Annotated in this window: 48 protein-coding genes; 22 read left to right on the top strand and 26 right to left on the bottom strand. The window is 57.2% G+C overall.

The window, feature by feature from the left end:
• The 12 genes from G5358_RS04875 to rmf form a co-directional block, all read left to right on the top strand.
• A partial coding sequence (locus tag G5358_RS04875; protein WP_421323726.1) for a carboxy terminal-processing peptidase occupies positions 1-558 on the top strand: 558 nt, incomplete at its 5' end.
• A 143-nt stretch (positions 559-701) separates the two neighbouring features.
• Positions 702-3326 (top strand): aminopeptidase N, encoded by a 2625-nt coding sequence (gene pepN, locus G5358_RS04870; protein WP_421323725.1) that lies wholly within the window; start codon positions 702-704, stop codon positions 3324-3326.
• Positions 3327-3396: 70 nt separating this feature from the next.
• Entirely contained in the window at positions 3397-3618 is a 222-nt protein-coding gene (locus tag G5358_RS04865) for a DUF2835 family protein (protein WP_005351919.1), read from the top strand.
• A 278-nt stretch (positions 3619-3896) separates the two neighbouring features.
• A complete protein-coding gene (locus tag G5358_RS04860; protein WP_421323724.1) occupies positions 3897-8735 on the top strand; it encodes an NAD-glutamate dehydrogenase in 4839 nt (1612 codons plus the stop codon).
• Positions 8736-8812: 77 nt separating this feature from the next.
• Positions 8813-9823 (top strand): quinone-dependent dihydroorotate dehydrogenase, encoded by a 1011-nt coding sequence (pyrD, locus tag G5358_RS04855; protein ID WP_128815545.1) that lies wholly within the window; start codon positions 8813-8815, stop codon positions 9821-9823.
• A gap of 90 nt (positions 9824-9913) precedes the next feature.
• Entirely contained in the window at positions 9914-10450 is a 537-nt protein-coding gene (locus tag G5358_RS04850; protein ID WP_128815544.1) for a cell division protein ZapC, read from the top strand.
• Positions 10451-10830: 380 nt separating this feature from the next.
• On the top strand, positions 10831-11094 hold the full coding sequence (locus G5358_RS04845) for a type B 50S ribosomal protein L31 (protein ID WP_216953573.1): 264 nt from the start codon (positions 10831-10833) through the stop codon (positions 11092-11094).
• Complete coding sequence (ykgO, locus tag G5358_RS04840) at positions 11095-11220, top strand: type B 50S ribosomal protein L36 (protein WP_123173069.1); 126 nt, start codon at positions 11095-11097, stop codon at positions 11218-11220.
• 140 nt (positions 11221-11360) lie between these two features.
• On the top strand, positions 11361-13550 hold the full coding sequence (gene rlmKL / locus G5358_RS04835; RefSeq protein WP_421323723.1) for a bifunctional 23S rRNA (guanine(2069)-N(7))-methyltransferase RlmK/23S rRNA (guanine(2445)-N(2))-methyltransferase RlmL: 2190 nt from the start codon (positions 11361-11363) through the stop codon (positions 13548-13550).
• Positions 13550-13780 carry a glutaredoxin family protein gene (locus G5358_RS04830; protein ID WP_201951089.1) on the top strand — a complete coding sequence of 77 codons (231 nt, stop codon included), beginning with the start codon at positions 13550-13552 and terminating at the stop codon, positions 13778-13780. Before rlmKL ends, G5358_RS04830 begins: the two co-directional genes overlap by 1 nt.
• Before the next feature lie 73 nt (positions 13781-13853).
• The gene (locus G5358_RS04825; protein WP_421323722.1) at positions 13854-15764 is read left to right on the top strand and encodes an ABC transporter ATP-binding protein; all 1911 of its coding nucleotides are present in this window, start codon (positions 13854-13856) and stop codon (positions 15762-15764) included.
• 158 nt (positions 15765-15922) lie between these two features.
• Positions 15923-16102, top strand: coding sequence for a ribosome modulation factor (rmf, locus tag G5358_RS04820; RefSeq protein ID WP_005315693.1), 180 nt, complete (start codon positions 15923-15925; stop codon positions 16100-16102).
• 84 nt (positions 16103-16186) lie between these two features.
• Here the strand turns inward: rmf and fabA are convergent, their stop codons facing one another.
• From fabA to G5358_RS04785, 7 genes are all read right to left on the bottom strand, one after another.
• Complete coding sequence (fabA, locus tag G5358_RS04815; protein ID WP_421323721.1) at positions 16187-16747, bottom strand: 3-hydroxyacyl-[acyl-carrier-protein] dehydratase FabA; 561 nt, start codon at positions 16745-16747, stop codon at positions 16187-16189.
• A 76-nt stretch (positions 16748-16823) separates the two neighbouring features.
• Positions 16824-18800: a Lon protease family protein gene (locus tag G5358_RS04810; RefSeq protein WP_421209043.1), complete on the bottom strand. Its 1977-nt coding sequence runs from the start codon at positions 18798-18800 to the stop codon at positions 16824-16826.
• 127 nt (positions 18801-18927) lie between these two features.
• Positions 18928-19368: a hypothetical protein gene (locus G5358_RS04805; RefSeq protein ID WP_421255132.1), complete on the bottom strand. Its 441-nt coding sequence runs from the start codon at positions 19366-19368 to the stop codon at positions 18928-18930.
• Positions 19283-19570 carry a hypothetical protein gene (locus tag G5358_RS04800; RefSeq protein WP_421323720.1) on the bottom strand — a complete coding sequence of 96 codons (288 nt, stop codon included), beginning with the start codon at positions 19568-19570 and terminating at the stop codon, positions 19283-19285. Before G5358_RS04800 ends, G5358_RS04805 begins: the two co-directional genes overlap by 86 nt.
• Before the next feature lie 70 nt (positions 19571-19640).
• Entirely contained in the window at positions 19641-20018 is a 378-nt protein-coding gene (locus G5358_RS04795; RefSeq protein ID WP_421323719.1) for a hypothetical protein, read from the bottom strand.
• Positions 20019-20629: 611 nt separating this feature from the next.
• A complete protein-coding gene (locus tag G5358_RS04790) occupies positions 20630-21913 on the bottom strand; it encodes a tyrosine-type recombinase/integrase (RefSeq protein ID WP_421323728.1) in 1284 nt (427 codons plus the stop codon).
• Between the two features lie 391 nt (positions 21914-22304).
• Entirely contained in the window at positions 22305-22607 is a 303-nt protein-coding gene (locus tag G5358_RS04785; protein ID WP_005333111.1) for a YebG family protein, read from the bottom strand.
• A gap of 170 nt (positions 22608-22777) precedes the next feature.
• Here G5358_RS04785 and G5358_RS04780 point away from each other — a divergent pair, with 170 nt between their 5' ends.
• Complete coding sequence (locus G5358_RS04780; protein ID WP_421323718.1) at positions 22778-23653, top strand: esterase/lipase family protein; 876 nt, start codon at positions 22778-22780, stop codon at positions 23651-23653.
• Positions 23654-23743: 90 nt separating this feature from the next.
• On the opposite strand, the gene G5358_RS04775 is transcribed toward G5358_RS04780, so the two are convergent.
• Entirely contained in the window at positions 23744-25717 is a 1974-nt protein-coding gene (locus G5358_RS04775; protein ID WP_021230119.1) for an SDR family oxidoreductase, read from the bottom strand.
• Between the two features lie 248 nt (positions 25718-25965).
• On the opposite strand from G5358_RS04775, the gene G5358_RS04770 reads away from it, so the two are divergent.
• The 4 genes from G5358_RS04770 to G5358_RS04755 all read left to right on the top strand — a co-directional run bounded on the left by G5358_RS04770 (position 25966) and on the right by G5358_RS04755 (position 29277).
• Positions 25966-26538, top strand: coding sequence for a phasin family protein (locus tag G5358_RS04770; RefSeq protein ID WP_005333118.1), 573 nt, complete (start codon positions 25966-25968; stop codon positions 26536-26538).
• A gap of 94 nt (positions 26539-26632) precedes the next feature.
• On the top strand, positions 26633-27820 hold the full coding sequence (locus G5358_RS04765; protein ID WP_421323717.1) for a patatin-like phospholipase family protein: 1188 nt from the start codon (positions 26633-26635) through the stop codon (positions 27818-27820).
• A gap of 1 nt (position 27821) precedes the next feature.
• Positions 27822-28463 carry a TetR/AcrR family transcriptional regulator gene (locus G5358_RS04760; protein WP_005345492.1) on the top strand — a complete coding sequence of 214 codons (642 nt, stop codon included), beginning with the start codon at positions 27822-27824 and terminating at the stop codon, positions 28461-28463.
• A 25-nt stretch (positions 28464-28488) separates the two neighbouring features.
• Positions 28489-29277 (top strand): hypothetical protein, encoded by a 789-nt coding sequence (locus tag G5358_RS04755; RefSeq protein ID WP_120414266.1) that lies wholly within the window; start codon positions 28489-28491, stop codon positions 29275-29277.
• An 85-nt stretch (positions 29278-29362) separates the two neighbouring features.
• Here the strand turns inward: G5358_RS04755 and G5358_RS04750 are convergent, their stop codons facing one another.
• Both G5358_RS04750 and G5358_RS04745 read right to left on the bottom strand, forming a co-directional pair.
• On the bottom strand, positions 29363-30793 hold the full coding sequence (locus G5358_RS04750; RefSeq protein WP_421323716.1) for a wax ester/triacylglycerol synthase family O-acyltransferase: 1431 nt from the start codon (positions 30791-30793) through the stop codon (positions 29363-29365).
• Positions 30794-31048: 255 nt separating this feature from the next.
• Positions 31049-31381: a polyhydroxyalkanoic acid system family protein gene (locus tag G5358_RS04745; RefSeq protein ID WP_100645872.1), complete on the bottom strand. Its 333-nt coding sequence runs from the start codon at positions 31379-31381 to the stop codon at positions 31049-31051.
• Between the two features lie 259 nt (positions 31382-31640).
• Here G5358_RS04745 and G5358_RS04740 point away from each other — a divergent pair, with 259 nt between their 5' ends.
• Positions 31641-32369, top strand: coding sequence for an FFLEELY motif protein (locus G5358_RS04740; RefSeq protein WP_416034878.1), 729 nt, complete (start codon positions 31641-31643; stop codon positions 32367-32369).
• Positions 32370-32468: 99 nt separating this feature from the next.
• Here the strand turns inward: G5358_RS04740 and G5358_RS04735 are convergent, their stop codons facing one another.
• The 3 genes from G5358_RS04735 to prpB are packed head-to-tail and all read right to left on the bottom strand — an operon-like array spanning position 32469 to position 35950.
• Positions 32469-33914 (bottom strand): bifunctional 2-methylcitrate dehydratase/aconitate hydratase, encoded by a 1446-nt coding sequence (locus tag G5358_RS04735; protein WP_421323715.1) that lies wholly within the window; start codon positions 33912-33914, stop codon positions 32469-32471.
• Positions 33915-33924: 10 nt separating this feature from the next.
• A complete protein-coding gene (prpC, locus tag G5358_RS04730) occupies positions 33925-35052 on the bottom strand; it encodes a bifunctional 2-methylcitrate synthase/citrate synthase (protein WP_421323714.1) in 1128 nt (375 codons plus the stop codon).
• Positions 35053-35062: 10 nt separating this feature from the next.
• Positions 35063-35950 (bottom strand): methylisocitrate lyase, encoded by an 888-nt coding sequence (prpB, locus tag G5358_RS04725; RefSeq protein ID WP_019446406.1) that lies wholly within the window; start codon positions 35948-35950, stop codon positions 35063-35065.
• 147 nt (positions 35951-36097) lie between these two features.
• On the opposite strand from prpB, the gene G5358_RS04720 reads away from it, so the two are divergent.
• The 4 genes from G5358_RS04720 to rsmF all read left to right on the top strand — a co-directional run bounded on the left by G5358_RS04720 (position 36098) and on the right by rsmF (position 41493).
• Positions 36098-36724 carry a paraquat-inducible protein A gene (locus G5358_RS04720; RefSeq protein ID WP_069526833.1) on the top strand — a complete coding sequence of 209 codons (627 nt, stop codon included), beginning with the start codon at positions 36098-36100 and terminating at the stop codon, positions 36722-36724.
• Positions 36708-37310: a paraquat-inducible protein A gene (locus tag G5358_RS04715; protein ID WP_005333132.1), complete on the top strand. Its 603-nt coding sequence runs from the start codon at positions 36708-36710 to the stop codon at positions 37308-37310. The genes G5358_RS04720 and G5358_RS04715 overlap by 17 nt, the downstream gene beginning before the upstream one ends.
• Positions 37311-37365: 55 nt before the next feature.
• Positions 37366-39918: an MlaD family protein gene (locus G5358_RS04710; RefSeq protein ID WP_421323712.1), complete on the top strand. Its 2553-nt coding sequence runs from the start codon at positions 37366-37368 to the stop codon at positions 39916-39918.
• A 144-nt stretch (positions 39919-40062) separates the two neighbouring features.
• Positions 40063-41493 (top strand): 16S rRNA (cytosine(1407)-C(5))-methyltransferase RsmF, encoded by a 1431-nt coding sequence (gene rsmF, locus G5358_RS04705; RefSeq protein ID WP_421323710.1) that lies wholly within the window; start codon positions 40063-40065, stop codon positions 41491-41493.
• Positions 41494-41711: 218 nt separating this feature from the next.
• Here the strand turns inward: rsmF and G5358_RS04700 are convergent, their stop codons facing one another.
• The 13 genes from G5358_RS04700 to plsX all read right to left on the bottom strand — a co-directional run.
• Positions 41712-41984, bottom strand: coding sequence for a RepB family protein (locus G5358_RS04700; protein ID WP_421323727.1), 273 nt, complete (start codon positions 41982-41984; stop codon positions 41712-41714).
• A gap of 172 nt (positions 41985-42156) precedes the next feature.
• On the bottom strand, positions 42157-43185 hold the full coding sequence (locus G5358_RS04695; RefSeq protein WP_421323708.1) for a tyrosine-type recombinase/integrase: 1029 nt from the start codon (positions 43183-43185) through the stop codon (positions 42157-42159).
• Between the two features lie 283 nt (positions 43186-43468).
• The gene (locus G5358_RS04690; RefSeq protein ID WP_421323707.1) at positions 43469-44248 is read right to left on the bottom strand and encodes a TatD family hydrolase; all 780 of its coding nucleotides are present in this window, start codon (positions 44246-44248) and stop codon (positions 43469-43471) included.
• Between the two features lie 25 nt (positions 44249-44273).
• A complete protein-coding gene (gene holB / locus G5358_RS04685; protein WP_216953594.1) occupies positions 44274-45221 on the bottom strand; it encodes a DNA polymerase III subunit delta' in 948 nt (315 codons plus the stop codon).
• Complete coding sequence (gene tmk / locus G5358_RS04680) at positions 45206-45847, bottom strand: dTMP kinase (protein ID WP_216953595.1); 642 nt, start codon at positions 45845-45847, stop codon at positions 45206-45208. Before tmk ends, holB begins: the two co-directional genes overlap by 16 nt.
• The gene (gene mltG / locus G5358_RS04675) at positions 45847-46848 is read right to left on the bottom strand and encodes an endolytic transglycosylase MltG (protein WP_162632596.1); all 1002 of its coding nucleotides are present in this window, start codon (positions 46846-46848) and stop codon (positions 45847-45849) included. The genes tmk and mltG overlap by 1 nt, the downstream gene beginning before the upstream one ends.
• The gene (gene pabC / locus G5358_RS04670; protein ID WP_421323705.1) at positions 46838-47644 is read right to left on the bottom strand and encodes an aminodeoxychorismate lyase; all 807 of its coding nucleotides are present in this window, start codon (positions 47642-47644) and stop codon (positions 46838-46840) included. The genes mltG and pabC overlap by 11 nt, the downstream gene beginning before the upstream one ends.
• A gap of 68 nt (positions 47645-47712) precedes the next feature.
• Positions 47713-48954, bottom strand: coding sequence for a beta-ketoacyl-ACP synthase II (gene fabF, locus G5358_RS04665; protein ID WP_005333158.1), 1242 nt, complete (start codon positions 48952-48954; stop codon positions 47713-47715).
• Between the two features lie 82 nt (positions 48955-49036).
• Positions 49037-49273: an acyl carrier protein gene (acpP, locus tag G5358_RS04660; protein ID WP_005300909.1), complete on the bottom strand. Its 237-nt coding sequence runs from the start codon at positions 49271-49273 to the stop codon at positions 49037-49039.
• Positions 49274-49431: 158 nt separating this feature from the next.
• Positions 49432-50166, bottom strand: coding sequence for a 3-oxoacyl-ACP reductase FabG (gene fabG / locus G5358_RS04655; protein ID WP_005351850.1), 735 nt, complete (start codon positions 50164-50166; stop codon positions 49432-49434).
• 13 nt (positions 50167-50179) lie between these two features.
• Complete coding sequence (gene fabD, locus G5358_RS04650; RefSeq protein WP_042083039.1) at positions 50180-51115, bottom strand: ACP S-malonyltransferase; 936 nt, start codon at positions 51113-51115, stop codon at positions 50180-50182.
• 71 nt (positions 51116-51186) lie between these two features.
• A complete protein-coding gene (locus G5358_RS04645; protein ID WP_421323704.1) occupies positions 51187-52146 on the bottom strand; it encodes a beta-ketoacyl-ACP synthase III in 960 nt (319 codons plus the stop codon).
• Between the two features lie 7 nt (positions 52147-52153).
• A partial coding sequence (plsX, locus tag G5358_RS04640; RefSeq protein WP_421323703.1) for a phosphate acyltransferase PlsX occupies positions 52154-53160 on the bottom strand: 1007 nt, incomplete at its 5' end.

The following is a 53160-nucleotide window of genomic DNA, read 5'->3' as shown; positions in this document are numbered from 1 at the left end:
CGCAGCCTCGCCAAGGTCTATGACTTCTACGAGCAGCCGCTGGGTCACGTGCAGTACACCATCGCCAAGTTCTACCGGATCAATGGTGGCAGTACCCAGAACAAGGGCGTTGCGCCGGATATCAGCTTCCCGACACCGGTTGCGCCGGAAGAGACGGGCGAAAGCCGCGAGTTTAATGCGTTGCCTTGGGACAAGATAGCCTCAGCCAACTACGAGAAACTCGGCAATTTCACCAGTCTGCTGCCCAAGTTGCAGGCTGCCCACGATGCTCGGATCGCCAAGGATCCCGAGTTTGCCTATGTGATGCAGGACATCGCTGACTACAAGGAGGAGAAAGACAAGAAGTCGGTCTCCCTCAACGAGGCGGAGCGTGTTGCAGAGCAGGCGAAACAGGATGAGAAAGTGCTTAAACGTACCAATGAGCGCTTGGCACGTCTTGGCAAGCCGGCAGTCAAGAGTCTGGACGAACTGCCCGCTGATTTTGAAGCGCCCGATGAGTATCTCATCGAAGCGGCCAATATCACGGCGGATCTGGCTATGGACAGCAAACGCAGCTGACAGGCAACCCATCATGCACAAGGGCGACTGCGGTCGCCCTTTCTTTTTATCTGGCACATCTGACGTCATGCAAATCGTTTGACCCCGCCAGTAGGTTGTGACAGCCTCTTTCTCGCCTTTAACAAGCGTGGAAGCAGACAATAATGACCGATCACTCCCAGGCCATGACGGCCAAATATCGCCAGGATTATCAGGCGCCGCTCTACTGGATCGACACTATCGACCTCGATTTCCAATTGCAGGAACCACTGACCCAGGTCACTGCCATCACCCGCATTCGCCGCAACGGCGAGCACAATGCGCCGCTGGTCCTCGATGGCGAGCAGCTGACCCTCAAGAGCATTGCCATCGATGGCATTCCCTGTGACCACTACGAGCAAGGCGAGAGCAGTCTGACCCTGTTCAACCTGCCTGCCGAATGTGTGCTGACCATTGTCACCCTGCTGGATCCGGCCGCCAACACCGCACTCGAAGGGCTTTACAAGTCTGGCGATGCCTACTGCACCCAGTGTGAAGCTGAGGGCTTTCGTCGCATTACCTATTATCTGGATCGCCCCGACATTCTGGCGCGCTACAGCACCCGCATTACCGCCGACAAAGCCAAATATCCCTTCCTGCTATCCAATGGCAACAAGGTCGACAGCGGTGATCTGGATGGCAGCCGTCACTTCGTGCAGTGGCAGGATCCTTTCCCCAAACCGAGCTACCTGTTTGCGCTGGTGGCCGGTGATTTCGATGTGGAGCGCAGCCACTACACCACCAAGAGCGGCCGCAAAGTGGCCCTCGAGATCTTCGTCGACAAGGGCAACCTCGATCGCGCCGGTTTTGCCATGGAGAGCCTCATCAACTCCATGCGCTGGGACGAGCAGCGTTTCGGCCTCGAGTACGATCTCGACATCTACATGATCGTCGCGGTGGACTTCTTCAACATGGGCGCCATGGAGAACAAGGGGCTAAACATCTTCAACTCCAAATTCGTGCTGGCCAATCCTGCCACCGCTACCGACAGCGACTACCACGGTATCGAACGGGTGATCGGTCACGAATATTTCCACAACTGGACCGGCAACCGCGTCACCTGCCGCGACTGGTTCCAGCTCAGCCTGAAAGAGGGGCTGACGGTATTCCGGGATCAGGAGTTCTCCTCCGATCTGGGCTCCCGCGGCGTCAACCGCATTAACAACGTGCGTACCGTGCGCGGCCCGCAGTTTGCCGAAGATGCCGGCCCCATGGCGCATCCGATCCGCCCGGATGTGGTGATCGAGATGAACAACTTCTACACCCTGACCGTCTATGAGAAGGGGTCGGAAGTGATCCGCATGATGCACACCCTGCTAGGTGAAGAGGCCTTCCAGGCCGGTATGCGCCTCTACTTCGAGCGTCACGACGGCTCGGCCGCCACCTGCGATGATTTCGTGCAGGCGATGGAGGATGCGTCCGGTGTGGATCTCGGCCGTTTCCGCCGCTGGTATAGCCAGTCCGGTACCCCCGAGTTGACCGTCACCGACGAGTACGATGCCGCCAGCGGTATCTATCGCCTCCATGTGAGCCAGCACACCCCGCCGACTCAGGATCAGCCGCAGAAGCTGCCGCTGCATATCCCCTTCGATATCGAGCTCTATGACGAGCAAGGTGCCGTCATCGCGCTGCAATATCAGGGCAAGGCCATCGGCAACGTGCTCGATGTGCTCGAAGCGGAGCAGACCTTCGAATTCGATCAGGTGCCGGTCAAGCCGGTTCCCTCCCTGCTGCGGGACTTCTCCGCGCCGGTCAAGCTGTACTATGACTACAGCGATGAAGCGCTCGCCTTCCTGATGCGCTTTGCTCGCAACGAGTTTGCCCGCTGGGATGCCGCCCAGATGCTGATCAACAAAGCGGTCATCGACGGGGTGGCGCGGGTGCAACACGGGCAGGGGGTTGAGCTCTCCCAAACCCTGCTGGCCGCCTTCGTCGCCGTTTTGGACGACAGCGAGCTGGATTTGGCCCTCAAGGCGGAGATCCTGGCGCTGCCAGGTGAAGCGACCCTGGCCGAGCTGTTCGAGGTGGCCGATATCGATGCCATCCATCAGGTGCGTGACGCGATCCACACCCGTCTTGCCGAGGCCTTTGGCGCGCGCTTGGCGGCTACCTATCAGAGCCTGCGTCTGAGCGGCTATCAGGTGGTGCACGCCGATATGGCCAAAAGGGCCCTCAAAGGAGTCGTGCTCGGCTATCTGGCGGCACTGGATGCGGAGCATGCCGATGCGCTGGTGCGCGAGCAGTATGCAACTGCCGACAACATGACCGACACTCTGGCGGCGCTGCAGGTGGCCAACGGCTATCTGTTGCCATGCCGCGCTGCGCTGCTGGCCGACTTTGAAGGCAAGTGGGCCAAGGATGGACTGGTGCTGGACAACTGGCTGCGGCTGATTGGCAGCAAACCGGCTGCCGATGTACTGAGCGAAGTGAAACAGGCGATGAATCACCCCACTTTCAGTATTCGCAACCCGAACCGGCTGCGGGCGCTGATCGGCAGCTTCGCCATGAGCAATCAGGTGCAGTTCCATGCGGTGGATGGCAGCGGTTACCGCTTCCTGACTGATCTGCTGATCGAGCTCAACGAAGTCAATCCGCAGGTGGCCTCCCGCCTCATCACGCCGCTTATCCAGTTCAAGCGACTGGATGAGGCGCGCAAGGCGCTGATCCGCGCCGAGCTGACCCGTCTTGCCAACCTTGAGGGGCTGGCGCGGGATCTGTTCGAGAAGGTCAGCAAGGCGCTGCAGCAGTAAGTGTCGACGAGGCAGGGGCGTTAACGCGCCTGCCTCTATTGTGTGATTTGTCGTGTGATCAGGAGCAAGCGTGAAGCAGTTTACTTTTCGGCTCTCATTGAATAGCGATGAGGTGATGCTGATGTATCAGGGCCATGCCAGACGGCTGGTGGTGCGCAGCGAACAGGGATTGACCCTGGAACTTGGCATAGAAAAAATACGGCCTTTTGTCGCCATCAATGGTGTGCATGGCTATTTTCGGCTGAAAACCCAGGACGATTACCGCTTTATCAGCCTCGAACGCATAAATTAACAAAAATAGAACAGATTACCGACTGTTTATCTGCTTTGCGTCACTATCTATCCGGTAAACCGGCACAAAGGTAGTGGGAATTTCTGTATTTTGGGTTATTTACAAAATTTCTCACAGTTTAAGCCGTGATCTGTACCTTGTTTTTAACATCTCGTTAGCACCTTTCCTCGCCTTCCCTTATCCAAGCCATTACACTTCGCAACAACTCTGCACCAGCGGGTAACCAGGGTGGTTGCCTCTGCGTCGGTGGTTAATGTCGTCCGATAAGGAATATAAAAATGGCATTGAAAGACGCCCCTACCTCAGTTCTGCTCGAAAACGTTCTCAGCCTGATCCATCAGAAGTTGCCCAAAAACAGTGCCTCTTTGGTCGAACGCTTCGTTGCCAAGTTCTACGGCAACATGGCGAGCTCCGACCTGCACGATCGCAATGACAGCGATCTCTACGGCGCGGCCCTGAGCCTGTGGAATGCCCTCAATCAGCGCAGCGGTACCGATCCCTACATCCGGGTCTACAATCCCGAGCTGACCCGTCACGGCTGGCAATCGCCCCATACCATCGTCGAGGTGATCCTGCAGGATTCGCCCTTCCTGGTGGACTCCATCCGGATGGCGCTCAAGCGACTCAATATCACCGCCCACATGATGCTGCACCAACCGCTGCACCTCATTCGTGGTGCGGATGGCAAGATTGACGCCATTCTGGCGCTCGACAACACCGACGGGCAGACCTCGGTTGAAACGGCATTCCTTATCGAGATCGATCACCTCACCAGCGAGGAGCAGATGGCCGCGCTGGCTACCGAGCTCAACTCGGTGGCCGGTGAAGTGGCGCTGGCAGTGGGCGACTGGCAGCCGATGCTGGCCAAACTCAATGAGATCATCGACGAGCTTCCCAAACGCAAGAGTCCGGCCAGCAAGGAGGAGGTGGCCTCCTGCGTTGCCTTCCTCAAATGGGTAGCTGCCCACAACTTCACCCTGATGGGTTATCGTCGCTACGACGTCAAAGCGGTGGAGGGGGATCACGAGATCCTGCCGCAGGCCAGCTCCAGCCTGGGGCTGATGAAGAACTCCATCAAGGAGGTGGGCCAGCGCCTTGGCAACATGCCAGCCAGCGCACGTCACGCCGCTCTGAGTTCTGACCTGCTGATCCTCACCAAATCCAACAGCAAGTCCCGGGTGCACCGTCCGGCTTATGTGGATTACATCGGCATCAAGCGCTTTGACGAGCATGGCAAGGTGATCGGGGAAGATCGCTTCATAGGTCTCTACGCATCTTCCATCTACAACACCAGCGCGACCCAGATCCCGCTCATCAGCCATCGTCTCGAACGCATCATGGCTGCCTCCGGTCACGAGAAGGGCTCCCACGCCTACAAGGCGCTGCTCAACGTGCTGGAAACCTATCCCCGTGACGAGCTGATCCAGGCCCGTGAAGAGGAACTACTGGCTACCGGCCTTGGCGTACTGGAGATGCAGGAGCGGGACATGCTTCGGCTATTCGTGCGCCGGGATGTCTATGGTCGTTTCTTCTCTTGCATGGTCTATGTCACCAAGGAGCGCTACAACACGGCGCTGCGCATCAAGACCCAGCAAATTTTGCAGAAATATTTTGGCAGCAATGAAGAGGTGGAGTTCAACGTCTACTTCACCGAAGGCGTGCTGGCGCGGACCCACTACATAGTGCGGGTCAACAACAATAACGTGGATGTGGATGTGAACGAAGTACAGAACAACCTGATTGAAGCGGCCCGCAGCTGGGACGACAGACTCGACTCCGTGCTGCTTTCCCACTATGGCGAGGCCCGTGGCAATGAGTTGCGCCGCCGTTTCAGCACTGCCTTCCCCCGCGCTTACAAGGAAGATGTGCTGCCGGGCTCGGCCGTGGCCGACATCATGGCGCTCGATAACCTGAGCGAAGCCGAGCCACTCGGCATGCTGTTCTACCGCGCGCAGGAGGAGGAGAACGATCGTCGGGTACGGCTCAAGTTGTTCCATCGCACCGAGCCCATTCACCTCTCCGATGTACTGCCGATGCTGGAAAACATGGGACTGCGGGTGATCGGTGAGACCCCGTATCAGGTACGCACTCCGGGTGGCGATCTGTTCTGGATCCTCGACTTCTCCATGTTGCTGCACGGCGAGCAGCCCTTTGATCTGGCCCAGAGTCAGCAACGCTTCCAGCAAGCCTTTGCCGCCATCTGGAACAAGCAGCTGGAAGATGACGGCTTCAACCGGCTGGTGCTGGGGGCGGGTCTCACCGGCCGCCAGGTGTCGGTGCTGCGCGCCTATGCCAAATACATGCGTCAGACCGGCGTCTCTTTTAGCCAGTCCTATATTGAAGAGACCCTGACCCGTTATCCGGAGATTGCTCAGCTGCTGTTCACCTTGTTTGAACAGCGCCTGGATCCGGCCGGCAAGCAGGACGTCAAGGTACAGGCCAAGTTGCACGAGCAGCTTGCCACCAAGCTGGATCAGGTGGCCAACCTGGACGACGATCGCATTATTCGCCGCTATGTGGAGATGATCGACGCTACCCTGCGTACCAACTACTACCAGCTGGACAAGGCGGGCAACATCAAGCCCTACATCTCCTTCAAACTGGCTCCCTCCACTATCACCGACATGCCGCTGCCGCTGCCGAAATTCGAGATCTTCGTCTACTCGCCGCGAGTGGAAGGGGTACATCTGCGCTGGGGCAAAGTAGCTCGTGGCGGTCTGCGCTGGTCAGATCGCAAAGAGGACTTCCGCACCGAAGTACTGGGTCTGGTGAAAGCCCAGCAGGTCAAGAACACCGTCATTGTGCCGGTGGGGGCCAAGGGCGGTTTCTACTGCAAACAGATGCCGGTGGGGGCAACCCGCGCCGTCATTCAGGAGGAGGGAAAGGCCTGTTATCGCCTGTTTATTCGCGGTCTGCTCGATGTGACTGACAACATCATCGGCGGCGAGGTGATCCCGCCCAAATCCGTGGTGCGTCACGACGAGGATGACTACTACCTGGTGGTGGCCGCCGACAAGGGCACGGCTACCTTCTCCGACATCGCCAACGAAATAAGCCTCGAATATGGCCATTGGCTGGGCGACGCGTTTGCCTCCGGTGGCTCGGTCGGTTACGACCACAAGAAGATGGGCATCACCGCCCGTGGCGCCTGGGAGTCGGTCAAACGGCATTTTCGTGAAATTGGCGTCAACTGCCAGACCACCGATTTTACCTGCGTCGGGATCGGCGACATGGCGGGAGACGTGTTCGGCAACGGCATGCTGCTCTCCGAGCACACCCGGCTGGTGGGCGCGTTCAACCACATGCACATCTTTGTTGACCCCGCTCCGGATGCGGCCAAGAGTTTTGTCGAGCGCCAGCGCCTGTTCGATCTGCCGGGCTCCAGCTGGGATGACTACAACCGCGAGCTGATATCACAGGGGGGCGGCATCTTCCTGCGCTCGGCCAAGTCCATCAAGCTGAGCCCGGAAATACAAACCCTGCTCGGTACCGACAAGGCCAGCATGGCACCGAACGAGTTGATCAAAGCGCTGCTCTGCCTCAACGTCGATCTGCTGTGGAACGGTGGCATCGGCACCTATGTGAAGAGCGCTCGCGAGAGCGATGGGGAAGTTGGGGATCGCAGCAACGACGCACTGCGAGTCAACGGCCGCGATCTGCGGGCCCGTATCGTGGGTGAGGGGGGCAACCTCGGCTTTACCCAGCTCGGTCGGGTGGAGTACGCCAGTCAGGGCGGTCGCATCAACACCGATTTTACCGACAACGTCGGCGGTGTGGATTGCTCCGACAACGAGGTGAACATCAAGATCCTGCTGAACCAATTGGTGGCGGCAGGGGAGCTGACCCTCAAGCAGCGTAACCAGATGCTCTACGAGATGACCGACGACGTGGCGCAGATCGTGATAACCAATGCCTATCGCCAATCCCAGTCCATCTCGGTCACCAGCTTCCGCGGCTCTGAACAACTCAAAGAGCAACAGCGCTTTATTCAGGGACTGGAGCGGGAAGGCAAGCTCGACCGTGCGCTGGAGTTCCTCCCCTCTGATGAGGAGCTCTCCGAGCGGATGGCGGCAGGGCAGGGGCTGACCCGCCCCGAACTGGCGGTGCTGGTGGCGTACGGCAAGATGGTACTGAAAGAGCAGCTCAACTGCCCGGAAGTGACCGACGAGCCCTTCCTCGCCAACATGCTGGTCACCAGCTTCCCAGCCAAAGTACAGCAGCAGTTTGGTACCCAGCTGGCCGATCACCCGCTACGCGGCGAGATCATCGCTACCCGGGTGGCCAACATGCTGGTTAACGACATGGGGCTCAACTTCGCAAGCCGGATGAAGGACGAGACCGGTGCCTCGGTCGCCGAAGTAGCCTGCTGCTTCGCCATGGCCCGCGAAGTGTTTGGCATGAACCAGTTGTGGCGCGATATCGAAGGGTGCGACAACCTGGTGGATGCCCAGACTCAGCTCGAGCTGATGTTCTACAGCCGCCGTATCGTGCGCCGTGCCACCCGCTGGTTCCTGCGCGCCCGCAATCGCAGCTGGAGCATCAGCGAGAATATCGCTTTCTTCCGCCCTGCGTTCGAGACCTTAGGGAAGCACCTTTACGAGGTGATGGATGAGAGCGAAGTGACCGAGCATCGTCAGGTTGTAGCCAAGTGGATGGAGAAACATGTGCCTGAGGCCATTGCCCGTCAGGTCGCCCATATGAGCAGCCTCTTCTCCAGCCTGGATCTGGCGCAAATTGCCGCGGAGCACAAGACCGATATCCTGCGTGCCGCCAACGTTTACTATCGCCTCGGAGCCAAACTGGATCTGCACTGGTTCCTCGACCAGATCAACCATCAGCCGGTCGGCAACCACTGGCAGGCGATGGCGCGAGCTTCCTTCCGTGAAGATCTTGACTGGCAGCAACGCAGTCTCACTTCTGTGGTACTAGAAGGGTGCAAAGATCAGGGAGAATGCGCTACCATATTGGCCGACTGGATTTCGGAGCATGAGCAACTCTTGTCCCGTTGGACCCACATGTTGGCCGACTTCAAGACCACCAGTACTCACGAGTTCGCCAAGTTCTCGGTGGCCTTGCGAGAGTTGAACCTGCTCCAGTTGAATTGTCGGGCACTTTAATTGCCAGATTAAGGCATGACACCGACATTACACCCAAAGCCCCGGCCAGTTGCCGGGGCTTTCTTTAAGGAGCAAAGATGTTGTACCCCATCGCCAGGCATTTCCTGTTCAAACTCAATCCGGAACAGGCTCACGATCTCTCCATGAAATATTTGCCCCGCCTTCTCGGTACGCCACTCGATTGTTTCTTCCGCCAGAATTTGCCGAAACGCCCCGTCACTGTCATGGGGCTTTCTTTTGCCAATCCGGTGGGATTGGCTGCCGGTCTGGATAAAGATGGTGAGTGCATTGACGCGCTGGGCGCCATGGGATTTGGCTTTATCGAAGTCGGTACCGTCACCCCCAGACCCCAGAGCGGCAATGACAAGCCCCGCCTGTTCCGGGTTATTCCGGCAGAGGGGATCATCAACCGGATGGGATTCAACAACAAGGGGGTTGATCATCTGGTGGCCAAGGTAAAAGAGACCAAATATCAGGGAGTCATCGGCATTAATATCGGCAAGAACAAAGATACTCCCATCGAACAGGGCAAGGATGATTACCTGATCTGCATGGACAAGGTTTATGATCACGCCGGTTATATTGCCGTCAATATCTCTTCCCCCAACACTCCGGGTTTGCGTTCGCTGCAATATGGCGAGGCGCTGGATGAATTGCTGGCCGCCCTCAAGGTGCGGCAGCAAGAGCTGGCCGCCCAATATAAAAAGTATGTGCCGCTGGCGGTTAAAATTGCCCCGGATTTAAGCCTTGAAGAAATAGATCAGGTGGCCGCTTCGCTGGTGCGTAATGGCATTGATGGGGTTATCGCCACCAATACCACCCTCGAGCGCGAGATGATTTATGACATGCCCCACGCCGGTGAAGCGGGTGGCTTGAGCGGTCGTCCGCTGCAGCACAAGAGTACCGAGGTGATCCGTCATCTGGCCAAGGCGCTCAATGGTGCTCTGCCAATTATCGGTGTGGGTGGTATTGATAGTGCCATGGCCGCCCGTGAAAAATTGGCCGCCGGTGCCAGTCTGGTACAAATTTATAGCGGCTTTATTTATAAAGGGCCGGGGTTGGTCAAAGAGATTGTGACCAATATTTAAGAAATAGATGGCGGAGCCCTTTATTTGACGTTGCTGATTTCCTGCATATGGAATAAAGTCAACTGGTAATTATCAAGTAAGGGCTCCAACATGTTTATCCAACCGACCGATAGCTGGCAATGGCACTATGATGCCCAGAGTGACCGTCTGATGTTGGACCTGTCTGATAACATGTTATTTGCGACCGAGTATAAAGGGCGACAATTGGTGCCCAGCTCGTTTGCAACCCAGCCTTTTTGCGTCGATGATGCCGCCCTCTATTACCAGTTGATGGATAAAGCAGCCGAACTTGAGTGGAGTATTCCCCATCAGGTTCAGTTGGTGCTTAATGCCATCGCGGTCAGTCGTTTTTATAAACCCCTGATGCCACAAAGCTGGTTTTTTAGTGAACAACATCCGCAAGTGATCCCGCAAAATGGTGATCTGGTCCTGATGAATACGCCCCATGGCGACGGCGAATTTATGGTCATTGAGGCAGGAGATCAGGCTAGCGTCTGTTTGAACCTCACTGCCGATCTGGTATTGACCACCAGTAAAACCTTGCCGCGTTTCGGGGTGATCAAGGTGATGAATAACCGGATGAAACCGCGTATTACCGTGACCGAGCAATATCGTCAGGTCAGTTGATATATATTCATCAATCTTTTTATCTCTGTGATTACACCGCTGCCTGTTTTAACTGTGGACACCTCAATCGCGCCTCGTTTCTGATCCTTCATTGATCCGCGAACATCTTGCCCATTCTCATTGATCTTCATGGTTGTGGTTCAGCCTCTCTTGAGGCTTGTTACATCCACTTGCACCTTGTGTTCTAACCCACGCAGTATCTTGGTCTTCCGTGCTGCAAGCATGGTGTCTTCCTCTTGTTTCGTTCTGCTTGCGTAGTGTCTCCCCCTAACTATCAACACATCACTCACTGCAGCGATGTTCTTCATACGACATTTTTTGCTTGAAACGAGAGCTATTCTCACTTACATTTTGTTATAACATAACAAAATGGAGTTGCTATGAAGCCTCATATTCATCCTGATTATTGTTTGGTGCTGTTCCATGACACGGCGGCAGATGCCTTTTTCCTGGTCGGTTCAACCATCAAGAGCGATCGCCGCTATACGTGGCAAGACGGGAAGGAGTATCCCTATGTATCGCTCGATGTTTCCAGCCAGTCGCACTCGTTTTATACCGGCAAGCAGAAGCAGGTTTCTAGTGAGGGAAGTGTTGCCCGTTTCAACAAGCGTTTTGGCGCATTTTCAAGCAAGAAGGAGTCCTGAATGCAGGTCGTCTGTTCACTCAAATCCGCACGGGCGCGTCATCCCGATTGTCAGTTGGTGCGCCGCCGCGGCAAATTGTTCGTGATTTGCAGAAGCAATCCCCGTTTCAAGGCTCGCATGAAGTGAGCCGCTAAATGATGTCTGGCCCCATGATCTCGCCATCGGGTAGTCATGGGGCCTTTTACCTTTATCGCCCCATATCAATCTGTTTCCATCCTGCTGTTTGCGCCGACTTTTGCATGCTCCAGTCCGCCTGATGAGGTATAATGCGGCACTATTTTTATGGGTTCCCCGTGAGCGTGATGAAAGAATTTTTTGCAACCTGCCCCAAGGGGCTGGAAAACCTGTTGGCCGATGAGCTGACCAATCTTGGCGCAGAGCAGGTCCGTGAGACCGTGGCTGGCGTCCATTTCAAAGGCGAATTGGCGATTGGCTACAAGGCCTGCCTGTGGAGCCGTTTTGCCTCCCGCATCGTGCTGGTGCTGTCTGAATTCCAGATGAACGATGATCTGGATCTCTATCTGGGCGCCCACACAATCCCCTGGGAAGAGCACTTCTCCGGTACCGCTACCATCGCGGTGGACTTTACCGGTACCAACCCTGCCATTCGCAATACCCAATATGGCGCGCTGAAAATCAAGGATGCCATCGTCGACCGCTTCACCAAGCGCGGTCACGTGCGTCCGGACGTGGACAAGAAGTCGCCGGATATTCGCATCATGGCGCACCTGGGCAAAGGCAAGGCCAATATCACGCTGGACTTGTCAGGCCCGGCGTTGCATCAGCGTTTCTATCGTCAGGGCACCGGTGAAGCTCCGCTCAAAGAAAACCTAGCCTGCGCCATGATTGCCCGTAGTGGCTGGGCCGGTGAGCCCATGATGGACCCGATGTGCGGTTCCGGTACGCTGCTGATCGAAGCGGCCTTTATCGCCGCCGACATGGCGCCGGCGCTGCGTCGCGAGCGCTTCGGTTTCGATCGCTGGCTGCAGCATGATAGCGAGCTGTGGCAGAGCCTGATGATGGAAGCACAAGTGCGTGCCAAACGCGGCATGCAGCGTTGCGAAGTAAAACTGTTTGGTTGTGATGCCGACCAGCGCGTGCTCCTCAAAGCCCGTGATAACGCCAAAGCGGCAGGTGTGGCGCACCTCATCACCTTCAAGCAAGCCGATGTCACCAAGCTGGAAAACCCGCTGCCGATGCCTGCCCCTGTTGAAGGGGAAGAAGGTCAAGGGGAGGCCCGCCAGGTCGGTATGCTCATTTCCAACCCGCCTTATGGCGAGCGTCTTGGCGAATTTCCGGCGCTGCTGGAAGTGCACCAGGCGCTGGGCGATGCTCTGCGTCGCAGCTTCCAGGGTTGGAAAGTCTCCATTCTGTCCGCATCGCCCGAGCTGCTGAGCTGTCTGCGCCTGCGCGCCGACAAGCAGTATCGCCTGTTCAACGGTGCTCTCGAGTGTCAGCTGCGCAATTATCAAATCGCACTGGACTCCGTGGCCTCGCAAAAAGAGGTGGCACAGGACTTTGCCAACCGTCTGCGCAAGAATCTGAAGGCGCTCGAGAAGTGGGCCAAGAAAGAGAATCTCGACTGCTACCGTCTCTACGACGCCGACCTGCCTGAGTACAACGCCGCCATCGACCGTTATCAGGACTATCTGGTGGTGCAGGAGTACGCGGCGCCCAAGGATATCCCCGCCCAGAAGACCCGTCAGCGTCTGCTCGACATGGTGCAAGCCGCCATCAAGGTGACCGGGATGGACGGCGAGAAGGTGATCCTGAAAGTACGCGAGCGTCAGGAGGGCAAGCAGCAGTACCAGAAGCTATCCGAAGAGCAGCACCGGATGGAAGTGCAGGAGTATGGTGCCCGTCTGTGGGTCAACCTCTACGACTACCTCGATACCGGTCTGTTCCTCGACCATCGTCAGACCCGCCGCATGCTGGGTCAGATGGCCAATGGCAAGCGCTTCCTGAACCTGTTTGCCTACACCGGCAGTGCCACCGTGCACGCGGGTCTTGGCGGTGCCAGCGAGACCACCACAGTGGATATGTCGCGCACTTACCTCAACTGGGCACAGGACAACATGCGCCTCAACTCGCTGGTGGGCCGTCAGCACAAGTTCGTGCAGGCTGACTGCCTGAAGTGGCTGTCTGAAGCGGACGAGCAGTACGACCTCATCTTCATCGATCCGCCCACCTTCTCCAACTCCAAGCGGATGGATGAGAGCTTCGATGTGCAGCGCGATCACCTGCTGCTCATGCAGCACCTGAAGCGGTTGCTGGCTGCTGGTGGCACCTTGGTGTTCTCCAACAACAAGCGCCACTTCAAGATGGATCTGGCCGGTCTCGAGGCCATCGGTCTCAAAGCGCAGAACATCACCGGCAAGACCCGGCCCAAGGATTTCGAGCGCAACCAGCACATCCACAACTGCTGGATCATCACCCATGCGGAGGCTGAGGCTTGATGCTGACCCTGTTTCACACCGACGGTTGCCACCTGTGTGAGCAAGCTTGGGCGCTGGTGGAGGAGGCGGGGGCAAGCGATGTGACCCGCCGCTGCGACATCATGGACGATGCCAGCTGGCTTGAGGCCTATCGGGTGCGTATTCCGGTGCTGCGGGACGAGGCTGGCCGCGAGCTGGGCTGGCCCTTCACGCTGGTGGAGCTCAAAGGCTGGCTCGCTCGTCAGGGTTGATTTGTGATTTGACGATGAAACGGGAGCAGACCCAGTCTGTTGCCCGTTTTTTCATATGAGATAAGGAACGAACATGGCTCTTTTAACATTGCACGGCGCGTGTCTGTCGTTCAGTGATTTTCCGTTGCTCGACAAGGCCGAGCTGACCATAGAGCGAGGCGAGCGCCTCTGTCTGGTGGGCCGCAACGGGGCGGGCAAGTCCACCCTGATGAAGGTAATTGCCGGTGAATTGCCCCTCGATGATGGCCGTCTGGTGTTGCAGCAGGACTTGAAAGTGACTCGTCTTGAGCAGGATCCGCCCACCTCGAGCGAGCTCACCGTGTTTGATTACGCCGCCGAAGGGCTGGCCGGAGTCGGTGAGCTGCTCAAGCAGTATCACCACGTCTCCATGGCGCTGGCGAGTGACCCGTCCGATGCCAACATTCGCAAGATGAGCCAGCTGCAGGAGCAGCTCGATTATCAGAATGGCTGGCAGTACGAGACCCGCATCAATCAGGTGCTGACCCTGCTTGGTCTTGATCCTGACGTGACCCTCGACAGTCTCTCCGGTGGCTGGCTGCGCAAGGTAGCGCTGGCCCGTGCACTGGCATGCGATCCCGATCTGCTGCTGCTCGATGAGCCGACCAACCACCTGGATATCGAGGCCATCAACTGGCTGGAAGAGTTCCTCAAGGATTTCCGTGGCGCCATCGTTTTCATCTCCCACGACCGTGAGTTCATCCACAAGCTGGCGACCCGGATCATCGATCTGGATCGCGGCGTGATCACCTCCTGGCCCGGCAACTATGACGAGTACCAGCAGGGCAAAGAGGAGTGGCTGCGGGTCGAAGAGCTGAAAAATGCCGAGTTCGATCGCAAGCTGGCGCAGGAGGAGGTGTGGGTACGCCAGGGGATCAAGGCGCGCCGTACCCGTAACGAGGGGCGAGTGCGCGCCCTCAAGGCGATGCGCATGGAGCGTACCCAGCGTCGCGAACTGCAGGGCAAAGCCAAGCTGCAACTCGACGAGGCGAGCCGCTCCGGCAAGCTGGTATTTGAAGCTGAAGGGTTGGGACTCGACTTTGGTGATCGCACCCTGTTCGAGGGGCTGGATCTGCAGGTGCTGCGTGGGGACAAGATTGCGCTGGTCGGCCCCAACGGTTGCGGCAAGTCGACCCTGATCAAGCTGCTGCTGGGTCAGCTAGATGCCACTCGTGGTTCGGTGCGTCAGGGTACCAATCTGGAAGTGGCCTACTTCGATCAGTACCGCGAACAGCTCGATCCCGAGCAGACGGTGGTGGACAACGTCGGGGAGGGCAAGCAGGAAGTGATGGTGCGCGGTCGCTCCCGCCATATCCTCGGCTATCTGCAGGACTTCCTGTTTGAACCCAAGAGGGCCAGAACGCCGGTCAAGGCGCTTTCTGGCGGTGAGAAAAACCGTTTGCTGCTGGCCAAGCTGTTCCTTAAACCCAGCAACCTGCTGATCCTCGACGAACCGACCAACGACCTCGACGTCGAGACTCTGGAGCTGCTGGAAGAGCTGCTGGCGGACTATCCAGGCACTCTGCTGCTGGTCAGTCACGATCGTCGCTTCATCGACAATACGGTAACCGGTTGCTGGCTGTTTGAGGGGGATGGCCGCATCAGCGACTACGTGGGCGGCTATGCCGACATGATGGCGACCCGCGAGCAGCAGCGTGCTCAGCAACATGCCAAGAGCACGCCTGTGAAGGCGCCCGAGCCGGTAGCCACAGTGAGCGAAGCGCCGAAGAAAGGCAAAAAACTCTCCTACAAGCTACAGCTTGAACTGGATGGTCTGCCGGCGCGTCTTGAGCAGCTGGAAGCCGAGCTGGATGCGCTGCAAAGCGAGATCAACCAGCACGGTTTCTTCTCCCTGCCAAGCGAGCAGACCCAGCCCAAACTGGCCGCATTGAGTGCCGCCGAGACGGCGCTGGAGGAGGCATTTGCTCGTTGGGAAGAGCTGGAAGGACTCAAAAATCAGGAGTGAGTTCCCTGTAATTAAAACTTAATCCAGTTCAGTGCCTTGTGTCACATAGCCCGGTTAGGGTGGAAGTTTTTGTTTGACCGAGTGCGCTCGCAGGAGTAAAGATGAAAGCGACCGATGCAGAATTGGTCGCTTTTTTTGTTCCACGAAGAGGGTCGTAGATGATGAAGAGACAGAAGCGGGACCGTCTGGAAAGAGCTCGTGCTCGTGGTTATCAGGCTGGCGTGGTCGGCAAACAGAAAGAAGCGTGTCCGTATCAATGCCTGGATGCCCGAGGGCATTGGCTTGGTGGTTGGCGTGACGCCATGGAAGGGCGGGGCTCAGGCCTCTTCATGAAGTAGCAGGTACTTCATCACTCATTACAAAAGGAAAGGGGCCGTTGTGGCCCCTTTGCGTTAATGCTGTTTTACCACCAATCAGAGAGATCAGAATGCGGTGGTATCTTTGAACAGGCCCACTTTCAGGTCGGTGGCGCTGTAGATCGGACGGCCGTCGACTTCGACCACACCATCAGCAATCCCCATCACCAGCTTGCGGTTGATGACGCGCTTGAAGGTGATCTTGTAGGTCACTTTCTTGGCAGTCGGCAGGATCTGGCCGGTGAATTTCACTTCACCTACGCCCAGAGCACGACCCTTGCCGGGGCCACCTTTCCAGCCAAGGAAGAAGCCAACCAACTGCCACATGGCGTCCAGACCGAGACAGCCAGGCATCACGGGATCACCCGGGAAGTGGCAATCGAAGAACCAGAGATCGGGGGTAATGTCGAGCTCTGCCAGGATCTCGCCCTTACCGTGCTCGCCACCGTTGTCATTGATCTTGACGATGCGATCCATCATCAACATGTTAGGGGCGGGCAGCTGACTGTTACCCTCACCAAAGAGTTCGCCATGGCTGCAAGCCAGCAGCTCTTCACGGGTAAAAGAGTTCTTGCCCTGTTCACACAGAGAAAGGCGGGCTTCCAGGGTCGAATTGTCTACGGTCACGCTGAGTTTCCTTCAAATGAGTAAAGCTGCGCCAATTTAGCGTACAGATGTGCGCTAAACAACTCCGATCACTTCATTAGCGGCCAAACAGCCGATCAAGAAGGGCGCGCAGCAGCCCGACTTTCGCCGTGCTGCCGTTCAGCTCATCCAGTCGCTCCTGAATGCGGCCGAACAGGGTATCGGGCATGTCAGGCTCACCCGCCACACAGCCAGTCAAGAGCTCGATAGCCTCTTCCACATGATCTACAGGGTGGATATGGAACTGTCCCGCTTCAACTGCGGCGATCACCTCATCAGAGAGGTTGAGTTGCTGGGCGTTGGTGCCGGGCAGCAGGATGCCTTGTTTGCCAGTCAGACCGTGGATCTTGCACACCCGGAAGAAGCCTTCGATCTTCTCGTTGACGCCGCCAACGGCCTGCACATTGCCAAACTGGTCGACCGCACCCGTTACCGCAAAGTGCTGGTAAATAGGCTGGCGGGCGAGGGCAGAGAGCAGGGCACACAGGCCGGTCAGGGAGGCACTGTCACCATCGATTTCGTGGTAAGACTGCTCGAATACCAGATTGGCCGACAGAGGGGAGGGGTTCTCGGCACCGAACTTGTTGGAGAGGTAGCCGTGAATGATCATCATCGCCTTGGCATGAATATGGCCAGCCAGTTCAGCCTTGCGCTCGATATCCGCCACGTCGCCATCACCCAAGTGAACAGTGGCGGTCAGGCGTACCGGTTCGCCAAAGTCATATGGGTGACCGGAGACCTGAATGACGGAGAGACCATTAATTTGGCCAATCTCTTCACCATCAGTCTGCAGCAGGATCTGGCCGTCGATAACCCCCTGATCGGACTGCTCAACCAGATAGTTGAGGCGATAATCCTGCTCCTCCAGCGCACCACGAATGTGCTCGTCGGTGACCTCTTCCGCTTCCAGCTCCCGTGCCAGACTGTCAGCCATCCTCATGATGGCGGAGAGTTGTACCGCGGAGAGAGAGAGCCACTCCTGGTGATCACAGAGTCTGCTGGCATGGCGACAGAGTGCGACAAGGGCTGCCGGTGTGAAATCCAGCAAGTTCCAGCGTTCACGTAACCAGGCCAGATACTGCAGAAACTCCTGCAGGTCTTCCTCTATGTTTACTTCGGATACTAGGTCGGCGCGCAGGAATATACGCTCTGACATGTCACGATCCAGCATCTGGAACTCAGCCACGTCCAGTCGGTCACCCACCAAGATCAGCTTGAGCTTGATGGGGGTCGCTTCAGGTGCAAAGAAGGGGGTTAGTGTCTTGCCTTCCTGATAGGCGTTCCAGTCCAGCTCGCCTTTTTGCATAGCATTTTTGAGCTTAAACCAAAGATGAGGCTGGTCGAGCAGCTCATCCAGTTGAAGAATAAGGTAGCCACCATTGGCCTGACGTAGCAAACCTGGTTCCAGCAAGTGCTGATTCGCGTAGACAGAACCCTGTTCTGTCTGATAGTTGATGGAACCAAACAGGGTATCCCAGTTGAGATCACGACCGTAAATTACCGGTGCTTCCTGCTCTTCGTGATGAATAAGCAGGTTGATCAGCACCGGATGCTGAAACTCCAGTCCCAATGCCACATGGGCCGCCAGATCCGAGAGAAAGTCATCGATCTTTGGATCGTTGTTTTGCTTGCGCATGATGCGGGTTACGATTCGCTCGGCATCGAGATGGTGGCTAAGCAACTTGAGTAGCTCGCCAACCATTTCGCAAAACTCAACGCCAGTACCGGGTTGCAGTCGCAGCCAGATAGGTTTGAACGGGTTGTTGAGATTCTCGGTATAGCAGAGGTCGAACAGATCGCCATCCTTACCATTGGAGTCGGCAATCAGAGTGCGGCACACATCTTCATAATCGGCACCGGGGAAACCGTTGAGCAGCATAACCGGGCAATCACCATCAAAACTGGCCAGACGTTTGATACCGGAGATTGCTCTGGGTTGCAGAGCGGCAAAGGGGATGGGCTCAAGCTCACAAAGCCTGGGGAACTGTTCAATCGCAAAAGCGGGTTTTAATTGTTCTGATGTTAATTCAGCCACTTAAGACATCCGGTCGAAGATAGGATCAATTGTTGCCATTATACACAGTTCAATAAGCGGTGACAGGAAACAAGATACTATATTTAACATAATATACATTATGCGCAGTCAGGCTTAGGGGTATCAGTCAGGCAGGTTGAATCACACATGGGCCGTCAGCCATTGCTATCACCATAGCTACGGTGCCATCACGCTTTGCATCAACGACCCATACTTGCGTTGCGGATGGTTCTTCAATGTGGAGAACTGCTAAGTGCACATCCAGCAACTCGTATACAGCATCGATTGCTGCAGGCAAGTCATTGCACAACTGATGAAGCTGCGGATCCTTGCCCCAAGGGTTTATCGTGTGCAGATATTTACCGAGCCGGGCGTAGAAGTTTTCAAAGCGTTTTCTCGTCATATACCCCGTTGTTTTGCGACCAACATGCAAGCTTCCATCTGGCTGACGAATTGCTGGGACAACTGGTATTGGATAAAAATCAGGGTTGATCGCAGCTAACGAGGTCATGATCTTTTGGGCATGGTAGTGATCGCCAATTTTCTTTATGTCTATGAAGGTCTTCATAACGCTTTTCACTGGGCGCAATTGAAGAAAAAGCAATGGCCTCCATTGCTTTTCGCATCTGCAAAATCGCACTGTCAACCTGAACTCTATCTTGAAAATTATTGCTATTTTTCATTAGCTTATCAGCGGAACCTAGATGATAGAGCGCTTCAGTCATCATCTCACGATAGATAATGTCGGGCTGTCTTTTAGCTTTTGCCATGTCACGTTACCTTGTCGTTTTTACAGATGCCGATAACCGTGTTTATCGGCATCTAATGAGAAAAGCTCCATTACCAACCGGTTACAGTGCTTGGGATCTGTAAAGCAGCACCTTGCTCTTCTCGGACACTTGAATCCTTTGGTAGCTCTACGGCAACAGTGAACTTTACCCTGCTAGTTTGCTGATATACGTCGTTCCCTTGGGTCTTTCCACCAAGGCTCAAAACGTTGATCACTGACAGCCTAGCCCCTGCTTCTGATTGCTGACTCTCAGTTACAACAAGCGCAACATCAAAATCTATATTGATAAGACGTGGAGATCTTGATGATGATGCAATGTGATCATGAGGGTTCACTCGCCCTCCCAGGCTGGCAACATTATCAGACGCATTGGATACGCCTCTGGCTATTTGTTGAATAGCCGATTGAACAAATTCCTCTAGCTGCATCACGATACCTCGAGTCAGATTCTCTATTGAGCGGCATGCTCCATACGGATATTGGGGCTATTGCTTGCAAACCAAGCCTTTACTGACAAAAAACCTTCTTGTGAGAGATAACACCCCTCCCCTGTGGCTGGTGTGAGCATGGCTCTGTCTGGGAATTACCCCGTATTACTACCCGGGGGGCTTGAACAGCTGTCGCCCTGATAGATTTACTGGCATGTGATATGGCTGGGGTGATCGTTGTTCACCACAGAATAATGACGATTGCCCGCAGGGATTTCGCTATGAGAGTCCCCTCCCCTGTGACCAGTGTATTAAGGCAATCACAAGGAGCAAGGGGCTGGAATATTGGTGACAAATCAATGGAATTGAACAAGGCCCCTATCTGGCGATAAAGGCCTTGTGGTACGCGAATCAATTAAATCAGGCGGCCCAACCGGCGCTTTCATTTTGGCATGGGGTGCTGGTCAGGCTCTGGTTCCTGACTACTCCATGGTTCCTTGAACCGATTGCCATCCCGGATCAGTAAAAATAACCGCACCTGCTTGGATGAGACATTAATGACTCAAGGCTTGTTCTAAAGATGAACAGTAAAGTTCAGGGTAATGTCTCACTTATCGTGAATCTTTAGGAATGTCATCTCTCACTTCGTTACTTAATCTGTCCAACGGTTTTTGCTGCGCACTCTCATGACGTTCGCTGTTGCTGGTATGGAGATATTTCGAGGTGGTGTCGATGCTGTCATGGCCGGCATCGGCCTGTACGTGGGAGAGCGGCCGCCCGTGCAGATTGATGTCATGGGTGATCCCGGTATGGCGGATCGCATGGGGAGAGAGTTGCCGCATTTCGGCTGCATCCTGGGCAAATCCATCCTGCTCTGCCAATTCTGCCCCTTTACCGATGATCACCATGATCAAATCCCGTAGCTGGCGAATGCCGAGGTTGGCGTTGATCTCCCCCTGCTCGCGGCCGTGGGCTGCCGCTTTATGGCGAACGAACAGTGGCGTCTGTTCATCCGGTGTCGGCAAGGGAGAGAGACCGAGGAAGCGGCGGTAGCGTTCAAGTGCCGCCAACAGTGCTTGGGATACCGCTACGGTACGCCGTTTGCCCCCTTTGCTTTGCGGAATAAAGTAGCCCCAGACGCCGGTTTTGCGATCCCGCCTGAACTGCCCCATCACAGGGGTAAAGCCCGGCCGAGCTGCAACTTCAGAGATCCGCAGATAGCAGGCGTACATCAGAATGGTGAGAAAACGGCTGCGCTCGTGCTGCTCCGGATGGCCGTTGGCAAGGGTATCGGCGGCCTGCATCACATATGACCACTGCAACTCGCTGAAGGCCTGCACCTGATCATCGGCCTCCTGTTGTTGCGGCCGTTTGACCCGCTGCAGCAGCAGAGCGGGATTCCTGTCCATGTACTCCTCTTGGATCAGAAACTGGAAGAAGGCCGACAAGATGGCGAGTTTGGTCTTCATCGCCTGCTCGCTCAGGCGATAGGGCAAGGTGCGGCCCAGCTCCCGCTTGCCGAGAAACGGTCGCCATTGCGGGTTGGGCAACCGCTCTCCCCACTCCTTGTCGAGGACAAACTGCGCCACGTTGCGGTAGGCGATCAACTCGTCAGGGGGCGACTGACAATAGTCGAGATAGCGGATCATGATGCGGCGAGTGAGATCTTTCGGGCTGATGGCCGCCTCGCGAAAGCACCAGTGCAAAAAAGTGGTCAGTTCGCTGCGATAGGTTTTGTAGTTGTTTTCGCTGTTGCGCTGCTCCAGCAGCCAATCGACCGCCAGTTCGTAAACCAGACCGGCATCGGGTACATCGTTGAGGCTGAGGTTGGCAAGGTACTGATTGACCTGCGGATTGCCAGCTTCCAGATAGATAAGGCTGTCAAACAGCGGCATGGCTGGCGGCAAGGATAATGGTTGTTGAATCATGGTGTTGCTTGTTGCTTGTTGCTTGTTGATGCTGAGATGAGTCGATATGAGCCTGTGAGCCGAGTTGATAGAAAAGGGCTCGTGATAGATGAATGCGGCTTCTATTGGAATTGGTACTGCCTCTTGTTGCTGATTAAGGTCACCGGGAGCGATCTGGATAACGTTCTCTCCACCGTTTGCTCATTATTTCCTCATAGACCTAGCTGATGTCGCTCAGTGGTGCACGCTATTTAGTTATGCATTGGATATGCACAGCCATTAAAAAATTATCGGGGTAAATAGCCGTAAAAATGGTTTTAAATGCAAATAAAGTGAATGCGGCGAGCTGTTTATCCCGAGAAATAGCAGGCTTGGGCAATCAGGCCACCTGCTTGAGTGGCTTCTCCTTGCGCTTGGCTGCTGGGGCCTCTTCCTCTTTCGTGCCTGCCTGAACCTTGCCGCCGCGCAGCAGGGTTTGCAGCACATCGCGCTGTTCTGCCAGGTAGAATGCCAGACTCTCTTGCTGCTCTGGTGCCAGCTCGATCGGGGCGCCAGCCAACAGGGTCATCAACTCATCGGCCGTATCCAGCAGCTTGTCATAGGCATCGGCCTCTTTTTTGCTGGCAAAGGTCATTTTTTCCACTCCCCCACGAACAACCACATATTTGATCTCGACAGCCATGATGGCCTCCTCTTGATGATGATGGATAGAGTATATGTATGGATATACAGCATTGCAAATAACCTCACCGGAAAAGAGTTCGCCGGGGTTTAGCGACAAAAGCCGCGTTGGATCAAGTTGTCTCAAAGTGCCATTTGACTTCCACGCCAGACTGGTCGGATCATGACCTTATGACGATCGTACGACACCTGTTTATCCTGCTGATGGTAGAGGTGCTGCTCCTCGGGAGTATCGCCCACGTGGTCGTGGGACTTCCTTGGTTGCTGACCCTGCTGTTTGTCGTGTTTGCCCTGCTTGGGTTGCGCTGTCTGGTGGTGCTCGGCAGCTGGCTGTTTACCCGCTTCTACCCCTCCCCGGCTATCGGCCCCTGGCGCAGGGTGAAGATGATGGCGCAGGAGATGCTGGCCTACCTTTACACTTTCACCTTGTTGCTACCGTTCGAGCCTTTGCTGATGGCACCCGATCGGCTGCGTCCATGCCAGCGCCCCGTATTGCTGGTACATGGTTACGGTTGCAGTCGCGGGATCTGGCACACCCAGCGCGCCCGACTGGAGGCTGCAGGCCATGTGGTCGCCACCATTACCCTGATGCCACCATTTGGTCATATCGATGAGATGGTGCCGCTACTGGCCAAGCGAATTGACGATGTGTTGGCGCAAACCGGGGCTGACAAGCTGGTGCTGATCGGTCACAGCATGGGGGGGCTGGTCTGCCGCGACTATCTGGCTATCCATGGTGGTGACAAGGTCGTGCGCCTGATCACGCTGGCTACGCCTCATCAGGGCAGTCAGCTAGCCGCCCTTGGGCTTGGGGCCAATGCCCGCGAGATGGAGCCCGGATCCGGCTGGTTGCAGCGTTTTGCTTCGGTGCCGCTTTGCGTGCCCGGCATCTCGGTGCGCACCAGTCACGACAATGTGGTGATGCCGCAGGAGCGGCAACGATTGGCGGGAATGGAAGATATCGAGTTGCCTGCCATTGGCCATCTCTCTCTGCTTTACTCCCGTCGCACGACAGATCTGCTGCTTGATCTGCTGTCCAGAGTCTGACCTTCCTTAACCGCTCTTCAACTGCTATTGCAAATAAAACAGGGACCTGATTGCTCAGGCCCCTGTTGATCTCTTTATCGCATCAACTGGTTAGAAGTGTATCCCCTTGATCAGGGTCGAGACGGCAACCTGATCGGCGGTGGCCTTGGACTTGTCGCCATCCTTGGGATCGGCAAAGGTGCGGAAGCTGGTGTTCATGATGACCTGGGCGACGCGCGGTGCCAGAGCGTGAACCACCTGACCAAATACCCCGAGGCGAGTAGCCAGACGAACGTGCTTGTTGATGATGGTATCGCACACCAGATCGGCCGCCTCTTCCGGCGTCATCATCGGCACCTGCTCATAAACCTTGGTCGGCGCGACCATCGGCGTTTTCACCAGCGGCATATTGATGATGGAGAAGCTCACCCCTTTATCGGCAAACTCGGAGGCGGCGGTACGCACCCAGGCATCGAGGGCCGACTTGGAGGCAACATAGGCGGAGAAGCGCGGTGCATTGGTCAACACCCCGATGGAGGAGATGTTGATGATGTGCCCTTTTTTCTTCTCGATCATGGTGGGCAGCACCCCCATGATCACCTTGAGCGCACCAAAGTAGTTGAGCTGCATGGTGCGCTCCAGATCGTGGAAGCGATCGAAGGAGTCCTCGATGGAGCGGCGGATGGAGCGGCCGGCATTGTTGACCAGAATATCGACGCCGCCGTGATCGGCCACGATGCGAGCGGTGATCTCCTCGGCCTGCGCCAGATTGGAGAGATCCCCCTGATAGATCTCGATGGTCAGCCCCAGCTCGGCAAACTCCGCTTTAGTCTCGGCAATCTTCTGCTCGTCGCGGGCGATGGTAACGACGTTGGCCCCCGCCCCCGCCAGCTTGCGCGCGGTTGCACGGCCGATACCAGAGGTTGCCCCGGTCACCAGCACCACCTTGCCCTCTACCCGACCACGCAGGGAGCGATCGATGAATAGCTCCGGGTCGAGGTGACGCTCCCAGTAATCCCACAACCGCCAGGCGTAGCTGTGCAGCGGTGGCACTTCGATGCCGGTCCCTTTCAGTACCCGCTGGGTTTCGCGACTGTCGAAACGGGTGGGATAGCTGATAAGGCGGAACACATCCTTGGGCAGACCCAGATCGGCGATGGCGGCATCGCGGATGCGGCGCACCGGCGCCATGGTCATCAGCATGGCGGTCAGGTGGCGGGGAATGAAGTTAAAGAGAGAGGCATTTATGCGGATCGCAGGCTCCGGCGCATGGGCGGCGCGGGAGAAGGTGCTCAGCATGTCGCCGACCCGCATCGGGTTGGGGTCGGTCAGGTGGAAGGTTTTGTTCTCCTCTCCCTCCTGATGGGCGATATGCACCATGGCATCGACCACAAAGTTGACCGGCACTATGTTGATGCGCCCGCCCTCAACCCCGATGGCCGGCATCCAGGGCGGCAGCAGACGGCGCAGCTTCTGGATGGTCTTGAAGAAGTAGTAAGGGCCGTCGATCTTGTCCATCTCGCCGGTATTGGAGTCACCGACAACGATCCCCGGTCGATAGACTCGCCACGGAACTGTGCACTCATTGCGCACAATCCCTTCCGCTTCGTGCTTGGTCTGGAAGTAAGGCATGTCGAGGTGTTCGGCCTCATCGAACATGTCCTCGCGAAACAGACCGTCAAACAGGCCCGCTGCAGCGATGGAGCTGCAGTGGTGGAACTGCCCTGCCCCCAGCCGCTCGGCAAGTTGAACGGCTTGACGGGTCCCTTCGGTGTTGACCTGCTGCTGGATCCCGGCCTTGGCGTTGAGATCATAGATGGCCGCGAGATGGAAGAAGTGGTCGATCTTGCCGATCAACTGCTCCTGCATCTCGACCGATACCCCCAGCAGCGGTTGCGTCATGTCGCCAAAAACCGGGACTGCGCGCGATTCATCCACATTCCAGAATGCAAATAACTCCGGCAATTTATCCTGATGAGAGGCGCGCATCAGAAAATAGACGATACAGTCGGGATGCTGTTGGAATAACTTTTTGATCAATCGACGCCCGATAAAACCACTACCGCCAGTAATGAAATAGTTCATAAAGAGAATCCTGCTACTGATTAGGGTGTTACTAGGTTGTTAGATATATCACGATTCATATGGGAATCCGCAATTTGATTGTCGGTTCGTGAGCAAACCCTAATTTCGGTGGTGTGCCTGTTCCGTTATTAGGTAGAACCCTCTATTTTTTGTCCCTAGACTGAAGTTGAAAAATCAGTAATGCCACAACCCGATTGCAGTTTCGTTGTCGCCATTACATTTAACAGTCGTTATTCAAGGAGAAGATCATGGCTAAGAAATTGAAAGCGCTGGCAGGGTCAGTGACCGACAACCAACTCACCTCCACCATCAAGGAGTCCACCCAGCAGATCTGGTTGGCGGGTCTGGGTGCCTATGCCAAGGCGCAGGAAGAGGGTGGCAAGATCTTTGAAGCGCTGGTGCAGGAAGGGGAAGCATTGCAGGCCAAAACCCGTCAGAGCGCAGATGAGAAGATTGCCGCTGTGACCGACAAGACCGCCAATACCTGGGGCCGTCTGGAGCAGGTGTTTGAAGATCGCGTGGCCCGCGCTGTGGCCAGCCTCGGCATTCCGACCCGCAAGGATATCGACAAGCTCTCCAAGCGCATGGCCGAGTTGACCGACGTGGTCCAGCAACTGCTGGATGCACAGGAAGAAGAAGCCCCGGCCGCAGAAGCCAAACCGGCTGCCGCCAAAAAGCCCGCTGCCCGCAAGCCTCCGGTAAAGAAGGCACCGGTAGCCAAGGCTAAAGAGGCCGTGGTTGAGCAGGCTGCCGATCTCCTCTCCGCCGCCGAAGATGCGGTGAAAGAGGTGAAGGCCAAAGCAGAGAGCGTCCTGCCCTGATCCCTCGCGGTGACGGAAGTTGATTGATACCGGCCCATGCCCTTCGCTGGGCCGGTCTTGTCATGGTGAATGTCATGGATAGGGAGGCAACCCTATGAGTACCATCGCAATTGCCCTTGCTGGCGGCGGGCCGCTCGGCGGCATCTACGAGATCGGTGCCTGCGCAGCCCTCTCTGACAGCATCAACGGCTTGCGCCTTGACCATGCCGATATCTATGTTGGCGTCAGCTCGGGGGCCGTGGTGGCATCGGCGCTGGCCAACGGCATCTCGCCGGCTAAGCTGGTGCGGATCCTGCTCAGCGATGATTCGGGGGAGATGTTTGATCCGGCTACCTTGCTGCGCCCCGCCTTTCGTGAATATGCTGACCGTCTGACCTCGATCCCGCCGCTGGCGTGGCAGAGCCTGACCTACTATCTTGCGGCGCCCTGGAAGCGCAGCCTGTTTGAATCGCTGCAGGGGCTCTCCAAGGCCATTCCGACCGGACTGTTCGACAACCGCGGAGTGGATCGCACCCTGACCCAGTTTTTCTCTCGTCCCGGCCGCAGCAACGATTTTCGCCAGCTGCGCAGTCGACTGTTTGTGGTAGCCACCGAACTCGACACCGGTCATCCGGTCGCCTTCGGCAGCCCGGGGCTCGATGACGTGCCCATCTCGGCGGCGGTACAGGCGTCGGCCGCCCTGCCCGGCCTCTTTCCCCCTTCATTGATTAACGGGCGTTACTATGTGGACGGGGCGCTGATCAAGACTCTGCACGCTTCGGTAGCGCTGGAAGAGGGGGCGGATCTGGTGTTCTGCATCAATCCGCTGGTGCCCTATGATGCGGACATGGCCGCCGGCGCGCCGACCAATCTGGTGGACAGCGGTCTGCCGGTGGTACTGGCCCAGACTTTTCGCGCCATCATCCACTCCCGCATGCATGTGGGGATGGATCGCTACAAGCACCAATATCCCGATGCTGACGCATTGCTGTTTGAACCCTCTTCTGCCGATGGCGAGATGTTCTTCGCCAATGTGTTCAGTTACCGGGATCGCCGCCGTCTCTGCGAGCACGCTTACCAGCATACCCGCCGCGATCTCTGGCAGCGTCGTGACGAGCTGGCGCCGGTGCTTGCCAAGCATGGCCTCGAGCTCAATCTGGCCGCGCTGGCCGATGAAGATCGCACCCTGCTGGCCCCCGGCATTGGCTCGGTTGCCGCCCTCGACAAGTCGCTGGAGCAGCTGCAGCACTGGCTTGCCAAACGCTATCGCCACGGCGTGCGTCGTTCATCACCAAAGGAGTAGCATGGATCGCAAACCCAAACGCCGTACCCGGGAGCGGATCCTGACCACTGCCCTCGCCTGCTTCAATCGACAAGGGGAACCCAGCGTCACCACCTCGGCTATTGCGGCCGAGATGGAGATCAGCCAGGGCAATCTCTACTACCACTTCCACAACAAGGAGGAGATCGTCAACGCCCTGTTCTGCGAATTTGAACAGCAGATGGATCGCCTGCTGGAGGCGGTCAGCACCCCGTCCGATGAGCCAGAAGATATCTGGCTCTTTCTCCACCTGATGTTTGAAGCTATCTGGCAGTACCGTTTCCTCTACTACGATATCGCGACCCTGATGAGTGGTTATCATCAGGTGGAGCAGCGCTTCTCCGCCCTGCTGCGCCGCAAGGAGCAGACCGCCATCGCCATTTGCAACCATCTGCAAACGGTCGGGCTGATGGAGGGCACGGCGCAACAGATGCGCACGCTGGCGGCCAATGTGGCGCTGGTGGGCACATTCTGGATCTCTTATCAGCGGGCACTGCACCCCAAGGCGGACGCCGATATTGCCCTCGGCGTCTTTCAGGTGATGCAGCTGGTCGCACCCTATTTGCGGGCCGATGCTCGCGCTCATCTGGGCGCCCTCGCCCACCACTACACCGACAAGGTTTGATTCACATGCTACAGGGAGAACAAGCATGACCACTTCACAACTCGAATTTGTCCCCTTCCCCTACGCGGATGCGGCTTATGACTATGCTGGCCAGAAGCTGGCGGACAACTGGGATCGTCTCCATCAGGGGGATGCCGAACCCTGGCCCGAAGATGAACAGGTACAGGATGCCTGGCGGGCCTATCATGCCGGGGATTTTGCCCGGGCCGTCGCCCTTGGCGAAGCGGCCGGTGAGGAGGGCCTCAATGTGGCGAACAAAGCGCTGGTGATCCATGCCAGCTATCTGCTGGAAGACAAGTATGCCAAGCGCGCCGCCTTCGAGCGGGCGGCCAGCCATGCCGAGAAGCTGCAAAAACGCCAGCCCAAGAATGCAAATGCCTGGTATTTCCACGCGCTGGCCCTCGGTCGCTACAGTCAGGTCATTTCCATCTCCAAGGCCCTCTCGCAAGGAATTGGCGACAAGATCAAGGCAAGCCTTGAGAAGGCGCTGGAGCTGGCGCCAGATCACGCCGAGGCCCATATTGCCTTTGGCGCCTGGCACGCCGAGATCGTTGACAAGCTGGGGGCCATGATCGGCGGCCTCACCTATGGCGCCAAGAAGGAAGAGTCCGAGCGTCACTTCAAGGAGGCGCTGGCGCTGATCCCCGACTCGGCTATCGCCCGCATGGAGTACGCCAACGCTCAGGTGATGCTGCACGGCAAGAGCCGCCTGAAAGCCGCCGAAGCCCTCTATGCCGAAGCGGCCGAGTGCGAACCCATGGATGCCATGGAGCGCCTCGATGTGGAGGCGGCGCGGGAAGAGCTGGAGGATTAACCGCTATTCCCACTATTCATAGATAACAAAACAAGAGGCCAACCCGCGGGTTGGCCTCTTTTTATTGGGATTTTTACGTATCGGATCAACCCAGCAGCGCATCAAGGCCGTTCGGGTCGAACAGCAGCTCAGGCTCCAGCAACACCAGCAGTAACAGTTGTTCAAACTCCACGGCGAAGCGGTCGACAACCTGATCCGGGTCAGGTACCAGCTTCTTGTCGGTGATAAGGCCCAGCTGCACCTTGTGATCGTAAGAGAGGATGGAGACGCCGACGCCGATATCCCCCGATTGCGGCACCCAGAACAGCGGCTGACGCAATTTTGCTCCAGCCAGATAGAGGGTCTGCTGCGGGCCGGGCACGTTGGTGATGACGGCACTGGCCTTGGCTGTGAGCAGCTCGACGGCCTGCTGCTGCACCGCATTGGGGGCCATGCCAAGGGCATGTAACAGGTTGAGCACCACCACGGGTTGTAGAGAAGTGCGCAGCGCCTGCATCCGGTCACGTACGGTATAGAGCCGCTGCAACGGGTGTTCAACATCCAGTGGCAAGTCCAGGGCCACCAGCCCGAAGCGGTTGCCAAGTGCCCCCTCATCGTCCGGTGCACGCATATTGACTGGCACCAGGGCGCGGATCTTGACCTTGTTGGCATCATCCCCCTTCTCCTGCAGGTAGTGGCGAAACGCCCCTGCAGTGGCGGCGATCAGCAGATCGTTGACCGAGCAGCCCAGTACCTTGCCCACAGCCTTGATATCCGGCAGATCAATTTGCTCCGACCAGGCCACCCGCTTGGTGCTGGTAGTCTTGCCACGCAGGCGGCAGGGTGAATCATCACCGAGGGTGGCGATATTGCACAGCTCGCTCGCCACATCCCGCCCGGTCTTGAGGTAATCCACCGCCTTGGTGGGATGGGTGACCACTTCGACATATTTGGACCAGAGGCTACCGGTCAGCTTGAGACCGGCCCGCACCAGACGGCTGCCCTGGTGGCAATCCTCCTCATCCTCGTCATCGCTGTCATCCAGTGGTTCCGGTGACGGTGGTCGCGGCGCCCCTTCCGGGGTGTTATCCATCATGGTCAGCATGGCCCGCACCAGCGAGAAGCCGTCGCCCATGGCGTGGTGAATGCGCACCACCAGCGCTTGCCCACCCAGCGACGTGTCGGTCAGGTGCATATCCCACAGGGGGCGCTGGTGGTTGAGCGGCGTCGAGGCGAGATCGGCCACCAGCTTCTCCAGCTCCAGCTTGCCCGCTTCACCCGGCAGGATCACTCGCTTGAGGTGCTGATCGAGATCGAAATCGGGATCATGGCGCCAGTAGTAGGAGCCCCCCTCCAGCACGGCCCGCTGGTGGAAACGGGGTTGCACCGAAATGGTATGGTGCAATCCGGCCCGCAGACGCGCTTCATCAAGCTCTCCTTCAAACATCAGGACACCGATGATCTGCATCAGGTTGTTGGGTCTGTCCATGCGTAACCAGGCGGTATCGACGCAGGAGATAAATTCACTCAGTGGCATGGTTGTTTCCCTACAAAATGAATTTATCGAGGCGGCAAATTGCTCCTTCCCTCATATCCGGATGAAGACTTGATACAATCAGAATGACATTAATGAGTGCCGACTCGAAATATGAAATAAAGATGAAAAATTACTTATAAAATAGAATCAAGACCTCACAGAAGAATAAATCTGACAAACCATATGGCTTGCCAACTTATTTCAAACAGCCATCGTTTACAGCTGGTTTATTTAAAACCAGTGCAACGAAGAGTTTCAAACACGTTTGGGGCAAGGTAAGCGATTGTCGACATAATCGAGGATCTCTTGCTCCAGTACGCTGCGTACCGGCAACAGCATCAAACCAAGATGCACTTCCAGTTCCAGGGTATCTTCGTCCAGGGTGAGAGTGCCATGTACCCCTGAGCCGCGAAAGCGTAGCTCGGTCTCCTCTTCATCCGCCCATTCGCAATCGAGTTGATAGCTCTCGCTCATGTCCGCAGCGATGGCTTCGGCCGCGATCCGGGCGGCAGCCAATCCCAGCGGATGCTGACGGCTGATCTGGATGGTAGAGAGTGCGCTGCTGCCAGCGAGCGAGTTGAAGAACATGGTCGTTACTCTGGGTCATAAGTTAGTTATTGATATTAAACACATGTTCACAACAAATGAAAGGATGGTTCACATAAATGGGACTCACTTAACAGAGTAGAGAGGGATGCAGGCCATCAGCGGGGCATGGCATTTATTCCCTCCCCCGTGCGCGCTACACTTGTCACGGAACGGTCAGCAAAAGCTGCTTGTTTTTCATTCACTTGTATCTTCGTATCACCGAATCCCCATCAATGGGCCCAAGGCCAGAGAGCTGTAGATGACGCATCAAGAACATGCCCACGACGACGATAGCACCCTGGGTCGGCTCTACCGCCAGCTCAAGCGGGTTGCAGCCTTGCGCGAGCAGATGCGTGCCCACCCGGAAGATCAGCAGGCTCGGGATCGGCTACGCCAGTGGCAGGCCGACCGGTTGGGGCGAACCCATCGTGATCTGCTGGAAAGTGACCGCTACGGCCCTGCCGCCGAGTTCTTCCTGACCGACCTCTATGGACCCGGGGATTGCGCCCGCCGCGATGCGGACGTGATGCGGGTGATGCCGACCGCCGAGCGGCTGTTACCTGAGTCCGGCCTCAAGGTGCTGGCCCAAGCGATCGAGCTCGACGCTCTCTCCGAAGAGCTGGACTACCTGATGGTGGTGGCGCTGCGGCGCATTGATGGCATTGATCCCATCACGCCGGACCATTACACCATCGCCTATCGTGCCGTAGGCGAGCAGGCGCGCCGGCAACATCAGATTGCGTTGGTGAGCGAGCTTGGCATGACGCTGGACAGGCTGGCGAGAAAACCGCTGCTGGGGGCAACCCTCAAGCTGGTGTCAGGGCCCGCCCATCTGGCGGGGCTTGGCGAGCTCTTCTCCTTTGTCGAGCGCGGCTATCAGGTGTGTCATCAGATGGGGCGTGCCAACGAGTTTCTCGAGACCATCGCCAGTCGCGAGACGGCCATCATGACGGCGCTCTTTAACGGCGACAGCAGTGCGCTGGGGTGAGGCTTATCGAGGGATAAGCCGCCAGAATAACAAAGCGGGCCGATGAGCCCGCTTTTCGTTTATCACTGTTTGCCGATATGTTGGCCAATGCAAGACCGGTCAGATCACCAGCAGATCCATAAAGGCGTGTACCGGGGTGGCGGCAAGCCGTGACCCATCCTGACAAAGGGCCAGAATGTCGCTGACCCGTTTGGCCGGGAAGCGGGTGGTCAGATTGTGCTGGAATTTCTCCACCAGCAGCGGGATCCCCTCCTCCCGACGGCGACGATGGCCGACCGGGTATTCCACCTCCACCTTGGCGGTGTGAGTGCCGTCCTTGAAGAAGATCTGGATGGCGTTGGCAATGGAGCGCTTGTCTGCCTCCAGATATTCACGGCTGTAGCGTTTATCCTCCTGCACCACCATCTTGCTACGCAGCCCATCGATGCGGGGATCGGCCGCCACGTCATCCTCGTAATCCTCGGCGATCAGGCGCCCAAAGATGAGCGGCACTGCCACCATGTACTGCAGGCAGTGATCCCGATCGGCCGGGTTGTTGAGGGCACCCACCTTGCTGATGATGCGAATGGCCGACTCATGGGTGGTGAGTTCGATGCGATCGATCTCCTCCAGCCGACCCTTCACCTGAGCGTGCAGCTTCATGGCGCACTCCACAGCTGTCTGGGCGTGGAACTCGGCGGGATAGGAGATCTTGAACAGCACGTTCTCCATCACATAGCTGCCGTACCCCTGATGCAGGGCGAACTGGTTGCCCTTGAACAGCACATCGTAGAAGCCCCACTTGGGGGCGCTCAGCACACCGGGATAGCCCATCTCGCCGCTCATGGTGATAAGGGCGAGGCGCACTGCGCGAGAGGTGGCATCCCCCGCTGCCCAGCTCTTGCGCGACCCTGCATTGGGGGCATGACGGTAGGTACGCAGGCTCTGACCATCGACCCAGGCTTGGGAGACCGCATCGATCACCTGATCGCGGGTTCCGCCAAGCATATGAGTCACCACGGCGGTGCTGGCGACCTTGACCAGCACCACGTGATCGAGACCAACCCGGTTGAAGGAGTTCTCCAGCGCCAGCACACCCTGAATTTCGTGGGCTTTGACCATGGCCACCAGCACATCGGCCATGGTGAGCGGCGCCTTGCCCTCGGCCACGCGAGTACGGGAGAGCCAGTCGGCAGTGGCTAGAATGCCCCCCAGATTATCGGATGGGTGACCCCACTCGGCGGCCAGCCAGGTGTCGTTGTAATCGAGCCAGCGGATGATGGCGCCGATATCCCAGGCCGCCTTGACTGGATCGAGGCAGAGCTGGGTACCTGGCACCCGGGCGCCGTGGGGTACCAGTGTACCGGGGACGATGGGGCCAAGGTGTTTGGTACACTCGGGGAAGCGCAGGGCCAAGAGGCCACAGCCGAGCGTATCCATCAGGCAGTAGCGGGCGGTGTCGAGGGCCGCCTGGCTGGTAATGGGGTGGTTGCAGACATAATCGGCAATATCGACCAGCACCTGATCGGGCTCGGGTCTGTGGTTGACGTCGACGTTGGCGGACATCGTGATTTCCTTATCGTTGTTGTAGAGAGACAAAGTGACGGGGGGCCGGGCCGACATAATCGGCGCTCGGGCGGATGATCCGGTTGTGCTCACGCTGCTCCATCACGTGGGCGCACCAGCCGGTGACCCGCGAGCAGACGAAGATAGGCGTGAACAGCTTGGTCGGGATCCCCATGTAGTGATAGGCGCTGGCATGGAAGAAGTCGGCGTTGGGAAAGAGCTCTTTCTCTTCCCACATCACCTTCTCCGCCTCGCAGGAGACGCGATAGAGGCGATCATCCCCCACCGCCTCGGCGAGCTTGGCCGACCACTCCTTGATGATGACGTTGCGCGGATCCGAGGTGCGGTAGATGGCGTGGCCAAAGCCCATGATCTTCTCCTTGGCCGCCAGCTTGGCCAGCAGTTCCCGCCTTGCCTGCGTCTCGTCTTGCCAATCTTCGATCATCGCCATGGCCGCCTCGTTGGCCCCGCCATGGAGCGGGCCGCGCAGGGTTCCGATGGCGGCGGTGATGCAGGAGAACATGTCGGAAAGGGTTGAGGCGCAGACTCGCGCGGCAAAGGTGGAGGCGTTGAACTCATGCTCGGCGTAGAGGATGAGGGAGACATGCATCACCCGACGCTCCAGCTCGCTCGGTGCCTTCTGGTGCAGCAGGGCCAGAAAGTGGCCGCCGATACACTCCTCGTCGCTGTCGAGGGCGATGCGAACTCCTTCGTGGCTGAACTTGTACCAGTAGATCAGAATGCCCGGGAAGGCGGCCAGCAGCCGATCCGCCACTTCATGCTCATGCTCGAAACCATCTTCCGGCTCCAAATCGCCGAGCATGGAGCAGCCAGTGCGCAGCACATCCATGGGATGGGCATCGGCGGGAATCCGCTCCAGCACTTCCAACAGCGGCTGGGGCAAAGTGCGCAGGCGACACAGTTCGCGCTTGTAGGCGTCAAGCTGCTGCTCATCGGGCAACTCCCCCTTGAGCAGCAAATAGGCGACCTCCTCGAACTGGGCGCTGTCGGCCAGCTCCTTGATGTCATAGCCGCGATAGGTAAGACCGGTACCACTCTTGCCTACTGTGCAGATACTGGTCTCCCCCGCACTCTGCCCGCGCAGACCTGCCCCACCCAACGGTTTTTGCTGTCCCATAAGCTGCCTCCTATTCCTTGGCTGTAAACAGACGATCCAGTGTCTGCTCGTAGTGGTGATATCCGAGGAAGTCGTAGAGTGACTCCCGGGTCTGCATGGTCTCCACGACAGCGCGCTGATGGCCATCCTGGCGAATATGTTGATAGACGTTGAGGGCGGCCTGATTGGCGGCCCGGTTGGCACTCAAGGGGTAGAGCACCATGTCGACCCCGTGGGCGGCCAGTTGCTCTTTGTCAAACAGTTCGGTTTTGCCGAACTCGGTCATGTTGGCGAGGATCGGCACTTTGGCCGCCTGCTTGAACTGGTCGTACTGGGCCAGTTCGGTCACCGCCTCGGCGAAGATCATGTCGGCACCGGCGGCCACATAGGCGGCGGTGCGCTCAAGAGCAGACTCCATCCCCTCCACCGCCAGTGCATCGGTGCGGGCCATGATGACGAACTCGCTATTCTCGCGGGCATCCACCGCTGCCTTGATGCGATCGCACATCTCCTCAAGCGTGACCACCGCCTTGTTGGGGCGATGACCACAACGCTTCTGAGCCACCTGATCTTCCATATGGACGGCGGCAACCCCGGCCCGCTCGAACGCGCGAATGGTGCGGGCGATATTGAATGCCCCGCCCCAGCCGGTGTCGATATCGACCAGCAGCGGCACACGGGTCGCCGCTGTGATCCGTTCGGCATCGATCAGCACGTCGTTGAGGGAGGTCATACCGAGATCCGGCAAGCCATAGGAGGCATTGGCTACTCCGGCGCCGGAGAGATAAAGAGCTTGAAAGCCGCTGCGTTCGGCCATCAGCGCCATGTAGGCATTGATGGTGCCGACGATCTGCAGGGGATGTTCATTGGCAAGAGCGGTGCGAAAGCGCAGGCCTGCCGAGGGGGACAAACTGGACATCATGACTCCTTTCACCTGTCTAGTCTGGCTATCTAATATCACGTTTACGTTAACGTCAATTATACTTTCGTAACATTCCGGCTGCAGGCAAGACAGGAAACCGGTTTTAGGGTAAATTTCACCAATTCCTTCAACAGGTTGAATTGTATGATGGAGCCCGGTTCCGTAATTGTCTGTCCGGCGTGCGACTTGCTGATCCAGCGCAAAGCACTGCCGCTGCGTCGCCATGCCCACTGCCCGCGTTGTCACCAGCATCTCTATGGCCGTTATGCCTTTCGTCCCTCCCAGTTGATGGCCCTGACCATCACCGGATTTCTGCTGCTACCCTCCGCCTTTTTTGAACCGCTGATCTATCTGCGGCTGGCTGGGGTCAACACCGACGCCGACCTGCTGCGCGGTATCCTGGTGCTGTTTGGCGAAAGTGAGTTTTGGGTGGCCTCTTTGGTGCTTTGGTGCGCCGTACTGGCACCGGTAGGGTTATTGGCGGGGATCTTTGTGCTGGCTTCGGGTCTGGCCAAACGTTGGCACATTCTTCCCGTCACCTTGAAGCTGGTCGAGGTGTTTCGCCACTGGGCCATGCTGGAGGTCTATATCGTCAGCCTGCTGGTTGCCCTGTTCAAACTGATCGACATCGCCGATGTGCGCCTCGGTGGCGGGTTGCTCAGCCTCGGTATTTTGATGCTGCTCAACATGACCCTGCTGATCCTGTTTGACCCCGCCCCCTACTGGGCGCGGATCCCGTTAAAGGAGCCGGAACATGACCAGCGCCCGTGAGATGGGACTCTGCCGCTGCCATACCTGTGGTTTGTTGGTGCGCTATCAAGCCGGGGCAGTCTGCCCCCGTTGCAGCAGCAAATTGCAGGTGCGCATTCCCCGTTCCCTCGCCTGGTCGTGGGGCTTGCTGGCGCTCGCCACCTTCATGTTGCTGCCTGCCAATCTGTTGCCCATTACCCATTTCTACAACAAGGGGTTACTGCAGTCAGATACCATCTTCAGCGGTATCATGATGCTCTATCGCAGCAAGATGAGCGGGATTGCCACCATAGTCCTCACCGCCAGCATACTGGTACCCGTGGGCAAGATATTGGGGTTGGGCTGGATCTGCTGGCAGTTGCAGCGGGCCAAACCGGTGCGGCGCAAGCGCCAGCTGGTGATGTATCGGGTGATCGATTTTATCGGTCGCTGGTCAATGCTGGACTTGTTCGTGATTTCGCTGATGGTGGCACTGGTCGATCGGGGTGTGCTGCTGAGTGTCCGCGCAGGCCCGGGGGCCACCGCCTTTGCCGGTGTGGTGGTGCTGACCATGATGTCGGCCCGCATGCTCGATACCCGTTTACTGTGGGACAAGGCGGCCCGTTGATGATTTCTCTGTTTTTGTCTGATGTGCTGTTTAATCCAGCCAATAAGGAGTCACTATGATCGGGGCTGAACCCGTCATCGAAAAGCGTCGCTGGTTATCGCCGGTCTGGCTGTTACCCCTGATAGCCCTGCTGCTGGCAGGTGGCTTTCTCTATCAGCAGGTATTGAGCCGTGGCCAGCTTATCCAGATCAACTTCGCCCAGGGCAACGGCATCTTGCCGGGCAAAACCCAGATTCGTTATCAGGGGGTGGCCATCGGCGTGGTGCAAGAGCTGGAGCTGGCTGAAGATGGCCGCAAGATTGCGGTGATGGCCAAGATTGACAGCCGTGCCAGACCGCTGATCCGCAAGGGATCCGACTTCTGGCTGGTGAGCCCCAAGGCGTCGCTCACCGAGATCTCCGGCCTTGATACCCTGGTCTCCGGCAACTACATCAACCTGCAACCGGGGCGTGAAAGCAATCCGCTGGAGGAGACCTTCGATGCACTGGAGGGCCCTCCTCCCGGCTATCAGGCTCAGGGTCGCATGCTGCACCTGACCGCCGATTCGCTGGGGTCGGTGGGGATTGGCGCCAAGCTCTATTTCCGCGGTATCGAGGTTGGCAGCGTCATCAATACGCGCCTGGGTCAGGACAACCAGAACGTCATTCTGGATCTGGTGATCGAGCCGCGTTTCGAACATCTGGTCAAAGCCGATACCCGCTTCTGGAACATCAGTGGCATCAAGGGCTCCTTCAGTCTGGCTGGCGTCAGCGTGGAGGCCGGCAGCCTCACCTCCATTCTGAGCGGCGGCATTGCCTTTGACTCGCCCAAAGATTCACCGGAGCCGGAGAAGGGACAGACTTTCGTCCTCTATAAAGGGCTGGCGGAAGCAGCGCGCGGTGCGCGTATCGACATTGCGGCTGGTGATCTCCCGGTCAAGGAGGGGATGCCCATCCTCTATGAGGGGATCGAGATCGGTCGTATCGACCCCATTCGCCTCACCGACAAAGGCCGTGTGGTCACAGCGCTGATCAACCCGGAGCAGGCTTATCGCATTACCGACAAGAGTCAACTGGTGTGGGAGAGCGTCTCCCTCTCCGCGACCGGCGTGCAGCATGCAGATCGCCTGCTCTCCGGCCCGGCCATTCGCCTCGACTATGTAGCGGGCAAACCGGTACAGAAGATGACCCTGACCGATCGCGCGCCCCAGAGCGGCACCAAGGTGACGCTGCAGGCTGACGATCTGGCGGGGCTCAATCAGGATGCACCTGTCTGGTACAAGGGATTGCAGGTGGGCCGTATCAGCCAGCTCACCCTGGATGCGCGCGGCAATGCCAGCGTCGAGCTGGTGATGGCGCCGAACTATGGTCATCTGCTCAACCGTGCCCGCTTCTATCGCGCCACCCCGTTGCAGATCGATGCCGATCTGAGCGGCATCAAAGTAGAAACCAGTCCGGCCAGTGCCTGGTTGGGGGGCGGGATCAAGCTGGTACAAGCCAGCAGTGGCGAGCGGATTAACCGTCTCTACCCGAGTCAGGAGCTGGCACTGCTCGGCACCCGTAATGCCAAGCCCCAGCGCTGGTTGCTCAAGGCAGATCAGGCCGATGGCATCGGCATTGGATCGCCTGTGCTCTATCTGGGGCTGGAAGCGGGCAAGGTCAAGCAGCTGCGCGCCGCCAAAGAGGGGGTCGAGATCGAGCTAGAAATTGATGGCGTCTATGCTCCCCTCCTCGCCCAGCAACCCCAGTTTTGGAAAAAACCGGCCATCGACACCAAGGTGCGGGTCGATGGGGTGCAGGTCAAGGTGGGCAACCTCGGTACCCTGCTGCGCGGCGCCATCGAGTTCGACCGGCTGGCCAATGGCCGCAGCAGCCATCAACTGTTCGATTCCAGGGAGCAAGCCAAGGCCAAGGTGCGCCAGCTGTCACTGGTAGCAGATAGCAATCCGGGGCTCGGGATTGGCAGCCCGATCCGCTATCGTGGGGTCGATATCGGCAAAATTGAAGAGATCGAGTTGGAGCCGTCTCTGGGTCAGGTGATCTTCAAGGCCGAACTCGATGGCCACTATGCCGAGCGTTTCCTGCAGTCCGGCGCCCGCTTTACTCTGGTGCAGGCCAAGCTGGGGCTGGGCGGTGTCGCTCACCTCGATACCCTGATCAAGGGGGCGTTTGTAGAAGCACAACCCGGTAAAGGCGCTGGCAAAGATCGCTTCCCCTTGAGTCAGGTCGGCCCGGTGGGTCTGGCCCTGACCCTCAAGAGCCCCTCCGTCAATGGCCTGAGCGTCGGTAGCCCGCTGCTGTTTCGCAAGATGGTGGTGGGCAGTGTCACCAAGGTGGCGCTGGCTCGGGATGGTAGCGAGGTGGTGATCGACGTTAACGTCGATCAGGAGTATGCCCATTTGGTGCGGGCCAACTCCCGTTTCTGGAATGTCTCCGGGGTCAAGGCGGATATCGGCCTGACTGGCGGCACCATCGAAGTGGAGACGGTGCAGAGTCTGTTGGCCGGCGGCATTGCTTTCAATACGCCGGAGAGAGAAATGGGGTCAACCGTCAAAGCGGGACACAGCTATGCGCTCTACGGCAAGGCCGAGAAAGAGTGGCTGGAGTGGAGTCCGCGTATCCAGCCCTGATCTCTTCCCTTTGTATCTCATCCAAGCCCGGCATCGCGCCGGGCTTTTTTATATTCCGGTGCCTGTTGATAGGGTTCAGATTCAGAATATTCTTAGCCTTGTGGTAGGATATCGCCCCTCTTTTTCGGTCAACGAGACGGCACAGTGCACGACAACACCTTCCTTCCCGATTACTTTTTACGCCACATTGCGGCCATCATGCCGGCTCATCTCTCGATGGATGAGTTTGTGGCCAGTTGTCGACGTCCGCTGCGCCGCAGCATTCGGGTCAATACCTTGAAGATCGCCGTCTCGGATTTCGTCGCCCTGATGGAGCCACTGGGTTGGCAGCTCGACCCCGTGCCTTGGTGTGATACTGGCTTCTGGCTGACCCGCAGCGATGAAACCGTCCCACTTGGCAACACCGCTGAGCACTTGAGCGGGCTCTTCTACATTCAGGAAGCGAGCTCCATGCTGCCGGTGACGGCACTCTTTGCCAGCGACAAGATCAAAACGGATGGCATGTTGCTGGATGCGGCGGCGGCCCCCGGCTCCAAGACCACTCAAATAGCCGCCTTGATGAACAATCAGGGGATGCTGGTTGCCAACGAGTTTTCCAGCAGCCGGTTGAAAGTGCTTAGCGCCAATATCCAGCGCTGCGGCGTGACCAATGTGGGGATGACCCATTTTGATGCCAAGGTATTTGGCCAGTGGTTGCCGGAGACCTTCGATGCCATCCTGCTCGATGCCCCCTGCTCCGGTGAAGGTACGGTGCGCAAGGATGAAGATGCACTGCGCAACTGGAGCATCGAGAGCATCGACGAGATTGCGGCGGTGCAGCAAGGGTTGCTGGAGAGTGCCTTCCATGCCTTGAAACCGGGCGGTGTGCTGGTCTACTCCACCTGTACCTTGAGTGAGCAGGAGAATCAGGCGGTCTGCCAATCCTTGCTGGACAAGTTTGGCGATGCCTTGAGTTTTGATTCGCTGGTTGACCTGTTCCCCCATGCAGAGCAGGCCTGTACATCCGAAGGATACCTGCACGTTTGGCCCCAGATCTTCGACAGTGAAGGCTTTTTCGTCGCCAGATTGCGCAAGCATCACTCGGTGCCCAACACCATGTTCAAGCCGGGCAAGCTGGGTAAATTCCCCTTCCTGCCACTGGCAGCAAAAGAGTCAGAGCCCATGCTGCGCGAGATTGAAGCAAACTTCGGAGTGGCACCGCAGGGTCAGCTGTTTGGCCGCAATGACGAGATCTGGCTCTTCCCCCAGCAGTTTGATCAGGTGCAGGGCAAGTTGCGTTTTGATCGCATCGGCATCAAGTTGGCCGAGACGTTCAAGAAAGGCTATCGCCTCACTCATGAGTGGGCTCTGGCCTATGGCGATAAAGCGAGCAAGGGTGTTGTCGAGTTGGATAGCGCCAATGCGCGGGAATTCATGATGGGACGGGACGTCTGGCCAGAACAGGATGCGGGCGCTGGCGAGGTGATCGTCCGCTATCAGGGGCATACCCTGGGAATGGGGAAATGGGTGGGTAGTCGGGTCAAGAATGCCCTCCCCCGCGAGCTGGTGCGTGACAACAATCTGTTCAATGCGTAGTGGGCCGTTCGGTGCATAGGCACTTGAACGAGTCTGAAATACCCACACTCTGGTTGAACTTTTCTTCGGATCTTGAAAAGCCTTGAGCCTTGTCTAAGCTTAAGGCAATCCGAACACCAGTTAGCGCACGGCTCTGCAATTCCCCTATGCCAGGTACAAGGAATTCGTACCTGGCTTTTTTTATCTCTTCACGTATCGCTGTTACTTCACTCTTGTGTCTATTCAACGGTCTCTTCGACCGGTGTGGCGACTCTGTTTTCAAACGGAGGTTCTCTACCCAGCTCATGTTGGTAGAGCAGATCGATCGCCTGCTCGATGAGTGATGCCTGACTGTCTTCGAGATGAAGACCCAGAGCGGCTAATCGCTCGGCGTGGCGATTGCTGATCCAGCATTGCAGTCGGGTATGAGTCTCCTGCTTGCGTTTTACATGTTGGCGCTGCCGCTCGGCATTGTTTTGGGGCCCCGCCTCTTGCACTTCACGCACTGTCATTTCTTGGCTCATATGTCCTTGCGATATTACATTTCTGAGTTTGTTATCTCTCATCACATGCCATTATCCATTGGAAGATGCCCTTCCCCTTTGGGCTGTTGGCTGCGCGACAAATATATCATCAGATCAACAAGATATCATTTAACATAAAAAACCAAGTGACGCAGTTGTGTCAAAGCAAGCCATCAAGGGCATGATCGGAGAATTTATGGGCGTCATCGAAGTACTCCTGCAGGGTTCGCATATCCTTGTGGCGCGTTACCTCGATGATCTTGTTCATTGGCTTGCCGGCAGTCACCGCCGAGGTGATAAATCCGCGCCGCAGGCTATGGCCACTGACGTAAAGATCGTCGATGGTTTGGCCGGTTCGGCGTTTGATCATCAAATTGATGCCCTGGGGGCCGAGTGGCTCGGCCATCAGTTGACCCCAGCGGTTCATGCGCCGAAACAGCGGCCCCTCGCTGATCCGACTTTTGTGTAGCCAGTTTTGCAGTGCCGATACGGGGCAATAGTGCTTGCCCGGGATCAGGGCTATCTCGGTTTCATGCAGTTGATGTTTGCTCGGTTTGAGGCGAAGGCGGATCCCCTGCCCCACAAAATCGAGATCGCTCACCTCAATCCGGGCTGCTTCCGAGCGGCGCAAAGCACCACTGAACATCAGGAGCAGCAGGGTGTGATCACGCAAACCCGCGAGCTCCCTGGTGTCGATGCCATCCAGCACCTGGGTCAAAGGCTGCAGCGTCAGGGCACCGGTTTTGTGCTTGCGGTTATCCCCCAACCTGACAATACCGCGCATCATCTCCTTTATTTCGGGATGTTCGGTCGGCATCGGGTGAATGCCTTTCTGCTTGAAGGCATAACGGATCCCCGCCAGCCGTCTCACCAGGGTTGCTGGTTTTCGAGGCTCGCCATTACGCAGTTCTCCCTTCCCCTCCTCTTTATCCAGCCATACCCAGTCGGCCAATACGCCGTCGGCTTGATCAGCGAGAAAATTCATGATGTCGTGATGGGTCGTTTGCAGCGGATCCAGCCCGTGTAATTGACACCAGAAGACAAAAATACGGGTATCCGCCTGATAGGCATTGAGGGTGGAATCCGCTTTTGCATTGCGCAAAAAGCGGCGTGCCCGACTATTTAGCTGTGCATCGAAAACAGTCTGCAGTGACTGATGAGCCGGATTGGACAAGGTTGGATATGCCACGGAACTCTATGATTCATATGAAGTTTGAGAGGATCTTACAGGATCCTTCCCATACATCAAGTATCGATAATGAATATTATCGATACTTATAGCCTGATGTTTTAATACCCTTTGACCACGGTGAAAAAACGAAACATCGGAATATCATTCACCCAGTTTTGTATGGATGAACGAGTTGAATTGACTGGGTGGGTGAGAGATAACGTTGTGCTAGGTTGATTTTCAGGTGGGTAATCAGCTTGGTATTTGAAATATAAAAGCCCCGAGCAACGGGGCTTCTGTGTTATTTTTTCGCCAGCTTGAACAGTTCAAAGAAATTCCTGCTGGTGGCTTCTGCCAATTCATTAAGCGGAATATGACGCAGATCGGCAATAAACTGCGCAACGTCTCGCACAAAGGCAGGTTCGTTCTCCCTCCCCCGATGCGGAACAGGTGCAAGATAGGGCGAGTCGGTCTCGACCAGCAATCTGTCGAGGGGCAGAGCCTTGACCACTTCTTGCAGTGCAGACGCATTTTTGAAGGTGGCGATCCCGGAGATGGAGATATAGAACCCCATCGCCATCGCCGCTTGCGCCATCTCGAGAGACTCGGTGAAACAGTGCAGCACACCGCCCACCTGATCAGCTCCCTCTTCACGCATGATCTGCAAGGTATCTTGCTGGGCATCGCGAGTGTGGATGATCAGCGGCTTGTTCAACGCGCAGGCAACCCGGATATGTTCGCGGAAAGAAGCTTGCTGCACCTCTTTGTTTTCAGGGGAATAAAAGTAGTCAAGCCCAGTTTCGCCGATGGCGATCACTCTTTCGTCCGCAGCCTGTGTCAGCAACAAGGCTGCATCCACCCCGGGTTCCTGATTGAGCGGGTGTACACCGCAAGAGGCAAACACCTGGGGATAGGGAGCGATCGCCTCGAGCATGGTCGGGAACTGTGCCTGAGTCACACTGACACAGAGAAAATATCCCACGTCCAGTTTCGCGGCCTTGGCAAGTACATCAGACATGCTGGTCTGCTTGCTGCCATAGCTGAGGCGATCGAGATGACAGTGGGAATCAACGAGTAACATATAAAACCTTTCTGCTTGTCGGTACTTATAACCAGCGACTGAGCCAGTTCATCAGATGGATGGTGGGATTGGAGAGCTGACCCGGCTGACAGGCCGCTTTCAGGGCAACCAGATCTTGTTCTGCCTCCAGCAGTTTTTCGCTGGAGTGCTGCTCCGCCAACCGCTGGCTCAAGATGGCCAGATCAGGCATGGCCAGCTGATGGTGACCACATCCGGCCTGGGTTTTCAGGGCATCACACAAGAAGAGCTGCAACCAGTGCAACCTGACCTGCGTCTCCTGACCAAGCTGGCTGCACAGTGCCGTCGCCTTGACCGGACTTTGACTCAGGGCGACAAACTGTTCCAGCAGTTCGCGGCGAGTACCGTCCTGTTGCAGCTCGATATAGTCGAGTACCCGCAGCGGTGCCCCCTGACAGATCCGCACCTGAGCCAGAGTGGCCTGATGACCCTGCTCGGCCAACCAGCGTACTGTCTCCCCTTCCGCAGGCAACTGACAGACATGTTTGTGACAGCGACTGAGAATGGTGGGAAGCAACCGGGAAACCTGGGAGGCTATCAGCAACAGCAAGCTGTCGCCGGCCGGCTCTTCCAAGGTTTTCAACAGGGCATTGGCTGCCGATTCGGTCATCCGCTCCGCATCAGGAATGATCACCACCTTGCCACGGCCGAGCTGGGCAGAGCCCTGCAGCCGGGTGCAGATCTCGCGAATGGCCTCGACCCCGATGGTCTTGCTGTCGCGCGTTATGGTGCCGAGATCCGGGTGGTTGCCCTTGTCAAACAGCTGGCAGGAGTGGCACTGACCACACGGTTCTCCACGATCCGGTTGTTGGCAAAGGTGCAAACGCGCCAGCCGCTCAGCCAGTTGCTCCTTGCCAAGACCGGGATCGCCCAGCAACAACCAGGCGTGGCCGAGACGACCGGACTGGGCCGTCTGGCTCAGGGCATGCCAGTCTGAGATCAGCCAGGGATACATAGCGGCTCGTTCGACAGATAGTGATCCAATGCACACTCAATGGACGTTTTGACCTGTTCCGGCGTTCGCGCCGCATCGATCACCACAATGGAATCATCCTTGGCGGCCAGTTCGAGATAACGAGTTCGGGTACGCTCGAAGAAGCTCAGTTGCTCCAGTTCGATGCGATCCAGCTCGCCGCGATGGCGAGCGCGCTGCAAGCCAAGGGCAGGATCGATATCTAGATAGAGGGTGAGATCCGGCTTGAAGTTGCCAAGCACCGCCTGCTTGATGGCACCGATAAGCTGGGCATCGATACCACGGCCACCGCCTTGATAGGCCTGGGAGGAGAGATCGTGGCGATCCCCCACCACCCAGACACCGTCGGCCAGTGCGGGTTTGATGCGGGTCTCCACCAGTTGTACCCGGGAGGCATACATCAGCAGCAATTCCGCCTCGATGGTGAGGCGCTCGTTGTGCACCTCTTTGACGATGGCCCGCATCCGCTCGGCCAGTGGCGTACCACCCGGCTCGCGGGTGCACTCGATCCGGTTGATGCCGTGGCGCTGCAGATATTCGGTCACATAACGCACGGCCGAGCTCTTCCCTGCCCCTTCCAATCCTTCGATCACAATAAATTTAGACATTAGGGTTTCTTCAATATGTATTCGCGAACCGCCCGATTATGTTCGTCGAGGGTCTTGGAGAAATAGTGGGCACCGCCCCCCTTGGCGACAAAATAGAGATAGTCGGTCGATTTGGGGTTAAGCGCAGCTTCGATGGAGGCCTTGCCCGGCATGGCAATAGGCGTGGGCGGCAGGCCGTCGATCACATAGGTGTTGTAGGGATTCTTGTCGGTCAGATCGCTGCGGCGAATGTTGCCATCGAAGCGATCCTTCACCCCGTAAATGACGGTGGGATCGGTTTGCAACTTCATGCCCAGACGCAGACGGTTGACGAATACGGAGGCGATCTGCGCCCGCTCGTCCGGCTGGCCGGTCTCTTTCTCGATGATGGAGGCCATGATCAGCGCCTCATAAGGGGTCTTGTAAGGCAGGTTGGCCTGACGTTTCTCCCAGCTCTGCTGCAGGAAAGTCTCCATATCCTGATGGGCGCGACGCAGGATCGAGAGATCGCTGGCATGGGTGGTATAGGCATAGGTTTCCGGCAGGAACCAACCCTCCAGCTTGCCATTCTCGATGCCGAGTTCCTGCGCCAGGTCGGCTTCGGATTGCTCGACGGTCAACCGCTCAAGGTATGGGGCGCTGGAGAGTTGCTTTTGCCAATCCTCGAAACGGGAACCTTCGACGAAGGTGAGGCTGAAGTGAAACTCCTTGCCCGATGCGAACAGGGAAAGGGTCTCCTTGAGAGGGGCCCCTTCCTTGATTTCATAGGTGCCCGATTTGATGGCCACCAGTTCGGGATGGCTGCGCAGCCAGAGCCGCACCGCCCAGGGGCTGGTTTCCCCCTCACCCAGTTCGGCGATGAGGCGCGCCGCATGGGCGCCCTTCTCCACCGTAAAGAGCCGGGTCGGCCCCTTGTTGGTGAGCGTCTCTACCTGTTGCCATTTGTAATGTACATAGCCCCCGGCAGCGGCAACCGTCAGTGCCGCCCCCGCGAGCAGGGTGTAAAGCCGATTAAACTTCAATGACCAAACGCTCCTGTAAACGGCGACTCAATACCGCTGGGGGATAGTGAATATCCTCGATGCCATTGACCGGCACGACCCCCATCAGGGTATTGGTGAGCCACACCTCTTCAGCCTGCCATAGTGACTCCAGCGGAGCCTCTACCACACGCAACTCAATACTCATCTGTTTCAACATCGCCATCACCTGGCGGCGTATGATGCCATCGACACCACCGCGGGCGAGATCGGGCGTAAACACCGTCTTGCCCCGACGCCAAAACAGATTGGCACTGACCCCCTCAATCAGAAAACCACGACTGTTAAGCACTATCCCTTCGACTGCATTTCGGCTGACAAGTTCGCTTTTTAGCAATACCTGCTCCAGACGATTCAAGGTTTTAAGCCCGGCCAGCATGGGGGCATCGCCGATCCGCTGGCGGCACACCACCATCTCGATCCCCTCCTGTTGCCACTGGCCATAGTGAGTGGGAAACGGCGCCAGAGTGACAATCCGGGTTGTGTGCTGACATCCGCTGCCGTCATAGCCCCGCCCCCCCTCGCCGCGGGTCAGGATCACCTTGGCCACGCATTGTGGTTGCTCGGCCACCATCTCTTCAACCTCCTGGGTCAAGAGCTCCCAGTCCGGTTCAACCAATCCCAGCCGGTTGTTGGCCAGCTGCAACCGTGCCAGATGGGCAGGCCACTGCAACACGCGACCCTCCCTGACCGCCATGGTGGTAAAGTGACCATCACCATAGGCCAGCCCCCGATCATAGGCCGAGATGGTATCAAGCTTCATGCCATTGATAAGCAAAGGGATCCCTCCGATAAAAAAGGCCCGATACCGGCAGTATCGGGCCTGTGTCTTTGCCCTGCGGCAAATTATACGCGTTTGAAGATCAGTGAGCCATTGGTGCCGCCAAAACCAAACGAGTTGGAGAGGGCGTACTCGAAGCTGCCTGGCTTGGCCACATGGGGTACCAGATCCAAGTCGCACTCTTCATCCGGGTTGTCCAGGTTGATGGTGGGCGGAGCCACCTGATCACGCAGGGCCAACACAGTGATGATCGCCTCGATGGCACCGGCGGCGCCCAACAGGTGACCGGTCATGGACTTGGTAGAGCTCACCATCAGGGATTTGGCGTGCTCACCAAACACCGACTTCATGCCACGCAGCTCGGCCACATCACCCAGCGGGGTGGAGGTACCGTGCGCGTTGATGTAACCAATCTGCTCGGGAGCAATGCCGGCATCCTTGATAGCATTTTTCATGGCGCGAGCACCACCGTTGCCATCTGCAGGAGGCGCAGTCATGTGGTACGCGTCACCGCTCATGCCAAAACCGACCAGCTCGGCGTAGATCTTGGCGCCACGGGCCTTGGCGTGTTCGTACTCTTCCAGTACCAGTACACCGGCACCGTCACCCAGCACGAAACCATCGCGATCTTTATCCCACGGACGGCTCGCTTTTTGCGGCTCGTCGTTGCGGTTGGAGAGTGCCTTGGCTGCTGCGAAGCCACCCATCCCCATCGCGGTGGAGGCTTTCTCGGCACCGCCGGCGACCATCACATCGGCATCACCGTAAGCGATCATCCGGCCAGCCATACCGATGGCATGGGTACCAGTGGTACAGGCGGTCGTCACGGCGATGTTCGGCCCTTGCAGACCTTTCATGATGGAAAGATGACCGGACACCATATTGATGATGGTGGACGGAACGAAGAAGGGACTGATCTTGCGCGGGCCGCCGTTGACCAAGCTTTCGTGGTTCTGTTCAATCAGACCCAGACCGCCGATACCGGAGCCAATCGCCACGCCGACACGTTCGGCATTCTCTTCATTGATGGTCAGGCCGGAATCATCCAGTGCCTGCATACCGGCTGCGATGCCGTATTGAATGAAGAGATCCATCTTGCGAGCGTCTTTACGGTTGATGCCGTATTGCTCGGGATCGAAATCCTTGACCAGACCTGCGAAGCGGGTTGCAAACTCGCTGGCATCAAAATGTTCGATAAGGGAAATGCCGCTCTGCCCGTTGAGCAGTGCTTGCCAGCTGGATTCGGCAGTGTTACCCACCGGGGAAAGCATCCCCAAGCCGGTCACCACGACTCTGCGTTTTGACACTGAGGTAGTCTCCGAGAGGTGTTTTGAAAGGGAACAAATACAAAAGAAGCGGCCCTTGGGCCGCTTCTTTCAGAACAGGAACTTATTCCTGATTAGCGGTGATGTAGTCGATAGCCGCTTGAACAGTGGTGATCTTCTCGGCTTCTTCATCAGGAATTTCGGTATCGAATTCTTCTTCCAGCGCCATTACCAGTTCAACGGTATCCAAAGAGTCAGCGCCCAGGTCGTCGACGAAGGAGGCAGCGTTCTTAACGTCTTCCTCTTTAACACCCAGTTGTTCGATGATGATTTTCTTTACGCGTTCTTCGATGTTGCTCATGACCTGAATTTTCCTTTAAAAATACGCTATTTGCGTCTGGTTGGGGTAGTTTATTCAATTGACGTGAGTTTGCAAGTAGCTTGCCGCTGGTCAAACCACGAAATGTGCCAAACTTCGGCGTACTATCGCAAATTTGAACAGATCTTACGACAAATTGATTACACCATGTACATCCCGCCATTAACATGCAGGGTTTCGCCGGTGATATAGGCTGCTTCATCAGAAGCCAAGAATACCACAGCTGCGGCAATTTCTTTTGGATCACCCAAACGGGCGGCAGGCACCTGACTCATGATGCCGGCACGTTGATCGTCATTCAGGGCACGGGTCATGTCGGTTTCGATGAAACCGGGAGCAACCGCGTTCACTGTGATACCACGGGATGCCACTTCCCGCGCCAACGATTTGGTAAAACCAACCAGACCGGCCTTGGCGGCAGCATAGTTGACCTGACCGGCATTGCCCATGGTTCCCACCACGGAGCCAATGCTGATGATGCGACCGTGACGTTTCTTCATCATGGCACGCAACACCGGTTTGCTCAGACGGTAAAGCGAGGTCAGATTGGTATCGATGATCTCGTTCCACTCGTCATCTTTCATCCGCATCAACAGGTTGTCACGGGTGATACCCGCGTTGTTGATCAGGATGTCGATGTCGCCAAAGCGCGCCTTGATGGCGGCGAAGACGGCTTCGATGGATTCCTGGCTGGTCACGTTCAGTGCCATGCCGCAACCATTGTCGCCCAGATAGGCGCTGATCGCCTCGGCACCGCTCTCGCTGGTCGCCGTACCGACCACTTTCGCGCCACGGGCCACGAATGTTTCGGCAATCGCACGGCCGATGCCACGACTGGCACCGGTCACCAACACAACCTTATCGGTAAAACTCATCACTTGCTCCTGTTTACTTGATCTGGGCCAGCGCCTGCTCGAAAGAGGCGGCATCGTTGGCGTGAATACCTTCCACGCGCTTGTCGATGCGCTTGGCGAGCCCGGTCAACACTTTGCCCGGTCCCATCTCGATCTCGAGGGTAACCCCCTCATTGGCCATCCGCTCGACAGTCTCGGTCCAACGAACCGGGCTGAACAGCTGACGTACCAGTGCTTGCTTGATGGCGGCCGGATCCTGTTCACAGGATACGTCGACATTATTGATGACCGCGATGGTTGGAACCTTGATCTCGATCCCGTCCAGCGCAGCTGCCAGTTTTTCTGCGGCAGGTTTCATCAGCGCGCAGTGAGACGGCACGGAGACCGGCAGCGGCAACGCACGCTTGGCGCCCGACTCTTTCATCAGCACGTTGGCTCGCTCAACGGCCTCTTTGTGACCGGCGATAACCACCTGGCCCGGGGAGTTGAAGTTGACCGGAGAGACCACCTGCCCTTGTGCCGCTTTTTCGCAGTTGGCGGCGATGGATTCGTTATCCAGACCGATGATGGCCGCCATGGCGCCGGTGCCTTCCGGTACCGCTTCCTGCATGGCCAGACCACGCAGCTCGACCAGTTTGACCGCATCGGCAAAATCGAGTGCACCGCTGCAAACCAGCGCGGAATACTCACCCAGGCTGTGACCCGCCATGACGGCAGGGGTTGCCCCACCCAGCTGTTGCCACAGGCGCCACAGGGCGACAGAGGCAGTCAGCAGTGCAGGCTGGGTGCGCCAGGTTTTGTTCAGATCTTCAACCGGACCATCCATCACCAGGGCAAACAGGTCATAACCCAGCACCTGACTCGCCTCGGCGAAGGTCTCCTTGATCACGGCATGTTGTTCGGCCAGCTCGGCCAGCATGCCAACGGACTGGGAACCTTGTCCCGGGAAGGCAATGGCAAATTGGGTCATCATTGATTCCTTTTAGATAAGACAAAAATGAAATCGGTGACGGGATGATGGAGACACCATCCCGCCGAAGATCAGAGGCGAACCAGCGCCGAGCCCCAGGCAAAACCGCCGCCAAAGGCCTCCAGCAGTACCAGCTGACCCGGTTTGATCCGGCCATCCCGAACCCCTTCATCGAAGGCGATGGGGACGGAAGCAGCGGAGGTATTGCCGTGTTTGTCGAGGGTCAACACCACCTTATCGAGGCTCATGCCGAGCTTCTTGGCAGTGGCGCTGATGATGCGGAAGTTGGCCTGATGTGGCACCAGCCAATCCAGCTCGCTCGGCTCGATGCCAGCAGCGGCCAACGTTTCGGTTACGATCTCGCTCAAACGGGTGACCGCGACCTTGAAGACATCGTTGCCCTTCATGTACATGTAGGCTTCGAGCTCGGCCCCTGGCATGCCGCGACGGGGTTGCGGCAGCTTGAGCAGATCGCCATAACGGCCATCGGCATGAAGATGGGTAGAGAGAATGCCCGGCGTCTCGCTGGCACCGACAATCACAGCCCCTGCCCCATCACCAAACAGGATGATGGTGCCGCGATCTTGCGGATCGCACATGCGGGAGAGCACATCGGCCCCAACGACCAGCACATGGCGGGCTGCGCCGGATTTGACGAACTGATCAGCAATGGAGAGCGCATAAGTGAAGCCTGCGCAAGCAGCAGCCACGTCAAAGGCAGGAATGCCCGGAACGCCGAGCAGCCCCTGCAGTTCGCAGGCGGCAGCCGGGAAGGCATTTTCAGCACTGGTAGTGGCCAGCACTATCATATCGAGATCGGCAGCGGTCAGACCGGCTGCATCCAGGGCGCGCAGGGCGGCCTGGTAAGAGAGGGTGGCAACGGTTTCGTCAGCCCCGGCAATACGGCGCTCACGGATACCGGTACGTTCCACGATCCACTCATCACTGGTCTCAACCATCTGCTCGAGATCGGCGTTGGTACGCACTGAACTCGGCAGGTAGCTGCCAGTACCCAGAATTTTGCTATGCATAGAGTTCTTATAGATCCCTGTCAGAGAAGACAGCTTCAAGGCGATCTGCTATTTGCAGTGGAAGTTGATGTTTGGCCTCTTGTGCGGCCAGCAGGATCGCATTACACAGAGCGCGCCGTTCGGCCCGCCCATGACTTTTTACCACAATGCCGCGCAATCCTAACAGACTTGCTCCGTTATACTGGTCGGGGTTCAGGTAAGAAAAACGTCGTTTGAACATAAATCCGGCGATCCGGCCAAGAAAAGTGCGTTTCTTGCGGGGATATCCGGCCAGCTGGGCCATCATCCGCACCACCCCTTCTGCCGTCTTGAGGGCGACATTGCCGACAAAACCGTCGCAGACGATCACGTCGCTATCGCCGCTGAAGATACGATCCCCTTCGACGAACCCGACATAATTGAGTGCGTGGCACTGACGCAACAATTCGGCGCTGTGGCGCACCAGATCGTTGCCCTTGATCTCCTCCTCGCCGATGTTGAGCAAAGCAACACGGGGTGATGCAATGCCTTCTACCTTTTCGGCCACGACGGAGCCCATCACCGCAAACTGCAGCAAGGTATCCGCATCGCAACTGACGTTGGCGCCTAGATCCAGCATCACGGTACGTTTGCCGCTCAATGTCGGCAGCGCCTTGATAAGGGCAGGTCTGTCTACCCCGGGCAGGGATTTGAGCACGCACTTGGCCATCGCCATCAACGCACCTGTGTTGCCGGCACTGACGCAGGCATCGGCCTCACCGGCTTTCACTAGATTGAGTACCACCCGCATGGAGGAGTCTTTCAGAGTACGCAGCGCCACGATCGGTTTATCGCCCATGCCAACCACTTGGGATGCATGTACGAAACGAACGCGGGGATTATTCAGCAAGCCATGTTGCTGCAGCAGAGAGGAGGTCTGGTGCTGGTCGCCGACCAGGATCAGTTTTAGCTGGGGTAAAAGAGACAGTGCCTGCACGGCGGCAGGCACTGTTTCCGAGGGGCCAATATCTCCCCCCATGATGTCTAGCGCGACAG

It is taken from the genome of Aeromonas sp. 604176 (assembly GCF_049170755.1).
GTDB lineage: Bacteria > Pseudomonadota > Gammaproteobacteria > Enterobacterales > Aeromonadaceae > Aeromonas > Aeromonas veronii_A.
The sequence above is the reverse complement of the archived record's forward strand: the minus strand, read 5'-3'. Positions and strand labels throughout refer to the sequence as shown.

Bases quoted from the DNA above. Each gene is read 5' to 3' on its own strand.
- pepN (WP_421323725.1), top strand. From the start codon at position 702: ATGACCGATCACTCCCAGGCCATGACGGCCAAATATCGCCAGGATTAT.
- G5358_RS04860 (WP_421323724.1), top strand. From the start codon at position 3,897: ATGGCATTGAAAGACGCCCCTACCTCAGTTCTGCTCGAAAACGTTCTC.
- pyrD (WP_128815545.1), top strand. From the start codon at position 8,813: ATGTTGTACCCCATCGCCAGGCATTTCCTGTTCAAACTCAATCCGGAA.
- G5358_RS04850 (WP_128815544.1), top strand. From the start codon at position 9,914: ATGTTTATCCAACCGACCGATAGCTGGCAATGGCACTATGATGCCCAG.
- G5358_RS04845 (WP_216953573.1), top strand. From the start codon at position 10,831: ATGAAGCCTCATATTCATCCTGATTATTGTTTGGTGCTGTTCCATGAC.
- ykgO (WP_123173069.1), top strand. From the start codon at position 11,095: ATGCAGGTCGTCTGTTCACTCAAATCCGCACGGGCGCGTCATCCCGAT.
- rlmKL (WP_421323723.1), top strand. From the start codon at position 11,361: ATGCGGCACTATTTTTATGGGTTCCCCGTGAGCGTGATGAAAGAATTT.
- G5358_RS04830 (WP_201951089.1), top strand. From the start codon at position 13,550: ATGCTGACCCTGTTTCACACCGACGGTTGCCACCTGTGTGAGCAAGCT.
- G5358_RS04825 (WP_421323722.1), top strand. From the start codon at position 13,854: ATGGCTCTTTTAACATTGCACGGCGCGTGTCTGTCGTTCAGTGATTTT.
- rmf (WP_005315693.1), top strand. From the start codon at position 15,923: ATGATGAAGAGACAGAAGCGGGACCGTCTGGAAAGAGCTCGTGCTCGT.
- G5358_RS04805 (WP_421255132.1), bottom strand. From the start codon at position 19,368: ATGAAGACCTTCATAGACATAAAGAAAATTGGCGATCACTACCATGCC.
- G5358_RS04800 (WP_421323720.1), bottom strand. From the start codon at position 19,570: ATGGCAAAAGCTAAAAGACAGCCCGACATTATCTATCGTGAGATGATG.
- G5358_RS04795 (WP_421323719.1), bottom strand. From the start codon at position 20,018: ATGCAGCTAGAGGAATTTGTTCAATCGGCTATTCAACAAATAGCCAGA.
- G5358_RS04790 (WP_421323728.1), bottom strand. From the start codon at position 21,913: ATGCCGCTGTTTGACAGCCTTATCTATCTGGAAGCTGGCAATCCGCAG.
- G5358_RS04785 (WP_005333111.1), bottom strand. From the start codon at position 22,607: ATGGCTGTCGAGATCAAATATGTGGTTGTTCGTGGGGGAGTGGAAAAA.
- G5358_RS04780 (WP_421323718.1), top strand. From the start codon at position 22,778: ATGACGATCGTACGACACCTGTTTATCCTGCTGATGGTAGAGGTGCTG.
- G5358_RS04775 (WP_021230119.1), bottom strand. From the start codon at position 25,717: ATGAACTATTTCATTACTGGCGGTAGTGGTTTTATCGGGCGTCGATTG.
- G5358_RS04770 (WP_005333118.1), top strand. From the start codon at position 25,966: ATGGCTAAGAAATTGAAAGCGCTGGCAGGGTCAGTGACCGACAACCAA.
- G5358_RS04765 (WP_421323717.1), top strand. From the start codon at position 26,633: ATGAGTACCATCGCAATTGCCCTTGCTGGCGGCGGGCCGCTCGGCGGC.
- G5358_RS04760 (WP_005345492.1), top strand. From the start codon at position 27,822: ATGGATCGCAAACCCAAACGCCGTACCCGGGAGCGGATCCTGACCACT.
- G5358_RS04755 (WP_120414266.1), top strand. From the start codon at position 28,489: ATGACCACTTCACAACTCGAATTTGTCCCCTTCCCCTACGCGGATGCG.
- G5358_RS04750 (WP_421323716.1), bottom strand. From the start codon at position 30,793: ATGCCACTGAGTGAATTTATCTCCTGCGTCGATACCGCCTGGTTACGC.
- G5358_RS04745 (WP_100645872.1), bottom strand. From the start codon at position 31,381: ATGTTCTTCAACTCGCTCGCTGGCAGCAGCGCACTCTCTACCATCCAG.
- G5358_RS04740 (WP_416034878.1), top strand. From the start codon at position 31,641: ATGACGCATCAAGAACATGCCCACGACGACGATAGCACCCTGGGTCGG.
- G5358_RS04735 (WP_421323715.1), bottom strand. From the start codon at position 33,914: ATGTCCGCCAACGTCGACGTCAACCACAGACCCGAGCCCGATCAGGTG.
- prpC (WP_421323714.1), bottom strand. From the start codon at position 35,052: ATGGGACAGCAAAAACCGTTGGGTGGGGCAGGTCTGCGCGGGCAGAGT.
- prpB (WP_019446406.1), bottom strand. From the start codon at position 35,950: ATGTCCAGTTTGTCCCCCTCGGCAGGCCTGCGCTTTCGCACCGCTCTT.
- G5358_RS04720 (WP_069526833.1), top strand. From the start codon at position 36,098: ATGATGGAGCCCGGTTCCGTAATTGTCTGTCCGGCGTGCGACTTGCTG.
- G5358_RS04715 (WP_005333132.1), top strand. From the start codon at position 36,708: ATGACCAGCGCCCGTGAGATGGGACTCTGCCGCTGCCATACCTGTGGT.
- G5358_RS04710 (WP_421323712.1), top strand. From the start codon at position 37,366: ATGATCGGGGCTGAACCCGTCATCGAAAAGCGTCGCTGGTTATCGCCG.
- G5358_RS04700 (WP_421323727.1), bottom strand. From the start codon at position 41,984: ATGACAGTGCGTGAAGTGCAAGAGGCGGGGCCCCAAAACAATGCCGAG.
- G5358_RS04690 (WP_421323707.1), bottom strand. From the start codon at position 44,248: ATGTTACTCGTTGATTCCCACTGTCATCTCGATCGCCTCAGCTATGGC.
- holB (WP_216953594.1), bottom strand. From the start codon at position 45,221: ATGTATCCCTGGCTGATCTCAGACTGGCATGCCCTGAGCCAGACGGCC.
- tmk (WP_216953595.1), bottom strand. From the start codon at position 45,847: ATGTCTAAATTTATTGTGATCGAAGGATTGGAAGGGGCAGGGAAGAGC.
- acpP (WP_005300909.1), bottom strand. From the start codon at position 49,273: ATGAGCAACATCGAAGAACGCGTAAAGAAAATCATCATCGAACAACTG.
- fabG (WP_005351850.1), bottom strand. From the start codon at position 50,166: ATGAGTTTTACCGATAAGGTTGTGTTGGTGACCGGTGCCAGTCGTGGC.
- fabD (WP_042083039.1), bottom strand. From the start codon at position 51,115: ATGACCCAATTTGCCATTGCCTTCCCGGGACAAGGTTCCCAGTCCGTT.
- G5358_RS04645 (WP_421323704.1), bottom strand. From the start codon at position 52,146: ATGCATAGCAAAATTCTGGGTACTGGCAGCTACCTGCCGAGTTCAGTG.